Genomic DNA, 54876 nt, shown 5'->3' with positions numbered 1-54876 from the left:
TGTTTTATTTTAAGCACCTGCTCCTCGATCTGTGTCGGGAACACGTTCACCCCGCGAATGATCAGCATGTCGTCACTGCGCCCGGTGATCTTGCCAATGCGCCGCATCGGCCGCGCCGTGCCCGGCAGCAGGCGGGTCAGGTCGCGGGTGCGGTAGCGCACCATCGGCAGCGCTTCCTTGCTCAGCGAGGTGAACACCAGCTCGCCCAGCTGCCCGTCCGGCAGCACCGCGCCGGTCACCGGGTCGATGATCTCGGGGTAGAAGTGGTCCTCCCAGATGGTCGGGCCATCCTTGGTCTCGATGCATTCCATGGCCACACCCGGGCCCATGATCTCCGACAGGCCATAGATATCCAGGGCATCGATGCCCAGGCGCTGCTCGATGGAGCGGCGCAGCTCGTCGGTCCACGGCTCGGCGCCAAAGATGCCCAGGCGCAGCTTCAGGTCATTGGGGTCGATGCCCTGGCGCTCGATCTCGTCGGCGAGGTTGAGCATGTAGGACGGCGTGACCATGATGATGTCGGGCTGGAAGTCGCGGATCAGCTGCACCTGCTTCTCGGTCTGGCCGCCAGACATCGGGATCACCGTGCAGCCCAGGCGTTCGGCACCGTAATGAGCACCCAGGCCGCCGGTGAACAGGCCATAGCCGTAGGACACATGCACCTTGTCGCCCTTGCGCCCGCCGGCGGCACGGATCGAGCGGGCGACCACGTTGGCCCAGGTGTCGATGTCGTTCTGCGTGTAACCGACCACGGTCGGCTTGCCGGTGGTGCCGCTGGAGGCGTGCAGGCGCACCACCTCTTCCTGGGGCACCGCGAACATGCCATAGGGGTAGTTGTCGCGCAGGTCGTTCTTGCCGGTGAAGGGGAACTTCGCCAGGTCGTCGAGGGAATTCAGGTCATCAGGGTGGGCGCCGCATTCGTCGAAACGCTTGCGGTACAGCGGCACCTTGTCGTAGGCGTGTTTCAGGCTCCAGCGCAGCCGCTCCAGCTGGTGCTGGCGCAGGGCGTCGATACTGGCGGTTTCCATCGGGTCCAGCAGGGCACGATCGGCATCATGGTACATGTTCATGGCTTCACTCGAATTGTTCTTGTACGTCGGCCGCTGGCACTGGCCAGGCAGCTTATCGTGAGTGTCATGGACGCAGCATAACGGGCGGCGTCGCGTTCGGTAACAAGCCGATGGTCTGAACCGCTCAGAGGCGCTCGATGACCATGGCAATGCCTTGGCCAACGCCAATGCACATGGTGCACAATGCGTAGCGGCCGGCGGTTTGTTCCAGCTGGTGCAGGGCGGTGGTGACCAGCCGCGCACCGCTCATGCCCAGCGGGTGGCCCAGGGCGATGGCGCCACCATTGGGGTTGACCCGTGGATCATCGTCGGCCAGGCCCAGCTCGCGCAGTACCGCAAGGCCCTGGGCGGCGAAGGCTTCGTTGAGTTCGATGACATCCATGTCGGCCAGCGACAGGCCGGTCAGTTGCAGCACCTTGCGGGTTGCCGGCACCGGGCCGATGCCCATGATGCGTGGCTCGACCCCGGCGACCGCCATGCCGACGATACGGCCGCGGGCCTTGAGGCCATGGCGGCGAGCGGCCTCGCTGCTGGCCAGCAGCAGGGCGCAGGCGCCGTCATTGACGCCCGAGGCATTGCCAGCGGTGACGCTGCCTCCTTGGCGGAACGGTGTGCCGAGTTTGGCCAGCTGTTCCAGGGTGGTTTCGGCACGCGGATGCTCGTCCTGCTCGACACGCAGGGCCGGGCCTTTGCGCTGGGCGATTTCCACCGGCACGATTTCCCGTGCCAGGCGGCCATTGGCCTGGGCCGCTGCGGCCTTGTGCTGGCTGCGCAAGGCAAAGGCGTCCTGGTCGGCACGGGAAATACCGAACTGCTCGGCGACGTTTTCTGCCGTTTCCGGCATCGAGTCGATACCGTAGGCGTCTTTCATCCGTTGGTTGACGAAGCGCCAGCCAATGGTGGTATCGAACAGCTCGGCGCTGCGGCCGAACGCCTGCTCCGACTTGCCCATGACGAACGGCGCCCGTGACATCGACTCGACGCCACCGGCCAGCATCAGCTCGGCTTCGCCACAATGCAGGGCGCGGGCGGCACTGCCGATGGCGTCCAGGCCCGAGCCACACAGGCGGTTGAGGGTGGTGCCCGGCACACTGATCGGCAACCCGGCCAGCAGGCCAGCCATGCGGGCGACGTTGCGGTTGTCTTCACCGGCCTGGTTGGCGCAGCCGAGGATCACGTCGTCGATGGCCTGCCAGTCCAGTTCCGGGTGGCGGGCCATCAGGGCCTTGATCGGCACGGCGGCCAGGTCGTCGGCACGCACGCTGCTCAACGCACCGCCGTAACGGCCGATGGGGGTGCGCACGGCATCGATGATCAGGGCATCGAGGGGCTTGGCTTCAGTCATCTTGGGTCTCCTGCGCGAGCACGGTGCCGCGCACTTGGTAGGATTTGCCGCGGAACAGGGCGATCAGCTCGCCGCGCTGGTTGTGGATGCGCACGTCGTACAGGCCGGTGCGGCCTTTACGGCTGAGTTCGATCGCTGCAGCGCTGAGCACGTCGCCTGCCAGCGCTGGGGCGACATAGTCGATGCTGCAGCCCTGGGCCACCGTGGCCTTGTCGTGGCTGTTGCAGGCAAAGGCAAACGCCGAGTCGGCCAGGGCGAACAGGAAGCCGCCATGGCAGGTGCCGTGGCCTTGCAGCATGTCGGCGCGCACCGGCATGCTCAGGCGTGCCCGGCCGGGGCCGATGTCGAGCAGGGTGATGCCCAGGCCCTGGGTGGCCGGGTCGCGGGCATACATTGCCGCGGCACAGGCCTGGGCCAGCTCATCAGGATGACGCTGCAGGTCAGTCATGCAGGTTTGCTCCTTGTTCGCGGCTGCGCCGTAGCAGCAGGGAAGGCCGGTAGCGGCTTTCGCCGTAACTGGCTTGCAGGTGTTCCAGCACGCGCAGGGTGTAATCGACGCCAAGCTGCTCGGCCCAGGCCAGCGGGCCACGCGGGTAATTGACCCCGGCGCACATGGCCAGGTCGATGTCGGCGGCGCTGCCAACACCCTGCAGCACCGCGTCGGCCGCTTCGTTGGCGAGCATGGCCACGGTACGCAGCACCACCAGGCCGGGCAGGTCGGCAATGCCGGTCACCTTCAAGCCGGCGCGCTGCAGCAGCGCCACCGCCTGGTCACGCGCCGCGGCAGTGGTGTCGGCTGACCAGCTGATGGCGATGCGTGTGGCGGCCTGGTAGTCCTGTGCGAGGTCGACCAGCACCAGGTTGCGCAGGCCATCTTCACGGGCCCGATGGCTGGCCAGGCGGCCGTCGGACAGGGCCAGGGTGGCGTCACCGGTGCGCAGCAGGCCGTTGCCTGCCCGCTCGGTAATGACCAGGCCGTTGTCACGCAAGCGCGCCAGCAGCGGCTGCATGGCCCCCAGGTTGCCTTCGACCACGCAGCATTCGGCGTTTGCCGAACTGTGCAGTTCGGCCACCGCTGGGCGTTCGGCGCCATCGGCGTAGCTGTAGAAGCCTTGGCCGCTCTTGCGCCCCAGGCGCCCGGCATCCACCAGCTCCTTCTGCACCAGCGAGGGCTGGAAGCGGAAGTCACCATAGAACGCGTCGAAGACCGAGCAGGTAACGGCGTAGTTGACGTCATGGCCGATCAGGTCGGTCAGTTCGAATGCGCCCATGCGAAAGCCGCCGGCGTCGCGCAGCAGGGCATCGAGCGTTGCGCAATCGGCGGCACCTTCCTGCAGCAGGCGCAGGCTTTCGGCATAGAACGGCCGGGCCACGCGGTTGACGATGAAGCCAGGGGTAGAGCGCGTGTGCACAGGCTTTTTGCCCCAGGCTTTGGCGGTGTCATACAGCGTGCTGGCGATAGCAGGCTCGGTTGCCAGGCCAGAAACGATCTCCACCAGCGCCATCAGTGGTGCCGGGTTGAAGAAGTGCATGCCGACCACCTGCTGTGGCCGTTGCAGGCCTGCCGCAAGGCTGGTGATCGATAGCGACGAGGTATTGCTGGCGAGGATGCAGTCCTGCCCGCACAGGCCCTCCAGTTGCCGCAGCAGTTGCTGCTTGACCTGCAGGTTCTCGACGATGGCCTCGATCACCAGCTTGGCGTCGGCCAGGGCTTCGATAGCGACTATAGGCTGCAGCCGTGCGCTGATCGCTTCACGTGCGGCTGGCTGCAGTTTGCCTTTTTCCACCAGGCGCCCGAGTTGGCGATCGATGCCGGCTACCGCCTCGGCGGCGGCGCCAGGGCGGTTGTCATAGAGTTTCACCGGGTGACCGGCCTGGGCCGCGACCTGGGCAATACCGGCCCCCATGGCACCGGCACCGATCACCGCCACCAGGGCGTTGCTGTCGAGTGGCTTCATGTTCAACGGCCTTTGAATGCAGGGGTGCGCTTGTTCATGAAGGCGCTGACGCCTTCGCGGTAGTCCTCGCTGCGCCCGGCCAGCCGTTGCAGGTCACGTTCAAGCTCGAGCTGCTGGTCAAAGCCGTTGTCGAAGCTGGCGTTGAGGCTGCGCTTGATCAGGGCCAGGCCGTAGGTTGGCTGACTGGCCAGGTGGCGGGCGAGGGCAAGGGCCTCGTCACGCAGCTCGGCATCGTCGACCACACGGTGGATCAGGCCCCAGCGCTCGGCCTGCTCCGCGCTCAGGCGCTCGCCGAGCATGGCCAATGCCTTGGCCCGGGCCATGCCGACCAGCCGTGGCAGCAGCCAGGTACCGCCGGAATCGGGCACCAGGCCGATCTTGCAGAACGCCTGGATGAAGCTTGCCGAGCGGGCGGCCAGCACCAGGTCGCAGGCCAGCGGAATGTTGGCGCCGGCACCGGCGGCCACGCCATTGACGGCGCAGATCACCGGCAGTGGCAGGTCGCGCAGGGTGCGCACCAGCGGGTTGTAGAACCGCTCGATGGATTCGCCCAGGTCGGGCATGGCCGCACCGGGTGCGACGTTACGGTCGGACAGGTCCTGGCCGGCGCAGAAGCCGCGGCCTTCACCGGTCAGCAACAGGACCCGGACCTCGCTGCTCTGGCGTACCTGCTTGAGGGCTTCGCGCACTTCCAGGTGCATCTGCGTGTTGAAACTGTTCAGCTGCTCGGGGCGGTTCAGCGCGAGGAAGGCCACGCCGTCCTCGATGGAAAACACAATGTGCTCGAAAGTCATGACGGACTCGCTCGATCAGTCGATGGGAAGTAGGCGGCTCAGCAGCCTTTGAACCGGGCTGGGCGTTTTTCCTGGAAGGCGCGAATGCCTTCGTCACGGTCGGCGGTGCCGGCCAGCAAGGTGAAGGCATGGCGCTCGAAGCGCAGGCCACTGGCCAGGTCGGTGTCGCCGGCCTTGAGCAGGGCTTCCTTGGCCAGGCGCACCGCCAGCGGGGCCTTGGCAGCGATGCTGCGGGCGACCTGCAGCGCACGTTCGACGGCCAGTTCAGGTTGGCTGATTTCGCTGATCAGACCGGCCTGCAGGGCGTGGCGGGCAGTGATGGGCTCACCGGTCAGGACCATCTGCATGGCCAGCGGCTTGCCCACGGCACGCAACAACCGCTGGGTGCCACCGGCGCCGGGGATGATCCCGAGGTTGATTTCTGGCTGGCCGAAGCGGGCGTCGTCAGCGGCGATCACGATGTCGGCGCACATCACCAGCTCGCAGCCGCCACCCAGGGCGTAGCCGTTGACGGCAGCGATCAGGGGCTTGGTAAAGGCGGCGATACGTTGCCAGTGGGCGACGCGCGGGTCATTGAGGATGCCGACCAGATCCCGCTCGGCCATCTCGCGGATGTCGGCGCCGGCGGCAAAGGCTTTGCGGCTGCCGGTAATGACCACCGCGCAGGTCAGTGGGTCGGCATCTGCATCGGCCAGGGCTGCGGCAAGCTCTGCCAGTAATTCGGTGCACAGGGCGTTGAGCGCTTCCGGGCGTTGCAGGGTGAGCAGGCGAACGCCGTGTTCAGGGGCCTGCACATCGATGAAACGAGGCATGTCGGGGTCCTCAGGCTGCTCGCACGGCACTTCAGGGTGGCCGGCATTTATTGGAATTGTCTGCAGGGGCGGCGCGGGCGCCTGCCAAGGTGCAATCAGTATAAGCACCATGTGATACACCAATGCAATATCAATTGTGTTTTTACGTATCTCGTTTTATGTTGAGGGTTACCAGGATATGGCTGAAAAGCAGAACAAGAGCGGCTTTGGCTCGGTTCGGCAGTTCATCTGATTGCGATACACAAAAATGTATCAATATAGAAATTAGTGGAGTAAAGACATGCCTTGCTATCGACTCGACGGCCTGACCCCGGTGGTCGACCCCACTGCATATGTGCACCCCAGTGCCGTGCTGATCGGTGATGTCATCGTCGGCCCGCGCTGCTACGTTGGCCCGCTGGCGTCCCTGCGCGGCGATTTCGGGCGCATCGTGCTGGAAGAAGGGGCGAACCTGCAGGACACCTGCGTCATGCATGGCTTCCCGGGTGGTGACACGGTGATCGAGCGCAATGGCCATGTCGGCCACGGCGCGGTGCTGCATGGTTGCCGCGTGGGCGAAGACGCGCTGATCGGCATGAATGCCGTGGTCATGGACGCCGCGTACATCGCGCCACGCTGCATCGTCGGCGCCACGGCCTTCGTCAAAGCAGGCTTCGAGTGCCCCGAGCAGAGCCTGGTGATGGGTGCGCCAGCCCAGGTCAAGCGCCCGCTGACCGAGCAGGAAGTGAGCTGGAAGCAGCGCGGCACCGCCGAGTACCAGCGCCTGAGCCAGCGCTGCATGGCGACGATGGTAGAATGCCCACCGCTGAGCGCAGCCGAAGCGCAGCGCCCGCGCATGGGTGACGGTGGCTTCAGGCCCAAAGGCGAGGCGGGCGCATGAACCTGCCGGCGTCGCGCCATGGTCAGGCGACCCGTCGCACAGGTATAGTCGGTGCTTTCAATGCGCGCAGTTCGTCCATGAGCAACCTCGTTCCGCTGAACAACCTGATCACCCGCTTCCAGGAGCAGACCCCGATCCGCGCCAGTTCGCTGATCATCACCCTCTACGGTGATGCCATCGAACCCCATGGCGGCACGGTCTGGCTGGGCAGCCTGATCAACCTGCTGGAGCCGATCGGGATCAACGAACGGTTGATCCGCACCTCGATCTTCCGCCTGACCAAGGAAGGCTGGCTGACCGCCGAAAAGGTAGGGCGGCGCAGTTACTACAGCCTGACCGGCACCGGGCGGCGGCGTTTTGAAAAGGCCTTCAAGCGCGTCTACAGCCCGAGCCAGCCGGCTTGGGACGGCGCCTGGACACTGGTGTTGCTGTCCCAGCTGGATGCCGGCAAGCGCAAGACCGTGCGCGAAGAGCTGGAATGGCAGGGCTTCGGGGCCATGGCGCCGAACCTGCTGGGCTGCCCCAGGGCCGATCGCGCTGACCTGGCCGCCACCTTGCGGGAGCTGGAAGCCAGCGACGACAGCATCGTCTTCGAAACCCACACCCAGGAAGTGCTGGCCTCCAAGGCCATGCGCGCGCAGGTACGGGAAAGCTGGCGCATCGACGAACTCGGCCAGCAGTACAGCGACTTCATCCAGCTGTTCCGGCCGCTGTGGCAGAGCCTGAAAGAGCAGGACGAGCTGGAGGCCCAGGATTGCTTCCTGGCGCGCACCTTGCTGATCCACGAGTACCGCCGCTTGCTGCTGCGCGACCCGCAACTGCCGGACGAACTGCTGCCCGGTGACTGGGAAGGCCGCGCAGCCCGCCAGCTGTGTCGCAACCTGTATCGGCTGGTATGTGCCAAGGCGGAAACCTGGCTCGCCAGCGCCCTGGAAACCGCCGACGGGCCATTGCCCGACGTCAACGAAAGTTTCTACCGGCGCTTTGGCGGCCTGGCCTGACGTTGGCCGCTCAACGGCGCGTGGCCAGCTTGTGGGCCATGAACTGGTGAGCGGGTGAAAACAGCCGGTTGAACGTCAGCAGCACGGCGCACACCGTGCCCAGCGCCGACGCTGCGGCTATCAGGAACATGATCACGATCTGGTAGCGCACGGCGTCCCCCGGTGCCTGCCCAGCCAGTATCTGCCCGGTCATCATGCCTGGCAGGCTGACGATGCCTACCACCGACATCTGGTTCAGCGTCGGCATCATGCCGGCCTTCAGCGCCTGGCTCGCCGCCGCGCGGGCCGCCTCCCAGCGCGTGCCGCCGAGCGACAGGATCATGTCCACGACCGGGCGCTGGGCGCTCAGTTCACGGGTCATGCGGTCGATGCCCAAGGCAACGGCGGTCAAGGTATTGCCGAGGATCATGCCCAGAATGGGAATGGCGTATTGCGGCTCGTACCAGGGGCGCACCCGCAGCACCACGAACAGGCCGATGGCCGTGACCAGCCAGGCACTCAGCCCCACCGACAGCACGCTGTCGGCCAGCAGGCCCCGATGGCGATGCTGGCCCCTGCCTGCCGCTGAATAGCCGGCGATCAGGGTCATGCTGAGCATCAGCGGTAGCACGATGTACCACTGGGCATGCTGGAACACCCAGCCGAGGATATAGCCGATGGCCAGCAGTTGGGTGATGGTGCGCAGCGACGCCCACAGCAACTGGCGCTCCAGTTGCAGTTTCAGCAACAGCGAAAGCAGGCCGTTGACCAGGATCAGCGCAGCGGCAATTGCCACGTCGGTGTAGGCAAGGTTGTGATAGTTCATGTCGACAGGGCGCCTTGGTGCATGGTCAATGTACGCGTGCTGATGCGCCGGGCTTGTTCAGGGTCGTGGGTAATCCACAGGAACGCGCGAGCGTTGGGCGATTCGCCCAGCCAGTTCATGACCAGCGCTTCAACGGCGGCCACCGATTGCGGGTCGAGGGCCGAGGTCGGCTCATCGAGCAACAGTACCTGGGGTGCCAGCAGCAGCGCCCGCACCAGGGCGACCAGCTGCGCCTCGCCACCGGACAAGTCGATACCGGCCTTGTCGAGAAAACCGCGTGGTTTGCCGGCCAGGTCCAGGCAGCGCGCCGCCGTGGCTGCATCGAAGCGGTACTGGCGGTTGTGCTTGAGCGTGAAGGGCAGGCGCAGGTTATCCAGGACACTACCCTCCACCAGCGCGGCACGTTGGGTCAGGTAGCAGGCGCGGGAGCGAAAGTGCGGTATTCGGGGTGGGGTTACCGGTTCGCCGAGCCACAGCACTTCACCAGAGCTGGGCGCATCCAGCAGGGTAAGGGCGCGCAGCAAGACACTCTTGCCCGAACCTGACGCGCCGATGAGTGCAATACGTTCGCCTGCGTGCAGGGACAAGTCGGTTGGCTTCAGCAGCGTGGCCTGGCGCCGCAGATCGACCCGGCCCAATTGCCTGGCTTCGAGCAAGACAGCTTCGGCGCGAGCGTTCTGCGGGCCTTTCACTAGAAGGGTTCCTTGGCATCGAATGGGAAAAATGACATTTTAAGCGGCGCAGGCTTCAGGTCAGGTTTTTTTGACAGAACTTTCATGTTGGATGGCTTAAATCCACGGTAACGCAAGGCGTTTACTTGAACAGGGTTTCCGAGCATGCACACTTCGATGTTTGGCCATCATTTGTTGTTCTTGGCGTTGTTCATTGCATCCGTGGTCAGCTGGCTTTACCTATGGCTGGTGGGGTTCCTGCACCCCTCAGTGGCGAGCAGCGACTGCCCGGTGCTAAAGCCGGATGCGTTGATCATCCTGGGGCTACTGGCGACCCTGGGTTGCGCCGTGCTGGAGTTCTTCAGCCCGTTCGAAGGGGTCACGCTGTTGCTCGTGCTGCTGGTGATCGGCCTGATCATGCCTTGGGGAGGCGCATTGGGCGGCCGTTATCACGAGCGCTTGCGCACGCGCAAGTCATGGCCAGACCCCCACTGATCGTCACTGCCCAAGGTACATCAGCACATAGTCGTTGTTATCGAAGCGCCCGCGCAGGCGTGGCTGTAGCGCTTGCAGCGGTGTCCCTTGCAAGGCCTGGAAGTCGCGCTGATCCATCATCAGCCAGGCAGGCCGCTGCAAGGCCTGGAGTTGCGCGGGTGTTTCGGTGAACAGTGGTTGCATGTCCTGGTCGAGGTTGACCATGAACTTGATGGCCTTGGCATCCTGGCCCAACCGGTGCAGTACCAGTGGAGCCGGTTGCTGCGAAACCTGTTCGAGCACTGCCTGGGTGAAGCTGCGGGTGTCGTACAGGCGACGCTCCACAGGTTCGAATACCGCGACATACACCAGCCACAACGCCATGACCGCGCAGCCAGCCATGACCTCGGCACGCCAGCGTGGCTGCACCAGGCGCGACAACGCCCACAGCTGCAAGGCCGCCAGCACTACCATCAGCACCGTGATGCCGCCAATGTCCCCGGGGAAGCGGCGCTGAGCCACCAGCAAGACGACCATCATCAACCCCGGTGTCAGCAACCAGAGGCCCTGGATTGCCCCCCGCAACCCGGCAAACAGCCGCCCCTGGGCCACCTGGAACGGGTACGCGGCGATGATCGCCACCATCGGCAGCATCGGCAGCAGGTAGCGGGCCTTCTTGGCCAAAGGGATCGACAGCCCGAGCATGACCAGCAGTGCGCCAGCCGCACAGTAACCGACCAGGCGCAGCGCCGGCCCCTGCAGACGCGCACGGCCCAGCCAGGTGGCCAGCAATGCCAGGATTGCCAGTGGGTAGGTCGGCGCATAGTTGCCCAGCGAGCTGGTGAAGTAGTACAGCGCGCTGCTGGCGCCCTCGCTGCCGTCCATGCGCCCCATGAACTGCATGCGAATCACGTCATCGAGAAACGCCTGGCCACCGCTGACCTTCGCCATCCACAGCAACAGGCCGACACTGGCAACTAGCAGCAGGCTGGCCAGCGCCCCAAACAGCAGCAAGCGTCGCCATTGGCCGGTGAGCAGGTAGTAGCTGCACAGGATGCCGGTCGGCACCACCAGGCCAATCGGCCCACGAATGCCGAAACCCAGCAGCAACAGGCCGAACACCAGCGGCCAGCGGGGCCTGGCGCCCCGCTGGTCGTGGGCATAACCCAGATAGAACACGCTGAAGGCGACGGCCGCCAGCATCAGGTCCTGCGACACCGCGCGGACTTCGCTGACGAAGGTGACGGTCAGCAGCAGCAAGGCAATGCTGCTCCACGCCCAACGCAGCGAGAATGGCGCCAGCAGCCGGTACATCAGGGTGACGATCAGCGCGCCGGCGATGGCGCTGGGCAGCCATGCCGTCAGGCCGTTGACCGCGCCGAACGGCAGTGACAACAGCCAGATGAACAGCGTCGAGAGCGAGGTGTAGTCGGCGTAGGGTTGCCCATAGGTGGTGGGGAACACGGTTGGCCCATGGCGCAGCATCTCCTGGGCGAACAGCACAAAGCGCGAGTCGAAGCCGATCGGCGCTTGCCCATACACCCCGGCGCAGAACAGCAGCAGCGCCAGCAGCCCTGCAAGCAGTGACTGCCGGCGAACGGTCAGGGACAGTGCCATCACGCCGCTTTTGAACCCTGACGAGGCAGTTGCGGGGCGATCGGCAACTGGCAGGAATCGCCGCGGCCGATCGGGAAGTACTTGAACCCTTTGCGCGACAGGCGCTCGGCGTCGTACAGGTTGCGCCCGTCGAAGATCACCGGTGCCTTCAGGCGTTGCTGAATCAGGTCGAAATCCGGCGCCTTGAACTGCTGCCATTCGGTGCAGATGATCAGCGCATCGGCGCCGGACAATACCGATTCCGGCGTGCCCATCAGCATCAGCTTCTCTTCATCCGGGTACAGGTGCTGGGTTTCCTGCATGGCTTCAGGGTCGAAGGCGCGCACGTTGGCGCCGGCAGCAAACAACGACTCGAGCAGCACGCGGCTGGGGGCGTCGCGCATGTCGTCGGTGTTGGGCTTGAACGCCAGGCCCCACACAGCAAAGGTCTTGCCGGCCAGGTCGCCGTTGTAGAACGCATCGATACGGTCGAACAGCTTGTGCTTCTGGCGCTCGTTGATCGCCTCGACCGCCTGCAACAGATCGCTGGAGCAATGCACCTGCTCGGCACTGTGGATCAGTGCGCGCATGTCCTTGGGGAAGCACGAGCCGCCATAGCCGCAGCCTGGGTAGATGAAGTGGTAACCAATGCGGGTGTCGGCACCGATGCCTTGGCGCACCGACTCGATATCGGCCCCCAGGTGTTCGGCCAGCTCGGCGATCTGGTTGATGAAGCTGATCTTGGTGGCGAGCATGCAGTTGGCGGCGTACTTGGTCAGCTCGGCGCTGCGCAGGTCCATGAACATGATGCGGTCGTGGTTGCGGTTGAATGGAGCGTAAAGGTCGCGCATGACGTCACGCACGTCTTCACCTTCACAACCGATGACGATGCGGTCCGGCCGGCGGCAATCGGCCACGGCCGAGCCTTCCTTGAGGAACTCCGGGTTGGAGACGATATCGACTCGCAGCTCGCGGCCACCGAGCGCGGTATTGATGTGGGCGCGCAGGGTGTCACCGGTGCCGACCGGGACGGTCGACTTTTCCACCAGGATCAGCGGTTCGTGGCGGTGGCGGGCGACCGCGTCGCCGACCGACAGCACATACTTGAGGTCAGCCGAGCCATCTGCGCAGGAGGGCGTGCCGACGGCAATGAAGGCGACGCGACCGTGTTCGACGGCAACCTTTTCATCCGTGGTGAATTGCAGCCGACCACCGTCCAGGCCTTCGCGCACCAGGCTCGAAAGGCCTGGCTCGAAGATGCTGACATGGCCTTGGCGCAACAACTCGACCTTCTTCTCATCGATATCCATGCACACCACATCATGGCCGACCTCGGCCAACACTGCGGCTTGCACCAGGCCGACGTACCCGCTACCAAACACTGTAATTTTCATGGAGCACTCCTTAATGCGGGCGAACGGGCCGGACGCGTATTGATAGTAATGACCCCGAGCATGACCAGTGCCACGCCCAGTGTTTTGCTCAAGCTGAAGGATTCATCGAACAGCGGCAGGCTGGCTGCCAGCAGGTAGACCAGGGCGTAGCTCAGGCTCAGCAGCGAGTAGGCCCGGCCCAACGGCAGGTCACGCAGGGCCAGCAACCAGCAGAGCATCGACAGGCCATATGCGGCGATCGCCGCCAGCACCACGGCCACGGCGAGAGTATCGACGCCCTGGCTGGTCAATGCAGACAACCACTGGCCGGGTTGCGGCAGGCGGGTCATGCTCCAGCGCATGGCCAGTTGGGCGGTGCTGACCAGCAGCACGCTGCCCAGGGCGAAGGCGATGCCAAGGCGCTGGTTCATGATTGCTGCCCCAGCAGGGCCACGCCGGCGATGACCAGGGCTACGCCCAGCCAGTGGCGGCGATCGACCGGTTCATGGAAGCCGAAGCGGGCGATCAGGGTGATCACCACGAAGTTCAGGCTGAGCATCGGATAGGCGATACCCACTTCCATGCGCTGCAGGACCAGTAGCCAGACCAACAAACCGCTGCCGAGGGCAAGCAGGGCCAGCCACAGCCAGGGCGAGCGCAATTTGTCCGTCCACGGCCCCGTTTGCCCACGCCAGCTTTCCACGGCGAACTTCTGCGCCACCTGGCCCAGGCAGGTCAGCAGGCAAGCCGTCAACAGCAGCAGCCAGCTCATGGTGCGACTCTGGGCAGAATCAGGATCACCATCTTGCCCTGTTCGTAGCGGGTGCCATCGTCGGGCAGCAGGCCGAGTTCACGCTGCTCATCTGCACCCTTGACCCGCATCACCACGGCAACCGTGCCGCTGCGGCGGGCGTCGTCGACCCATTGGCGCACATGCTTGTCGTTCAACCGGCGCCCATGGCCTTCTGGGGTAGCCAGGCCGTACTTCAGCTCACCGACTGTGTTGTAGAACGCCACGTTCGGTTGTTGCAGGCGCCAGGCCAGCGCCGACGCTGCGCCGAGGTCGTTGCTCAGCAGGTGGGAGGCGCCGGACAGCTCGTCAAGGTGTTGCAGGATGAACTGGTCGGGCATCTTGTTGCCCTCCACTGACTTGGGCAGGGCCGCCGGCAGCAGGGCCATCAACAACAGGCTACCCAGCACCGGAGCCGCCCAGCAGCGCAGCGGCGACAGGGCCTGGGCCAGGCTGGCGACGGTCCAGCCTGCCAACGCCACGCACATCAGCAGTAGGCTGCTCAGTTCGTGTTCGTACACGGGCTTTTTCAGTTGCAGCCAGGCCAGGGCGATCAAGGCGACCACGCCCAGCGCCACGTTGATCCAGCCGTTGATGCCCAGTGCACGGCCTTGCTGCAGGCGCAGCCGGTCCTCCAGGGCATGGCCTATCAGCAGGGCCAATGGCAGCAGGCAGGGGAAAATGTAGGTCGGCAGCTTGCCCTTGCTCAGGCTGAAGAACAGCAGCGGCATCAGCAGCCACAGCAGCAGAAACACGATCCTGGGCTGGGTACGGCTCTGCCAGGCCTGTTTCAGGGACGTCGGCAGCATGCCGATCCAAGGCAGGCTGTAGGCCACCAGCAGCGGCAGGTAGTACCACCAGGGGGCGCTGTGCTGGGCATCGTCACCGGCAAACCGGCGGATGTGCTCATGCCAGAAGAAGAACCGCCAGTAGTCCGGCTCCTGGGCATGCACGGCCAGCACCCAGGGCAGGCTGACAAGGATCGCCACCACGACGGCAACCGGCCCGTACACCAGCAGTTCACGCCAGCGCTTCTGCCAGAGCATCCACGGCAACGCGATCAGCACCGGCAGCAGCCAGGCGAGAAAGCCCTTGGTCATGAAACCCATGGCACAGGCCAGCCCCAGCACCGCCCAGGCGGCAAGGCGCTGGCCATTGCTGCGGCTGTCCAGGGCGAACCACAGGGCTACCAGGCTGAGGTTGACCCACAGGGTGAACTGCGGATCGAGGTTGGCATAGCCCGCCTGGCCCACCACCACGCACAAGCTCATGTAGAGCAGGGTGCACACCAGGCTCTTGCGCGGGTCGTTCCACAGGCGGCGTGCCACCAGGTAGCACAGGATCAGGCTCAGGCCGACGCTCAGCGCCGAGGCAAAACGCACGCCGAACAGGTTCTGGCCGAACAGCCCCTGGCTGAGGGCGATCATCCAGTAGCCGGCGGCGGGTTTTTCGAAGTAGCGCAGCCCCATGAAATGGGGCGAGATCCAGTTGCCGGTCAGCAGCATCTCCTGGCTGACCTGGGCATAGCGGGTTTCGTCGGGGATCCACAAGCCATGGCCGCCCAGAGGCAGCAGGTAGGCGAGCAGGAACAGCCCCAACAGCAGCGGTAGCGTCCAGCGTCTGCTCATGAGCCTTGCACTCCCAGCCAGCCCTCACGGCCTTGCAGGGTGCCGCGCTGCACACTGGCAACGGGCAAGGTGTCGAGCGAGGCGGGGAGCAACTCGCCCAATGGTTTGAACGCAATTTCGCGCTGGCGTGCATCGGCCAGCAAGTGGCGAAAATCCTGGGCCATCAGAATCCCTTCTACCTCTGCATGGATGGTGTAGACGTTGAGTGCCTGCGGGCGAAAGCGCCCCAGGATGAAGTCGTTGAAGTGCGCGGCAGCCACCTGCGGGCCGACGACCTCGTCGAAGGTCGGCAGGTCCACCGGAATCTGCGGCGCCCCTGGCGAGCCGTCGGCCAGGCGAGGGCGAAACAGGCCGGTACCTCGGCAATCGCTGTTGTAGCGAAAACCAAACGCCTGCTTGGCCTCGATCACCCGCTCGTCCGCGCGCCAACCGGCGACGGCTGAACACTCGACCGGTGCACCGAGGATGTCACTGAGGGTGTCGACGCCCTGACGGATCTGCTCGGTCAGTTGCGCCATGCTCCAGCGCCCGGCATTGGCCTGCCAGCCGTGGTGGTCCCAGGCGTGCAGGCCGACCTCGTGGCCGGCGGCACGGGCCTGACGCATCAGGTGCCCGAGGTCGCGGCCAATCGGCTTGCCGGGCCAGGCGGTGCCAGCCAGAAGAATGTCCCAGCCGTACAGCCCGGCGGCATTGGAGCGCAGCATCTTCCACAGGAACTGCGGGCGGATCAGGCGCCACAGGTGGCGCCCCATGTTGTCCGGCCCGACACTGAAGAAGAACGTCGCCTTGACCTGCGCCTCGTCGAGCAGCTCCAACAGGCGCGGCACACCTTCACGGGTGCCGCGGTAGGTATCGACATCGATGCGCAACCCTGCCTGCATCAGCGTGCTTCTTCTGCCGGACGGGCCTCGATTTCACGCATCGCTTCACGCAGGAAGAAGTCCAGCGTGTTGCCGATGGTCTCGCGCATCTCCACGGTCGGCTCCCAGTTCAGCAGGCGCTTGGCGTTGGCGATGCTCGGCTTGCGGTGGGACACGTCCTGGTAGCCGCCGCCGTAGAACGCCTTGCTCTCGACGTCGCGGAAACCGGCGAACGGCGGGAAGTGGCTGCGCAGCGGGTGGGCTTCGAACTGGCGTAGCAGCTCTTCGCCCAACTGGCGGATGCTGGCTTCGTTGTCCGGGTTGCCGATGTTGATGATCTGGCCGTTGCAGGCATCGTTGTCGTTGTCGATGATCCGCGCCAAGGCCTCGACGCCGTCGGCGATGTCGGTGAAGCAGCGCTTCTGCGCGCCACCGTCGAACAGGCGGATCGGCGTGCCTTCCACCAGGTTGAGGATCAGCTGGGTAATGGCCCGCGAACTGCCGATGCGCGCGGAATCCAGGCGGTCCAGGCGTGGGCCCATCCAGTTGAACGGGCGGAACAGGGTGAAGTTCAGGCCTTTCTGGCCATAGGCCCAGATGACCCGGTCGAGCAACTGCTTGGACACCGAGTAGATCCAGCGCTGCTTGTTGATCGGGCCGACCACCAGGTTGGAGGTGTCTTCATCGAAGTTCGGGTCCTGGCACATGCCGTAGACTTCCGAGGTCGACGGGAAGATCACGCGTTTGTTGTATTTGACGCAGTAGCGCACCAGGCGCAGGTTTTCTTCGAAGTCCAGCTCGAACACGCGCAGCGGGTTGCGGGTGTATTCGATCGGCGTGGCGATGGCCACCAGGGGCAGCACCACGTCGCACTTCTTGATGTGGTACTCGATCCACTCGGAGTGGATGCTGATATCGCCTTCGACGAAGTGGAAGCGTGGGTGGCTGCGCAGGCGCTCGATGGCATCGGAGCCGATGTCCAGGCCGTAAACCTCGTAGCGCTCGTCGCTGAGCAGGCGCTCGGACAGGTGGTTGCCGATGAAGCCGTTGACACCGAGGATCAATACCCGGGTGCGGCGGGTGCTGCGCCGGGCATCGGCGCCGCGCAGCAGCGAGCCTTCGACCAGGCCCAGCTCGTTGGCCAGTTGTGGGCCGCTCAGGTACAAGCCGTTATCGTTGCGCTGGCCGGCGCTGATCACCAGCGAGTCCTGGCCACAGGCGATGCGCAGCGGGTCGGTGCTGATCACCCGGCCCGGGGCCAGGCCATCGTTGCCCTTGACCACGTCGGCGCTCCAGACGATCAGCTTGTGCTCACCGACCTGGCAGAAGGCGCCAGGGTAGGGCTGGGTTACCGCTCGTACCAGGTTGAACAGGGTTTCAGCCGGCTGCTGCCAGTCCAGGCGGCCATCGGCCGCGGTGCGACGGCCGAATACCGTGGCCTTGGCCTCATCCTGTGGTGTTTCGCTGAACTTGCCCTGGCGCAGGTTGGGCAAGGTGTCGCGCAGCAGGTCGGCGGCGGCAGCGCGCAGCTTGCCATGCAGGCTCAGCGCGGTGTCGCTGCGTTCGATGGCCACCCGCAGCTGGGCGACAATGGCACCGGCATCGGCGCGCTTGACCATGCGGTGCAGGGTAACGCCGGTTTCGGTCTCGCCGTTGACCAGCACCCAGTTCGCTGGCGCGCGGCCACGGTAGCGCGGCAGCAGCGAGCCATGCAGGTTGAAGGCGCCTTTGCGGCCGGTGGCCAGCAGCGGTTCGCTCAGCAGGTTGCGGTAGTAGAACGAGAACAGGAAGTCGGGGTCCAGCTGGCTGATGCGCTCGACCCACAGCGGGTGGTTGACGTCCTCCGGCGCATGCACCGGGATGCCTTTGCGCGCACACAGCTGTGCGACCGAGGCGTAGAAGGTGTTTTCCTTGGGATCGTCGGCATGAGTGAACACCGCTGCGATGTCATAGCCGCTGTCGAGCAGGGCTTCAATGCCGGCGCAGCCGATGTCGTGGTAAGCGAAGACAACTGTTTTTGCACTCATGAGTGAACCTGACCAGAAGTAGAGGAATTGAAACCATCAACGGTGACGTTCTGTGCCGGCACAGGCGGCGGGCCGCTGCGCAGCACTTTTTCGATGAAGAATCGCGGGCGGGCGCGCACGTCGCTGTACATGCGCCCCAGGTACTCGCCAAGCAGGCCCATGCCGATGAACTGGCCACCGGTGAACACGAACAGCACGGCGAACAGCACGAACAGGCCGTTACCGGCCCAGCCTGGGCCGAACGCCAGGCGCAGCACGATCAGCGCCAAGGCCAACAGCACGCCGAGCGCGGCCATGCTGAACCCGACAATGCTCAGCAGGCGCAATGGCGTGGTGGTCATGCAGGTGATCAGGTCGAACATCAGGCTGATCAGGCGCATCGGGCTGTATTTCGAATCGCCGTGTTCACGTTCGGCGTGGGTCACCAGGATTTCGGTGGTGTGGCGCGCGAAGCTGTTGGCCAGGATCGGGATGAAGGTGCTGCGCTCGCGGCAGGCGAGCATGGCGTCGATCACCGTGCGCCGGTAGGCGCGCAGCATGCAGCCATAGTCGCTCATGGCCACGCCGGTGGAGCGCTTGACGGCGTAGTTGATCACCTTCGACGGCCAGCGGCGCAGGGCCGAATCCTGGCGGTTGCTGCGTACCGTGCCGACCACGTCGAAGCCACGTTCGGCTTCGGCGACCAGGCGCGGGATTTCTTCCGGTGGGTTTTGCAGGTCGGCGTCGAGGGTGATCACCACATCGCCCTTGCACTGCTCGAAACCGGCCATGATCGCCGCGTGCTGGCCGTAGTTGCGGTTGAGGATGACTGCCACGAAGGGGCTGTTCTCAGCCTGCGCGGCCTCTTCGAGGATATGCGCCGAGTTGTCGCGGCTGCCGTCGTCGACCAGCACGATTTCATAAGGATGACGCAGTTGCTGGCAGGCAGCGCCCGTACGGCGCAGCAGTTCGGGTAGGCTTTCCTGCTCGTTGTAGACCGGGATGACGATGGATACGCAATGGATCGGGTAAGGTCTCACGAGCGATTTCCCACAAGCTGTTCAATGGCGTTGACGACCCGGTCGAGGTCCTGGTCGGTCATGTCGGGGAACAACGGAATGGAGCACAGCCGTGCCGAGTTCCATTCGGTATTTGGCAGCGAGAGCTGCGGATCACGCTGGCGGTACCAGGTGTGCAGGTGGGTGGCGATGAAGTGGATACCGGTGCCGATGCCTTGCTCTTGCAGGCCTTTCATGAAGGCTTCGCGGTCCAGGCCACACCGTTCGCTGTCGATGCGCAGGATGTACAGGTGCCAGGCGTGCTGCTGCGGGTAGTCCGGCACGGCCAGAGGCTGCACCGGCAGGCCTGCCAGGCGTTGCTGGTAGTGGCCGGCCAGCTCGGTGCGGCGGGCGTTGATGGCGTCCAGGCGCTTGAGTTGCACCAGGGCAATGGCAGCATTGATGTCGGCGAGGTTGTACTTGAAACCGGGCTCGATGACCTGGGCCTGGGGTTTGCGGCCGTGGGTCATGCGGTCGTAGGCGTCGACACCCAGGCCGTGGAACTTGAGCATGCGCACGCGGCTGGCCAGGGCATCGTCGTCGCTGACGAACATCGCGCCTTCGGCGCAGGTCATGTTCTTGATCGCATGGAACGAGAAGATCGCCGTGCCACGGGCACCGACCTGGCGGCCCTTGTAACGGGTACCGGCGGCATGGGCGGCGTCTTCGATGACGGCGATGCCATGCTTGTCGGCGAGTGCGTACAGTGGGTCGAGGTCGAAGGCCGCGCCGGCGTAGTGCACCGGGATGATGGCCTTGGTCCGTGGGGTGATGGCCGCCTCGATGCGCGACGCGTCGGTCATCAGGGTGTCGCGGTCGACATCGACGAACACCGGTGTGGCGCCGAGCAGGGAAATCATGTTGGCCGTGGACACCCAGGTCTGCGACGGGGTGATGACTTCGTCCCCAGGGCCTATGCCCAGTGCCAGCAAGGCGATATGCATCCCGCCAGTGGCCGATGACAGGGCGACCGCATGGCGGCAACCGACGTACTGCGCGAACTGCTCTTCAAGTGCCTGGTTCTGGGGCCCGGTAGTGATCCAGCCCGAACGCAGGACCTTTTCGACAGCCGCAATTTCCTCGTCGCCCATACTAGGACGAGAGAAAGGGAGAAACGCCTCACTCATGAGCACCTCGGTAATACAGGAAAGTGACAGAACCCATTGATTTTATTGGTTCAATTGCCAGCGTAGACGCAAAGTGGATTTTTGCATCAAGTGCACGGGCTAAAAGCGGGTGTGTTGCGTCAAGTCAGGTTTTTCTGAGGGGTTCAGTCATCCATGCCGTAGTGATTGTCAGTGACTTATCCTGTTAAGGGTATGCCCGTTTTTGTGAAAGAAGTATAAAAAATAAGTCGCCTGCGCATGAGATTGCAAGCACAGACAGCTGAGGTTCAGGTTTCTATCTAAGTGTATGCCTGAACATTAATTTAATATTCACAAAACACCCATTTGGGTGGGTTTAAACGGTGTGTTTAGTTGACCTGAAAGTCGACGTTACTTACAGGTTTACCGGCGAGCCGGGAGACTGACCTAGGCGTTGGGAATATAGGCCACGCTTTGCTCGTCGCGGGCGTGCAGCCACTGCTCGCCACGGCTGGGGTGGGTGGTGACGACCTGGTGATCGCTTTCCAGGTAGCCAAAGGGTGGTGCCTCGCCGTGGCGGTAATGCGCGACGATGATCGTGCGCTGTGGGTCCCAGTGCCTGCCACTGGTGCGCTCCAGCCAGGCCATCAGGCTGGCGGTGTCGCCACTGCGTGGGTAATCCTCGGTCTGCGCCACATAATGGAAGGGGGCGCCGCCTGTCTGCAGGTACAGGGGCACCTTGTTGTCCACCTCGACCATGACCAGTTGCCACTGCGCCAGCGGCGCCCGGCGGCTCGCCTGTTCACGTACAGCCTCACCGAAGCGGATCACGCCACCGCCACCATTGCTCCAGGGAACCAGAATGCCCAGCACCGCCAGCAGCAACAGCGCAGTCACCGCGAAACCGGCGCGAAGGTTGCGCGCAGAGGCTTTGCCCACGGCCATTCGCTGGGTGATCCACCAGGCACCCAATAGCTGCGCGAACGGTACCAGCGGCAGCACATAGTAGCTGCGCCGGCTACCGCTGGCAGTGAAGAACAGCATGAGCAGGCCAAGCCCCTGGACCAGCCAGCGGGTATCCGGCTCGATGTGCCGCCAATGGCGCAGGGCGACCCACAAGGCCATGATCCAGCAAGGCGCCCAGGGCAGGGTGTAGACCGGTAGGTACACGAGGTAGGTGTAGATCGGCCCGAGGTTGTCGAAAGGCTGGAAAAACCGCACCACGTTCTCCCGCAGCACCAGCCCGAGGCCGCTCTCGCCGTAGTTTGGCGCGCCGTACAGGTGCGAAAGCAGAAACGGCAGCATATAAAGTGCTCCGGCCAGCAGCAGCGCCGCCAACAGGCGCAGGTTCAGATGGCGACGCCAGCGGCCTTGACCCAGCAGATGCGGCAGCAACACCAGGCCGGGCAGGATGAAGCCGATCAGGCCCTTGAACAGCGACGTCAGCGCCAGCAGCCCGAAGAACCCGACGTAGCGCCAGAAGCGGGTGTCGTCCGGCCCCCGGCAATACCACCAGACCGCCGCCAGCACACCACACACCGTCAGGATGTCGGCGGTGGCGACCCGTGCCCAGAACACGAAATAGAAGGTTGTGGCCAGCATCCAGCCGGCGACCAGGCCGGTACCTTTGCGAAACAGGCGCTCGCCGAGCAGGTAGGTCAACCACACGCTCAACCACGCCGCGACGACCGAGGACAGGCGCAGCGACCAAGGCCCCAGGCCGCCGGTCAGCCAGGCGCTGGCAGTGATCAGCCAGTAGGACAGCAGTGGCTTGTCGTAATAGGCGCCGCCCTTGAGGTAGGGGTCGAAGTAGTCTCCGCTTTGCAGCATCTGCAGGGAGATGTTGGCCCAACGGGTTTCCGCCCCCCACAATTCGCGGCTGCCCAGGCCGAGCATCAATAGCAGGGCGGTGACGGCCAGCAACAGCAGCAAGGCGCGTTGATCGGTACGCTTCAGATTCATGGTTGACTCTGCGGGCAGGCAAATTGTCGGCGAATCCTAGGCAGGGAAAAGTACGGGGACAGTGAAGAATTGGTGAAAAAGTTGCGGGGCAGTGAGCTGGGAGATGCTTATATGTATTTACGTCAAAGCCGCCCGGCGTGGGCGCGGGTGATGCAGGCGGACGGCCCGACCCCGTTCTTTCGTTGGTTCTTCGCGGGCGGGCAGTGATTTATTCCAGAGGAGTCGATCGCATCATGGCATCCCGACGTGCAGCTGCTCGCAAGCACAAAGACGACAGTGTACCGAACCAGGTTTTCCGCGCCCGCGAGGAGCGTGTCGCCGACGGCAAGCGCTTGCGCGCCGCGGTGCCGCGAGAGAGCCATGGCAAATGGAAGCCTGCCCGCCAGCGCAACGTCATTGCCCTGCTCTGGGGCGAAAAGCGCAGCCGCGAACTTCCGCAATGAGCAGAGTGGCCGCCAATATCGCCCGCTCGACGATAACCGGATTGTCTTGTTCAGGGTGTATCAGGCCATAGAGCATCAGTACTGACTGACCCGGCCTGTTTTCCAGGCGGTAGTGAACAGTTGGCGAGCAACTGTAGATATAACGCATGATCGCAACGAGCGCCTGCCCGACAGTTGGTGCGGATGTTGCGAGGCGGCGCAGCGCGCCCTTGAACAAAGCGTCCGGGTGGCGGCTCTGCTCCAGGCCATAACCGGGTAGTACCCATTTTTGCGACTGCAGCGCCAAGGCGTTCACTAACTCTTTATAGGAATAGCCTTCGCCAGGTTCGTGCCCGCCAAGTGAGTGAACAAGATGATCAAACAGCCCACCTGCCGTGGTTTGCGTCATGCCGCGGATACCTTCCATAGAATCCAGAGCCTCCTTGTTGCCGCCATGAGTGGGTGAGGGGATCACTTAGTCAATATTCAGAACCGCCAGGTCGCGCCACCACCGAGGATATGCAAGGCGCTGTTCTTGTAAGTGCCGGATAATGTATTGCCCGAACGGGACTTGGTCTGATCGACGTCCATGTTACCCAGCCACACCAAGGTGTAGGCCAGATGGAGGTCCAGACCTTCCTCTACCTGGTAGTTCACGCCGGTGGCCAGGCGCCAGGTTTCGCCCATGGGGTTGTCGACAGTCCGGTCCTTGTCGTCGACGGCAGAGCTGTCATAACCCAACCCGACATTCCAGCGAACTTGCCGCGTGGCTTGATACATCGCACCCACCGATGCGTGCCAGGTGTCCTTGTACTTGCGGTCCACCGTGCGGCTGACACCCCCACCATTGGCATCGACGTCAACCCCGACATCGCCGAAGTCACTCCAGTCCTGCCAGCCCAGGCTGCCGAGCAGCTTCCACTGTTCGTCCAGGTCGTGGGCAATGCTTGCAGTGACGGTTTGCGGCACATTCAGGTCCAGTTCAAGCGAATCGACATCGAGGCGATTGAGCCCTGCATTGATGAGGGGGTTGGTGATATTGCGAAGGTGCGGGCTGTCTTCGAACTGCAGTTTGACCTTGCTGGTGTAGGCAAGGCCGACCGCAGTGCGCGGCGACAGCTGGTAGAGGAGGCCGAGATTGACGCCGGTGCCTACGTCCGTGTCCTTGTATTCCAGTTGCCCGTCCGGCCGATCGAGCACGCCGAGCAGGTTGTTGTTGACCGCCATCTCGGTGCGGTAATAGCCCAGCATGATGCGCGGGCCAATACCGATCGACAGGTCATCGGTGAACTTGTAAGCCAGCGTTGGCTGGAAGGACACCCCGATGATCGCGGCCTCTTGCGTGAAGTAGCGGCCGGCCCAGTCATCGTCATAATCCAGGGCCAGCCCGAAGTTGCCATACATGCCAAAGCCGATGGCCGAGCGGTCGTCTATCTGATGACTGATGAACAAACTGGCACCGGGCAGGTACTGCAGCGCGTTACCGCCTTCATTGCCGTCAAACTGGTTGTTGGCATCCCGTGAGAATTTGATATCACCGAGAATGACCTGGGCGTTGGCGCTGATCTGAGTGCCTTGCAACTGGGTAAGGCCCGCGGGATTGCTCATCAGTACGCTGGGGTCTTTGGCCAATGCAGCAGAACCTGCGTTGGCCAGGCCATTGCCTTCCTGTCCGGCTTCGTAGATGAAAATGCCGCCGGCAACAGCCTGGGAACTGGCCAGCAGTAGCGAGCAAGCCGTTGCCGGGAGTGACCAGCGAGGGGCACAGCGCGGGTAGGCATTCATATCGCTACTCTCCATTGATTGACGAGGTAACTTGCCTGCGAGAAAAAGGAGGCAGGGCACCAGCAAATTCATTTTGTGCTCACACCGGAATGCTTATGAACTTTAGGCGACATTGCATCTTCGGCAACCGGAGAATGGCAAGGACGGGGGAGATAGCGCGCTGCTTACATATAACTACACTAAATGGTTATTTAGTGTAGTTATAAAATCAGAGCATATAAATCAGCGATGGCGGCGGGCTACCCAGATTGTCTGGCCACCGCACTCTGGGTCTTCGACAATGTGGTCCAAGACCTCAAAGCCGTGGTCATGCAGTTGCGCAGCATATTCCTGTGCATCCAGGCTGGCGTGATACAAGGTTTCGCCCTGAAACTCACCCAAAGCTTCACCGAGCGACGGGCCACTGGTGAACATCAACAGCGCAGCGGGCGCTGCATGCCGCTGGAAAACGGCGAACATCCTGCGCTGATCATCCGGCTTGAGATGAAAGTAGCTGTTCCAGGCCAGGATGCCGGCGTACTGACGATCAAGCGACAGCGTACGCATGTCTGCGTGAACCCAGGTTTGCTCTGGGAAACGGCTGCGGCACAAAGCAAGCATCTGTGCAGAGGAATCCACGCCGGTAACGGCCAAGCCGGCCTCGATCAGATAGCGTGCCACGGGCTGGCCGGAACCACAGCCCAGATCAAGAACCGTCGCAGTTGGCGACAGCAAGGCATGAAAGCGTTCGATCCATTTACGTTCGGTTAATCGATTGCCACGCAATTCATTCCAGGTGCGAGCGTGTCGGTCATAGAGATCGATGATCTGGTCGGCAGAGGGATGGTGCGGCATGGCACGTCCTTGAATCGGGAGATGGATCGTCGTGGAAGGTGCCGCTTGGATATCGGCCTGAAGATAGCGTGTGAAACCAGGAATGAACAAGGATTGAGGCAATGGGGGCTTGGGCTGATTTGAAATCTGCCCAACCCACGTCACGGTGGCTATGTGTGGATGTGCGCATAATGCATATTATGTTAAATAGTGTATTACAGTAGCGTCACCCCATCCGCTACATCTGTCCCCAACAGAGACTGCCGCCAACTCGCTGGCATCATCTCAAGCATCAACGACACAACATCGATGCGAATAACCATCAGGACACCCGCAGTCGGTAACGTCACGTGATTGGTAGCGACAACGTAGCAGCCAGCCCACCGGTTGCTCGATTCTCCAGACGAACCTGCCCGCCCAAGCGGTTGATGATGGTCGCGACGATGGAAAGCCCAAGCCCGGCGCCATTCGGGCTATTACGGCTATAAAAGCGTTCGAACACACGTGAAAGACTCGCTTCATCAATACCCGATCCATCATCCTCGACCACCAGCTCGAAGACGTTCTCCAGGCGCCTGAGTGATACCCTTATACGGCCCTCAGGCAGTGAATGTTCTACCGCGTTGGTCACCAGGTTCTGCAACGCAATGCCCAAGGCGCCGGCGTCGATGGTCAGAGAATGATCCGCCTCGTCGATATCCAGCGAAGGCTCCAGGCCGCGGTCCAGTATCCACGGTGTAAGGTCAGCCATGGTCTCAGTGACCACTTCGGCCAGATCGACCCGGGTACCGGCGCGTTGCCCTGGTCGAGGTTCGACACGGGCCAGTGTCAGCAGCTGATTGACCACTCGACTCAACCGGTCGACGCCGCCCATCAAATAGCCCAGCGCCTTTTGCCGCTCTGTATCGCTGCTGGCAGACAATGCGTTCTGCGCATGCAAGCGTAAAATGGCCAAGGGCGTACGCATTTCGTGGGCAGCGTCGGCGATGAAGCGATGCTCACGACGCAGCAGATCTTCTATCTGTGCCAGCAAGCGGTTGATGGCGGCCTGCATGGGCTCCAGCTCCGTAGGGAGCGGCACCAGTTGCAGTGGCTCCAGCGAGTTGGCGTGACGCCCACGGATCACATTGGCCATGTTCTGCAATGGCCGCAGCCCCCAGCCGATTGCGGCCCAGACCAGCAATGCCAACACCAGGCTGCCGAGCAGGAATGGGAACAGTGTGTGGCGAACAATGCGGTCAATCAGGTCGTAGCGCACATCGTCGCGTTCGCCCACCCAAATGACCCAGTGCTTTTCCGGCACGGGCAGCACAAAAGCGCGCCATTGCTGGCCTTCGCTAGTGAAGTTGTAGAAACCTGGAGTTGTTGGCTGAGCGTCCAATTTCGGCGCACTGGGCGTGTGCACCAGTAGCCCACCACCCTCCTCCCACACTTGAAACGCCAATTTGCTCTCGTAGGGGTGGCCTACCCGATGACGCCCGGCCTGGCCCAGGGCTTCATTGAATGCGCGATACATCGCGTCACGGGCATCATCCTGCACAGGCAAGCTCATGACACCTTGGAGCAAACGCGCATTCTGGGCGAGGTGTGCGTCATACACCTCGTTGATTTCATGGCGACTATCGTGGAAGTTATAGAACGCCAACAGGCCGGTACCTAGCAACAGTAACAACATGACCCGCCAAAGTGTGCGTTGACGCAGCGAACTCATGCCTTGACCTCGACCAAGTAACCGATTCCCCGTACCGTGCGAATCAGGCCGTTGAACAGTTTTTTGCGCAGGTGATAGATGTTCACCTCCAACGTATTGCTTTCGGGCTCTTCATCCCAGCCGTACAGCAACTGGGTCAGGCGTTCACGGGTGAATACCTTGCCAGGTTGCGCCAACAATTCATGCAAAAGCCGGTATTCTTTCGGTGTCAGAACGACTTCGACGCCCTTGTAGTGCACCTGCTGGGTGGCGGGATCAAGCGTGACGCCAGCATGTTCGATCAGCACCTTCGCCCGCCCGGCGCTGCGCCGTAGCAAGGCACGCAAACGGGCCTTCAGCTCGTTGAGGTCGAACGGCTTCATCAGGTAATCATCAGCGCCGGCATCCAGGCCGGTGATGCGGTCATCGAGGGCATCGCGCGCAGTGAGGATCAGTACAGGCAAACTGTCGCCACCTGCCCTCACCCGCCGCAGCAGTTCGATGCCGTCCATGCGTGGCAGGCCAAGATCCAGTATCGCCAGGTCGAACGTTTCATGCTGCAACGCATGCAAGCCACTGACACCGTCACGCAACCAGTCGAGCGTGTAGCCCTCCTGGCGCAAGCCGTCGCAGATGCCTTCACCCAGCGCGGTATCGTCCTCAAGCAGCAGCAGCCGCATACTCAATCCTGTTTGCTCTTTATAGCCTTGAGTAAAGCATCGATATCCGCGCGTCGGCCCTGGTCAGCCAGTTCACGCCCTGGCCGGGGCGGTGCCTGCAAGGCTTTTTGTAACGCAGCGGTGGCTTCAGGGTAGCGTTTTTGCCGGTACAGATGATCGGCCCAGAAATAATTGCTGTCGATCCCGTTGGGGTTGATCTGCAGCGCTTTACGCAGCATCGCATCGGCCTTGTCAGCGTCACCGAAGCCGATTGGCCAGCCCGGCACCTGGTCGTAGAGAGTGCCCAGGCTGGTGTACGCCGAACCCTGCAAGGCGTTGGGGTCCAGTGAAATGGCCTGTTCCAGGCTGGCTTTCGCTGCCTTGACCTTGCCCAGAGCGCCCAAGCCTCCAATGGCGCCCGCCCAGCTGCTGTTGATGATGCCCTCCCAGATCAAGGGCTCGGGTGTGCCGGGGTATCGGTGAACGAATGCCGTGGCGTCGACGGCCAGTTTTTCGAAGGCGGCGGCACGTTTTTCTTTCGGCAACTGGTACTGGATCTGCGCCCAGCGCTGCTGCAGATCGCTCAGCTGTTGTGTGCCCGCTTGGTCCAGCGCCCAGGTAAAGGGGGCGAATGCCAGTAGGCTGGCAATGAACAGGCGCTTCATTTGCTCGACTCCCTGGAATGACTACCGATGTATCGCCGGATCACCGGCAGCTGCTTGCGCAGCGCACGGTCGACTACCCCTGGCAACATGCCGTTGATGCGTACGAACAGCTTTTCCGGCCACCCCAGATAGAGTTCGCTGCGCTCGGACTGCATCGCCTCGAGCACGGCGCGGGCGACATCGGCGGGGTCGTCCATGCCAACCTTCAGCGCCTGATTGAGCGCTGTCGCGGCGCTGCTGTTCATCGCCGTGCGGGTGGCTCGGGGCGCGGCATACAGCACATTCACCGTGGTGTCAGCCAACTCGCGCCGGAGGGCCTCGGAGAACCCCCGCAGTGCGAACTTGCTCGCGCAGTAGGTGGCGTAGCCGGGGTAGCCGATCGAGCCATAGGTGGACCCGACATTGACCACCAGCGCACTGGGTTGCTCGCGCAGCAGCGCCAGGCAGGCCCGGGTCAGCTGCACGGGCGCCTTGAGGTTGATGTCCAGCAGCTCATCGAGCGCGTGCTCATCCAGCTGGTCGAGCAAGGCAAAGCGGTTCACCCCGGCAGCGTTGATCAGCACGTTGACCCCGCCCATTTCACGGGCGCGGCTGACAACCTGTTCACGACCTTGTTGAGTACGCAGGTCGGCGGTCTGCCAGCGCAAGCGATCCGGGTACCGGTTCATCAGCCCTGCCAGCTTGCCCAGATGCCGGCTCACCGCCAGTACCCGCGCCCCGGCCGAACACAGCTGTTCGGCCAGTTCCAGGCCGATGCCACCACTGGCCCCGGTCAGCACCACCACCGATTCAGACAAGCGCATGCTGCACCTCTGCCTGGCCCGCACGCGGCAAGCCTTCGAACATCTCGGTGTACAGCCGGTAAACCACCTTGGCGGCGTGGATCACTGCCTGGTGATCATCGACATCCTCCAGCCGGTCCATCAGCCGCTTGTAGGTCACCATATGGTCCTGGTCCAGCGCACCATGGGAGCTGAGGTAGCTGAACGCACTGTCCGGCAACCCCAGGCTGCTCTGGATCGAACCGGCGGCATGGGTGGCCAGGGCGATGCTGGTGCCTTCCAGAACATTGACCATGCCGAACAGCCCGACCGGATTGCCGCGGGCAATGAGGTCGTACAGGTAGGCGACCATCAACTCGATCGGCAAGGCCGGCCGACTGTCACGCACCGCTTCCCAGTCACCGCCACAGGCCTTGATGTCATTGAGAATCCACTGTTCGTGGCCATATTCCTCCTCGATGTACTCGCACACGGCGCCGCGCAACCATTCCAGGCGCAGGGGCAAACGCGCACCACAGGCCATCATCAGCGGTACGGTGTGGCGCACATGGTGGTAGGCCTGGGTCAGGAAGGCGATATAGCTATCGCGGCTGACTTGGCCGGCCAAGGCTTCACGGATCACCGGCACCGCGAACAGGGCCTGGCGTTCGTGGAGGGTTTGCAACTGCAGGGTGTCGAAAAATGACATGACGCACCTCATAACAGGATTTCGGACAACAGGGTGTGATAACGCTGCAGGATCGCCTCACGTCGAGGGCGGCCATTGGCGGTCAAGGTGCCTTCGCTGGGCGTCAGCGGGCCTGGCAGGCGCCGCCAGACATGCACCCTTGCATAGTCGGGAAGACCGGCATTGCTGCGCTGCACGGCCAGTTCGATGGCCTCGTCCGAGGCGCCCGGGTCGAGCGGCCAGAGCAACGCCAGATTGCGCGGCTGCCCTTCGCCATGCACGAATGCCTGGGCGATCACGCCGCTCTGGGTCAGCTCGGCTTCCACCCATTCAGGGTTGACGTTGCGGCCGAAGCTGGTGATGAACTGGTGCTTCTTGCGCCCGTTCAGGTACAGATAGCCTTCGTTATCCAAGTAACCCAGGTCGCCCGTGGCCCACCAGCTCGAGGTCACCGCTGGCTCCCCCAGGTAACCCAGCAACACGGAGCCAGCGACCCATACCTCGCCATCCTCGGCAATGCGCACCTGCACATGGGGCAATGGCCGGCCGACGCTGCCTGGGCGCAACGCCCCCGGGCGGTTCAGCGCCACCACCGACGCGCATTCCGACAACCCATAGCCTTCGAACACCGGCAGCCCGATGGCCTCGGCCCGCGCCAGCAGGCTAGGCGATACCCGCGCCCCGCCGACTGCGACGAAGCGTAACGGGCCGACACGCGTCAGTCCGCGTTCAATGGCCGTTACCAGGCCCATCAACAGCTGTGGAACCAGGATCAGGCTCTGTGCGCCACTCAAGGCGATTGCCCCCAGCAAGCGCTTGAAGTCAACCTGGCTGGCACCGCCCATGCCCAATTGCGCTTGTGGGTAGAGCAGCACACTGGCCCCCGCCACCAGGGCGGCATACACGCCAAGGTTCTCCAGCAGCACCCCCAGTGGCAATACCGCCAGGTAGCGCCGGGGCTCACTGGGCCGGCTGGCGACCTCCAGCTCCCGGGCGACCCGCAGCATGGCACCCGCGCTCAGGCACACGCCTTTGGGCGTGCCCGTGCTGCCGGAGGTGTAGGTGACCTTGGCGGTGCCTTCAGGCAGCGCCACAGTTGCTGCGGGCTCACGTACCCAGAACGCATTCTGTTTGACGAAGCTCAGCTGGCTGGCCAGGCCCTCCCACTCGGGCTGGCACAGCATCAGGTTCGCGCCACACTGCTCGACACAATGGCGCACCTGGGCCGGGCTGAAGAACGTTGGCACGATCACGCAGGCTCGCTCCGAGACCAGTGCCGCCAAATCCCAGAACAGAAGCTCAGGGCCATTGTCCAACGCCAACACCAGCACGCCTCGCGGTCGCTCGCTCAGGGCCTTGGCACGTAGCCAGACCTCCGCCAGCAGTTGCTTGTAGGTGAACCGCTCATTGGCACCCTCTATGGCCAGGGCACCGCCGCGCTCACGGCCATGCGCGAGCAACAGGTCCTTGAACTGCTGAAGTTCATGCTGCATTGCCGGTCTCCTGGTTCAGCGAGGGTAGCCCCAGGCGGCGGAATACCCCTGCCGACTCCAGGCGCTCGAAACCATGGCGGATATCGCCGACGAACACTTGCGGATGCTGGGCGTAATAGCGCCCCCAATGCTCCGCTGGTTCCGTCAGCCGCGCAGGATCGGCCTGCGCCACCACGGTTGGCACCAGGCCCAGGCGCTGGAAACTGTTGATCAAGGTCGACGCCCCGGTAAATGCCACCCAGCGCAGCCGACGTGTGGCGAGCAGCCAGGTGACGGCGATGATCATGATTCGGGCGCTACCGGCACTGAGCGAGGCCAGGTTGCCGACCTCGACCATGCATTCACGTCCCAGTGCTGCGCCCGCCACCCGTGAAACCGCGCTTTCCAGCGGCTCGTCCAGGTAATTTTCCAGAAACAACGGGCCGCTGCTGGCCGGGCGCATCCCCGCCGCAGCGATCAGCCGCCCATGGCTGTCTCGCAGGGCCAGCAACTCCGGCAGGTAGTGGTGGACATCGGCATGGTGGACATCGGCAAAACACTGGTGGATGAAGTGTTCCAGCCCGTCACGACCAGGTTCGTCGTGCAGGTGCAGGGACAAGTGAGCGTGATGGTCAGCGTGGGTGCCGATGGACAATGGCAGCAGGCTGCTCCACAGGATTTGGTTCATGAAGCTCCCCCCGACTGGGTTGGTCAGGGGGAGTATCCATGGCGAATCTGAAGGTAATCTGAAGTGCCCTGAAGTTGAACCGCATCTAACGGCCTGTCGTCAAACCCTGCCCTGACGGCTGCTGCGAATCACTTCCACGGCATTGAACACCCCCATGCCGGCGAGCATCGCGGCCACGAACAGCCAGGCTTGCCAATACCCGTCGGCGAGCAACACCAGTGATGGGCCCGGGCACACGCCGGCAAGCCCCCAGCCAATGCCGAAGACCAGGCTCCCGCCGACCAGTCGAGCGTCGATGTCACGCCTGGCAGGCAGCTGCATCTTGCCCCCCAGCAAGGCCGTGGGGCGTCGCCGGGCCCAGGTCATTGGCAACAGTGCGGCCCCTATGGCGCCCACCATGACCAGTGCCAGCGACGGGTCCCACTGCCCGGCAACGTCGAGAAACCCCAGCACCTTGGCGGGGTCTGCCATGCCCGACAGCAATAGCCCCGTGCCGAACAGCACCCCTGCGATGAAGCTACTGAGCCGTTTCACTTCAGGCGCCTGACAGCAAGTGCCGAACCACGAAGACCGTGGCAAAACCGGCCGCCATGAAACACAGCGTCGCCACTGCCGAACGGGGCGACAGGCGTGACAGGCCACACACGCCATGGCCACTGGTGCAGCCACCGCCATAGCGGGTACCCAGGCCTACCAGTAGCCCCGCGACCATCAGCAACCAGGGTGCGGTACTGAACTGAACCGTGGGCATTGTCCAGAACACTTGCCATGAAAGCGGCGCGGCAATGAGCCCCAGCAGAAAGCACACTTTCTCGCCGCGCCCTTCTGCGCCGCGTTGCAGCAGCGAACCGAGCAAACCGCTGATGCCCGCGATTCGCCCGTTCGCCACGACGAACAGCCCAGCAGCCAAACCGATCAGTGCCCCGCCAGCCAACGACGACCACGGCGTGAAGGCAGCCATATCAACAAGCATCTCAGCGCTCCATTGTTGGGCTACAGAAAAGGCCCGCGCCCATTTTAACGCTGGAGGCCAACTTCATGGCACTCCCCGGCGCGGCTGTTGAGCTGCGTGCGCATGTGATTATCGAAGCAGGTGCGTTGACGTTCTTGATAAAGATCAAGGCCCCCAGGCGCGACGGCGTCACCCTATGCCTGAACCGTTTGCAGGACTTCAGCGCAGCGTTCGAGCGCCAGGTGGTGGCGTACCACGAGATCAACCACCCATCATGGCAGGGGTAGCAGCGATGCTCATGGTCACGCTGATCAACATGCTGGTGGTGATCCTGGTGGTGATCATCCACTACGAGTGCCTGCTGCGCCTGAATGACTGGCTACCCCGCCTCAAACTCTGGAGCCGGTTTCGCATCGTGGCGGGCGTTTTCGGTGCACTGTTGGCCCATGCCCTGGAGGTCTGGTGCTTCGCCCTGGCGTATTACCTGATGGCCCATGCCAAAGGATGGGGCACACTCAGCGGCAATTTCGACGGCAGTTTCCTGGACTGCGTGTATTTTTCCTTCACCACCTACACCACCATCGGCTTCGGCGACATCGCCCCTGCCGGGCACCTCAAGTACCTCACTGGCCTGCAGGCATTGACCGGTTTGGTGCTGATCACCTGGACGGCTTCATTCCTGTTCCTGGAAATGCAGAAGTACTGGAAAGCCAAATAGCGCTGGTTCATTCATGCCCCCGTGGGGGACGCCTTGGACTTGAGCCCGCAGGCAACCCAGCCTTGACCTTTCTCAGCCGGTGTAAAGCAACCACCGCCCGCCTCTTTGATTCTGATCAACATCCATGCGACCCGTATCACCCGCCTTGCAATTGACAACTATCAAGTCGACGCAAGGCCCAGCTACGAAACTGTATGTCCACTGTTCATTCCAGACGCATGAGGGTACTGCCATGACTCCTGTCAAACCGCCCCGCCAATCAGCCGTCACGTCCTTTGCTGCGCCCGCTGGCGAGCATTGGATCGAAGCCCTGGACAATGGCACCCATGTGCTGATCAGGCCATTGCAAGCCAAGGACCGGCAGCGTGAAAGGGCCTTCATCGAACGGTTGTCACCTCAATCACGGCACTTTCGCTTCCTGTGCCAGATCAAGGAGCCCGGTGAGGCCATGCTCGACCAGCTGATGGCGGTCGATCAGGACCGCCAAACCGCCTTCGTCGCCCTCGCGCATGTGGACGGCGAACTGCAGGAAGTGGGTATTTCCCGGTACGCCGCCTGCGCCAGCAGGGATGAATGCGAATGCGCAGTCACGGTGCTCGACCGCTGGCAACACCACGGCCTCGGCCGTTTACTGCTCAAGCACCTGATCGAGCATGCACGGGCCAAAGGTTTTCGGCAGATGTATTCGATCGATTCAGCCGCCAACCAGGCAATGCGTGACATGGCAAAGGCCGCAGGGTTCTCCACCACCATCGACCCCGACGATCCGAGCCAGGTCATCCACCGCCTGGCACTGAGCTGAGCAAAACCTGCGTGGTTCAAGGCGTGATGACCTGAGGCGCCTCCGGCAGCAGGTCGAACCGCTCGAGGCAGCGCTGCTCGTCATCACGCGTGAGCGCCTTCAAGCCGCTCATGTCATGCATGGGCGTGTCGAACAAGGCCATGCGCATTACCCCGTTGCGCGCCACGAAGGTTTGCGCAAGGCACGTGCACACGGGCCTGCCGACCAATGCGGTAAGTTTTTCATCTTCGGGCACATTCACTTGCGCCTGCAAGTTGGCCTCGCAGGTCGCCACGATCTGCGCCACCGAGTGCCCCGCCATCCACAAAATGCCTGTGCCCAGCAGGGCCAGGCTCAACAGCGTCACCAGCAGGATGTTCGACTCCCGCGCCACTGAGCGAAGAAACGCCAGCCTGGCCTGCCAGCCGGTCTCCTGGCCGTTGAAAATGGCCTTGCCGACGGTGCGTTTCACGCCCCGCTGCACCACCCATCCGAGCGCCACGGCCAAGGCCAGCAGGGCCAGCAGTACGACCGGATCGTGCTTCGGCATGCGCCAGCTCGGGCTCAGCCCGTGGTAGGCCGAGGCGGCGAGGAGCAAGGCAACGATCGCCACGATCCCCCCCAGGCTGCCCTTGGGGCGATGCATCCACGCCCTGAGTTTTGCCCTTGCTTGCGTGTTCATGAGTACCTCCCGCGCCAGGTTAGCGCACAGGGTCGATTGCAACGGTTTCCTGATAGTCAGGCACGCACACCTGCCAGCCGAGTTCCAGGCTGATCCGCCGGCGCAACGTGTCGGCAGCGTGTGGCTCGCCATGAATCACGTAGGTCTGCCGTGGCGGCCGGGTGAAGCCGCGCAACCATTCCATGATTTCATCGGCATCGGCGTGTGCGGAAAGGTTCTCCATCACATGCACCTGTGCACGGATGGGCACATCCTCGCCGTGAAGGCGCACGCTGTGGGCACCGGCAACGATATCGGCGCCCCGTGTCCCCCCGGCCTGAAAGCCCGAGAACAGGATGCTGTTGCGTGGATTGGGGGCCAGCGCCTTGAGATGGTGCAGCACCCGCCCTCCGGTCGCCATGCCACTGGCGGCGATGATCACCGCAGGCTCGCGCAGCTGGTCGAGGTACCTGGACTCATCGACCGTCCGGACGATGTGCGTGCCCTTGCACATGGCGGCGCACTCGGCCGCTGTCAGCCGATGCTCGCTGCGGTATTGCTGGTACAGCTCGGTGGCATCGGTGGCCATCGGGCTGTTCAGGTAGACCGGGATATCAGGGATCAATCGATCGCGCTTGAGCGTATACAGGTAATACATGAGCAGTTGGGCACGCCCGACGGCGAACGATGGCACGAGGGTGATGCCATGGCGCAGGAGCGTTTCATTGATGACCTTGGCCAGGTATTGCTCGGTCGATTCAGCCGGGTGCTGGCGATCCCCATAGGTTGATTCGATCAACAGCACGTCTGCCGTCCTGACCAGCTCAGGCGCACGCATGATCGGGTCCTGAGGGCGCCCCAGGTCACCGGAAAACAGCACGGTCTGCCCTTCGGCGCTGATTTGCACCGTGGCCGCCCCCAGGATATGCCCGGCGGTACGCAGCAGCAGCTCCATGCCCTCGGCGATCGGCGTCGCCTGGTGCAGCGCCACGGGGCGAAACAGTGCCAATGCCCGTTTGGCATCCTCCTCGGTATACAGCGGTCGCGCCGGCGTATGCTTTGAGTAGCCGTGGCGATTGGCATGTTCGGCCTGCTCTTCTTGCAGGCGGGCACTGTCGAGCAAGAGGATTTGCGCAAGGGCGCAGGTCGCGGGCGTGGCATAGATCGGCCCGCTGTAGCCCTCCCGAGCCAGCACCGGCAGATAACCACTGTGGTCCAGGTGGGCGTGGGTCAGCACCAGCGCATCGAGCGCCCGCAACGCCGGGGGCAGTGGCTCCCAGTTTCGCAGGCGCAGTTGCTTGAAACCCTGGTAAAGCCCGCAGTCGACCAGTATCCGCGTGCGGTCACGGGTCAAGAGGAACTTGCTGCCGGTCACCGTCCCGGTGCCGCCAAGAAAGGTCAGTTGCATGGCCAAGGCTCCCAGGTTTCTGCGATTCGGGGATGAACCGCGATCACGCTGCACGGTGGGCGGCCGACGATACGTTCGGTGGTGTCGCCCAACAGTTTGTCCAGCCCTTTGGGCTGGACCACACCCATCACCACCGCGTCGATGTCCAGAGCCGCGACCTGTTCCCGGATCACCTGTACCGGACCGCCTTCAATGAAATGCCGGCGCTCCGGCGCGACACCTTCGCCATCGGCCAGCGCTTCGAACGGCGCCTGCAGTGCCTCGCGCATCTCGTCGAGCCATGCCTGGGTGACATTCATGTCAGCGGTGAAGACCCCGGCGAGGGTGTAGGCCGACAGCAAATGCAATTGCGCGTCACACTGCAGTGCCAGCGCCCGGGCGGCGCGGATCAGTCCGCGGTTGAAGCACTCCTGAACGGCAGGCGTCTCGCTGAACGCCGTATCCACGGCGACCAGGATACGCCGTGGCAATGAGAGGACCGCCGCCGGCACGAACTGGCTAACGCCTTGGAAACCCCGCATCAACGCACAATCCAGTGGGGTGCCGAACATCCGCACCAGGCTCGACGCGACTTCGCTGTCCTTGATGACCATGTCGGGCTGCAGTTCGCTGATGTAGTCGATCGCCTGGCTGCGGATATCGTCAGCATTGAGGCTGTCGACCGTGAGTACCATGCCGCTGGCACGATGGCGCTCGACCAGCCCCGTCAACTGCACACGATAGTGCTCGTACTGGCGCTCGATATCGGCCTCGTTCAGCCGCTCTTCGCGCAACAGGTGCTCTTCGCTCGGCTCGAACAGGCCCAGCACATGCACGCTGGCGCCGCTGACATGCGCCAGGGCAAGGGCTCTGCGCAAAGCGGCGGAATGCGGATCGACCTCGGTAAGCAGCACCAGCAGTTGTCGATATTGACCCATGGGAACCTCCGCGCTTGCGCGAATGGGGTGTGATGCTGACGATGTTCCGCGCCCAGGGTCGATGCTGTTTGATGAAAATCAGAAAACCGCTACCCGGCCTGAACTTGATGATTGTCAGAACCGAACCGGCCCGCCACGTTGAAACTGCGGCACCAGGCATTGATCAGTTAACCAGGAGGCGTCATGAACGGGCAGCAGACAGCACAGCCGCCGGCAGGTGAGCACTGGGTCGAAAACCTTGAGAACGGCTCGGCGGTGCTTATCCGCCCGCTGCGCGAAGAGGACCGCGAGAGGGACAAACGCTTTTTGAGCACAATCGCTTATGAGTCCCGGCGTTTTCGGTTCATCGCCGCACTCAGTGGTGGCTTGCCTGGCTTGGACACTCAATGCATGCCCGTTGATTATCAGCGGTGCATGGCTTATGTCGCCTTGGTGCATGCAGACGGTAAATTGCAACAGATCGGCGTCAGCCGTTATGCCGGCATAGCCGGCAGTGAACGTTGCGAATGTGCGGTGGCGGTCAGCGAAGACTGGCAGCGCAAGGGGCTGGGCAGGCGCTTGATGCAACACCTGATTGCAGCAGCACGACGCAATGGCTTTCAGTGCATGGTCTCCAGGGATCTGGCAAGCAACTATGCCATGCACCGGCTGGTCAAGACGCTGGGCTTCACCTCACGCTACCTGGGCGGGGATGTGAGCGAGATCCTCCACGAACTTGAGCTGCAGCCCTGAAAACACAAGGCCCTTGCGGGCCTTGTGTTTCAGCCTTGGGAATGCTCCGGCGAAATCACCAGCACGCTGCTGGACAACCGATGCAAAACCCGCTCGGCAGTACTGCCGATGAACCAGCCGATGCCGTGGTGGTGATAGCTGCCCATGACCAGCACGTCGATATCATTGTTATCCATGAACATCGCCAGGGCCTTCGCCGGGTCGCCTATGCGCATGTGGCGGTGTTCGACGGCGATCCCGTTGCGCTCGGCAAGCGCCTGGAAGGCAACGCTCTGTGCTTCGTGAAGGGTCTGGGCGAGGTTCGAATCGAACAGGAACGAATGTTCCCGGCTGCCGCCAGCGTCCAGGTACAGCGAGCCCAGGTCGTAGGCGTACAGCAGTTCGATCTGGGCATTGCACTGCAATGTCAGCTTCAGCGCCTCGCTGATGATCTGGTCGTTGAAGCCTTCATATTGATCCTCGGGCCTGGACAGGTCGACCGCCGCAAGAATCCTGCGGGGCAATGCATGGCTCGCCTTGTTGACCAGGTGCAAGGGGATGCGCGTTTCGCGCAGCAACTGGATATCCAGCGAGGTGAACATGGCACGTATCCACCAGGGTTCATGCTCGAGCGCCTTGATCAGCATGGCGAACGGCTGCTCACGCAAATGCACCAGAATCTCGTTCAAGGGTTGTTGCACCCACACCACTTCGGTCGTGACGGTGACACCATTGCGCCGCATCGGCAGTGCCTGGCTCTCCAGCCATTCACGGTGCTGTTGCACATAGCCCTCGCGCATGACTGCCAGCGCCTGCTCATTCACCAGGCCCGCCGTGGCAAGCCCTTCCACATAGTCGAAAGCCATGATGTGCAGCGCCATCCCCTTGGCCTTGGCCAACGCCGCAGCCCGGTCATAGACCGGGGTTCGGCGCATCAGGGGGGATGCGAGCAGCAGCAGTCTTTGCGGCGTTTCCATGGCACACCTCTGGGGTTGTGATATGTGGCTAAAGCATCTGCCAGCTGCGCCTTGCTAACTTGATGTTTATCAACTGAGGCCCCAGCAGACAGATGGCATTGCCAATCACGCGGGAAGTTGACGCCGATCAATGCATCAAGCCATCGCTGGCGCACGCTAACCCCAGATCAACAACCATTTCACACGCCGTGATGAAAGTGACCATCACGCCCTGAGCTTCACCTGCGTTGCCGGCAGGGACGCCTTCATTGAGCATTGTTTATCCATAGATGCGTTGGAGGCCGTGATGAATGTCTACATAGAGCAGACCACCGAACAGCAACGCTGGTGGGTGCGCATGGATCACTGGCGGGTAAGTTTCAGTACGGCGGCCGACGCGGAGCAGTTCGTCGAGCGGCTTACCAGCCGCCTTGATGCCCCCCACTCATTTGACCTGCTGGCGGGCGGAGCGTCCAATGCCCGCATTGACGCAAGGGCCCAGAGCGATCGTCGACGCGCGAAGGAGGCGTGAAGATGTCCGGCCAGCTGAAGGTCACGCTGCTTGACCCGCCCAACTCGTCATGCACGGCCAGCCCTATTCACCTGAAACCGTTGACCTCCCTGTGCAGGGATTGCCGGGTCAGCGGCCTGTGCCTGCCCACCGGCCTGCCCGTTCACGACAACAGCTGCCTGGGCGCGTTGATAGGGCCACGCATGCGTATCCGCAAGGGCGCCGCACTGTTCAATGCCAACGATCCGCTGACCACGCTCTATGCCGTGCGCTGCGGTAGCTTCAAGACCAGCCTGACCACCGCCGAGGGCCAAGGCGTGGTTATCAACTTCTGGATGCCGGGTGACGTGCTCGGCCTCGATGCCATTGCAACCGAGCACCATGTCTGCGACGCCGTTGCCCTGGAAGACAGCGAAGTCTGCCCCGTCCCCTACCGCCGCTTGCAAACCCTGGCGCGCGACTTTCCTGTCCTTCAGCAAAGCCTGAATCGCTTGATGAGCCGGGAGATCGTGCGTGAACACGAGCGCGTGCTGATGCTGTGCAATCTCACGGCGGAGCAGCGGCTGGCCAGCTTCCTGGTGGGGCTCTCGCGGCGCTTTGTCAGCCGCGGTTACTCTGCCCATGGCTTCATGTTGCGCATGTCCCGAGAAGACATGGCCTCGTACCTGGGTTTACGCCTGGAAACCGTGTGCCGATCCGTCGCCCGCCTGCGCGCCCTGGGTATCGTCGAGCTGCATGGCAGGCTGGTGGGGATTCTCGACATGCCCGCGTTGATGGCGCTGGAACAGGGCGGCGCTGAATGTGAGGTCAAGCCACCCCTGAAGGCACCCTGCTCGACGCCGTGAATGTTGGCCGCGGCGCCGCGGCGCTGGTCATCCTCGGGGCACTGTGGCTGGGGTTGCTCATGTAAAACTCAGCAGCTACCTGCTGGTTAACGGGCAGCGGATTGACGGCCTGCTCCCAGCGTTAACCCCGTTGCAGCCAAGAGCATCACTGCGCTGGCAGTGAATGTCGCCTGGTATCCAGCGTTGTCAAACAGTAATCCGCCCACCGTTGCCCCAGCGGTGATGGCCAATTGGATTACCGCGACCATCAACCCGCCGCCGGCCTCTGCATTGTGCGGCAGAGCCTTGGCCAACCAGGTGAACCACCCCACGGGCGCACACGTGGCGACCAGTCCCCAGAGGCCGAGCATCACGGCGACTGGAACGATCCAGCCTCCCACCGCGATAACGGCGAATGCGATGGCACTCATGACCAACGGTATTGCCACCAACACCCTGTTCAAATGTCGGCTGACAAGAGAGCCGACCAACATCGTGCCGAGCAATCCTGCGGCACCGATGATCAACAACAGGAGCGAGAGCGTGGGCACATCGACATGGGTGACCGTTTCCAGGAACGGCCGCAGATAGGTGAACAGCGTGAACTGCCCCATGAACAGCAACGCTACAGCGGCCATGCCCAAGGCTACCTGGCTGTCTCCCAGCAAACGCAGCGAACCGGTGGCCGAAAAGTCAGTCCGCTCACTCGGCATGGCCGGCAGCGTGAAGGTTTGCCAGATCAACGCCAGTCCAGCCAAAGGCACCACGCAAAAGAATGCCCCTCTCCAGCCAATGATGCCGCCCAGGTAGCTCCCGACCGGCGCTGCGATTGCCGTAGCTAACGCGGTACCGCCCTGCATCACGGCAATAGCCTTCGGAACGAGCGCCTCTGGCGCAATGCGCATCATCACTGCGGTGGACATCGACCAGTATCCGCCAATGGCAATTCCAAGTACGGCGCGCCCTACCATCAACGTCAGGTAATTCGGAGCAAACGCCACCATCCCACCGGATACCAGCATGAGCGCCGTTGTGGCCAGCAGCACAGGCTTGCGGTCGATCCCCTGGGTCACGCTGGCCAGCCACAGGCTGGTGATGACAGCAAAGAAACCCGAGATGGAAATGGCCTGCCCGGCTTGGCCTTCAGTCAATGACAACTCCGATGCAATCGGCGTGAGCAAACTCACCGGCAAAAACTCTGAGGCCACCAAAGCGAAGGCGCACAGCGACATCGCCAAGACAGCGCCCCAGACCTGACGGCTAGCGTGTTGAAGGGGTATTGCTGGAGTGCTCATTACGGTTCTCGTTGTACCCATAGAAAAAGACACGGGTATACCGCCCCAACGTGCAGGTGCTGGGGCTGTACACAGCAGGTGTTACTTGAGGTTTTCGCGGAAGAACGTCGTCAGCGTGCTGAACGGGATCAATTCAACTCGGTCGTAGAGATCCACATGGCCAGCACCGGGCACGATCGCCAATGCCTTGGGCTCACCGGCCAGGCGATAGGCCTCTTCGCTGAACTCACGGGAGTGAGCGTTCTCCCCCGCAATGAACAGCATCGGGCGTGGCGAGATCGTCTCGATGTCATTGAACGGATAGAAGTTCATGAACCTGACGTTGCTGGTCAGCGTGGGATGCGTCGTCAGTAGCGGCGACAGCCCTTTGGGAGTGAACTCACCCCGTGGTGTGCGGTAGAAGTCGTAGAATTCCCGCTCGATCGCGTTGGAGTGCTCAGTCAGCTGGTCCACCGTGCCGCTGGTGTATTGGGTGTCCCCACCGGCAAACTCGACATCACGCTGTGCAGCCGCCTCGGCTATGGCCTGCTTGCGTTGCTCGACCGTGACACCCTGCTTGAGCCCATTGCGATTGGCCGCGCCCATGTCGTACATGCTGACCGTGGCAATGGCTTTCATGCGTGGGTCGATCTTCGCTGCACTGATGGCAAAGCTGCCGCTGCCGCAGATGCCCAGCACGCCAATACGGTCACGGTCCACGAAGCCCTGGGCGCCAAGATAGTCGACCGCCGCACTGAAGTCTTCGGCATAGATGTCCGGCGATACCAGGTTCCGCGGACGCCCCTCGCTTTCGCCCCAGAACGATAGGTCAATGGCGAGGGTGACGAAGCCCTGCTCTGCCAGTTTCTGGGCGTAAAGGTTCGAGCTCTGCTCCTTCACTGCCCCCATCGGGTGACCGATGATGATGGCGGGATATCGGGTATTGCGGCTCAGGTTTTGGGGAATAAACAGGTTACCAACCGTGTTCATCTGAAACTGGTTTTTGAAGGAAACCCGTTCGAGTGAAACCTGCTCACTCTTGTAGAAATTGTTGGCCCCATGGGACATGTCGGCGGCTCCTGCAGTGAGTGAACTGGCCATCAAGGCAAACGCAACGAACAAAGACTTCATGCATATCTACCTGTCTGCTCGAAATGGAAGTGGCACGAGGAGCCATCGCTGCTAAACAGTCTGGCCCCTCGCCTGCCGCCCATCTTCCTCGCGTAAACTGGTCAATCAGTAGAGCAAACGGGTAGTTTTCTTGCCTGAATGTCCAGCCCCTGCTCACCGGGCATGGACAGCTGAAGTGACCTGGAAGTAGTGTTTCGCCATACGATGATCGGAACCCTCGCCATGGCCATTAGCGCACCACTGCCTGCAAGCACGAACCCACTGGCCACCCTGTGCCGGGTCATCGGCGCCCTCGCGCCCACTGCTGGCGATTTCGCGACGAGCATTGCAGACCTGAGCGTCTACCGGCGTAACGCCCCCGCCCCACCCATCACCTGCATCATCGAGCCGAGCATCGTGCTGGTCGTGCAGGGCGCCAAGGAAATGGTCATCGGCGGCGACGTTTTCCCCTACGATACGACTCGCTTCCTGGTCACTTCGCTGAACATCCCTGCCCACTCAGCGGTGACCATGGCCAGCGATGCAGCGCCCTGTCTCGGCTTGGTGTTCAAGCTCGACCTGCGCACACTGGCGGAGCTGATCGCCCAGGATGGCCGCCTTCCTGTGGCTGGCCAGTCCTTCCACGGCAGCGCTGGCGTGGGCACACTGAGCCCGAAATTGCTTGAGAGCTTCGCCCGTCTCGCTCAGCTGCTTGAGGAGCCGAATGCGATACCCGTGCTCTGGCCCCTGATTCAACGAGAGATCCACTATCGGTTGCTGTCGAGCGACCAGGCCCCCCTGCTGCGCCATATCGCCTCTGTGGGTAGCAAAGGTCATCGAATTGCCAAGGCCATCGACTGGATGAAGCTGAACTATGCCGCGCCTCTGCGAGTGGACGAACTGGCCTCCCAGGTACAGATGGGGCTCTCGACCTTCCATCAGCATTTTCGTCAGCTCACCGCCATGAGCCCGCTGCAGTACCAGAAATGGCTGAGGTTGAACGAGGCGAAACGGTTGATGCTCAACGAGCATCTGGATGCTGCCACCGCTGCATTCAAGGTCGGTTATGAAAGCCCCTCGCAGTTCAGCCGCGAATATGGGCGCCAGTTCGGTACGCCGCCAAAACGCGACATTGCGGAACTACGCCAGGGCGCGCAAAGATCAGGCACGTCAACGCCGAGCGTGCGCTGAGCGCCGAGCGACCGGGAAACCGCCCGCTCGCCTCCTGCTGGCCGGTGATAACCAGGGGCGACTCCAACCGGTAGCTCCAAGTTTGCACACAAACGTATTCAGGCCAGTTGGATGTACACCGAGTAGCTACCCAGAAGCCCCCAGAACACCAGAAAGATCCACGGCGTCCGTAGCGAGAACAGCAGTGACTTCCGATGCCCTGTACGCGAGGTTTCAGCCTCACAGAACAGCGGCGACTCGTCGTAAGCCAGTCCCATCAACGGCTCGCTACGCAGCAGGTGGCTCTGCTTGAGCTGCCAGTGGTCGATGATGTTGTACGCCGCTCGGATGCCAGGCCAGGCATTGAGTGAGCTCAATACCCCAAGTAAGGCGAGGAACGCTGGCACCATCAATGTGAACATCTCTCCCCACCCTGGGTTGAGGTTGCCCATCGAAGAGACGAATGCAATGACCAGGAACGATTGGGCCGCCAGGTAGGCATCCGTGCGATTGGCAAGGATGCTGGTTTCGTACTGGATCTCACGCCGGTAGAAATCAAGACGCTCCTTGGGCGAGCCGAACATCCTGGCATTGTGCTCGCTGATCTCGTGCTCAGGGGTCGTTGGGGTAATGATTCGAGGCACTCGCCGCTCCGGATTTCGGGCTCCGCCACAAGAAGCGTGGGGAGCTGAGTTCGGTAGAACAGGTGAGGAGCCTGGAATTCAATTGAATTGATATCTCGCACTTCTCGTCGTGGCAAAAACAGCTGCCTGGCAGTTTGAACGCTTGTACTGAGCGTGATCACAGGTTCACGCCCTTCGATCGCCAGTCGACAGGTTCGATGAACCAAACACGTCAGGATCGCGTCCACCGCAAAACAAGCGAGTGAGCTCCGAATGGCAACCGACCCTGTACTGGCCGCCCTTGGCTATCTCAAAGACAACCAGTTGATTCTAACCACAGCGGAATCGTGCACGGCGGGGTCCATGGTGGCCTTGTTGGCGGCGATACCCGGTACCGGGGAAGTGCTGGAAAGCGGTTATGTCGTCTACTCGCCCAGCGCCAAGAAACGCTTGCTGGGGGTCAGCGCCGAAACCATCGAACGATACGGCCTGACCAGCGAGGCAGTTGCTTGGGAAATGGCATTGGGCGCCTTGAGAGACAGCGATGCCAATGTGGTGATAGCCACCACCGGGGTGGCTGGGCCGGGGCCCGAATCAGGCATACCACCGGGCACAATGTGCTTTGCGTGGGCTTTTGCCGGCGAGCCACCTGCCGTTTTCACGCGCACGCAACGTTTCTTCGGTGAACGGTCTGAAGTCATGCGCCAAGGGGCCCTGTTCGGCTTGACCCGGCTTTCCCACTATCACCAGCGCTGGCTGCGCGGCGAACACGCCTGAAGCCACGCCCTAGGGTGCCAATATCGCCTGGCTAGCGTCGATGGTGGGAATGGGCATCAGTTGGCGCCTGGACACCAACCAAGCCCGCATCCGCTCGGTATCAAAAATCTGACCTTCCTCCATCATCTCCAGGATGAGCGACTGTGACATTCGGTACCAGCCGCATACAGAGCAGCGTCGTTCTTCCCAGCCGCTGGCGCACTCGACAGACTCAGCGTGTCCGGCGCAAATCAGACAACTCATGTAAGCCCCCTTTTGTTCTTGTTCCGTACAGGGTTGATGCGAAGGCACGAAGCGCCCTTGTCTCTCGCTTTATATGAGATTTCCATGCCAATGCTAAATTCCTTCCAGGTGGAGATCAGCAGCATTTCCACCACGCAGCCCTCAATGTAGCGGTGGCCATCGGTGGCTGGCATGGCGAACGGTGACGCCAGACATCGCTTGCATTGAACCGTGCCACTTGCCAAGCACTCAACTACCGGCAAGTTCATCAATCTTATCCGTGATGAGGTAACGCCATGAACGCTATCGACTTACTGATTCAAGACCACAAGCGGGTGAAGAAGCTGCTCGAAGAATTGTCGACCACCACCGAGCGAGCGGTGAAGAAACGGGCCGAGTTACTCCACAGGATCGAGCAGGAGCTGCAAATTCACACTGCGCTCGAAGAAGAAATTCTGTACCCGGCCATCAAGGAAGCGGGTGGCAAGGAAGAAGCGAAGATGTATTACGAGGCCAAGGAAGAACACCGCACGGTCGACTCCCTCGTGCTCCCCGACCTGCTGCATACCGAAACCGACACCATCGAGTTCGCCGGGCGAGTCAAAGTCATGAAAGAGCTGCTGGAGCATCACATCGAAGAGGAAGAAAGCGAGCTCTTCCCCACGGCGAAGAAGTTGCTCGGCAAGGACACCCTCGAGGAACTTGGGCAAACCATGGAAATGCAGAAGAAGATGCTCAAGGGCGAGCAGCGAGCCGCCTGATGAGGCGATACCCTGCCGGTGCCCAGGACGCTGGCAGGGTTCCACCTTCCATCGAACAAAAGACTGGGAACGATTTCATGGAGCATTGGATTGGGTTTCTTGAATGGCCAGCCATGGTAATGACCGTGCTGGCCGCGTGGTGCATCGGCTCCCGACGCCCAGGCAGAAGAAAAGCAGGGTTCTGCTGTTTCATCGCAAGCAACATGCTCTGGGCTGTATGGGGCTGGCAAGCAGAAGCCTGGGCCTTGATCATCCTGCAGGTGTGCCTCTGCGTCATGAACCTGCGAGGCTGGCGAAAGAACACGCAATTGCAAATGAGCAGTTGAGCCAGCTGACCGTCTCGCCAGGCTTCCGTCCCTGGAAGCCGCGAGCGTGGATCAGGCTGCAGGCTTGAGCACCACTTTGGTCCAGCCATCATCCCGCGCGTCGAAGTGCTTGTAGGCATCGGGGCCGTCAGCCAGTTTCAAGCGATGCGAAATGATCTGCGAGGGCTTGGCGCGCCCATGATGGATAAGCGCCGCGAGGCGTCGATTATACGCCTTCACGTTCGCCTGGCCGGTGCGGATCTGCTGGCCTTTGAACCAGAACGTGCCAAAATCAAAGGCCATCTTGCCCTGTTTCGCCAGATCGTTCCTGGCCCCCGGATCTTCTGGCACGAACACCCCCACCACGCCTATGCCACCGGTAGCCTTGGTAGAAGCGACCAGGTTGTTCATGGTGAGGTGATTGGCTTCATGGCCATGTTTGTCACAGCACTGGTAACCCACGCACTCGCACCCCCGATCGGTGCCTTTGCCATGGGTCAGGTTCATGATCTGTTCCACGGCTTTCTGCTCAACCACATTGATGGGGGTTGCCCCAAGCTGCGCTGCCAGATGCAGCCGATCCGGCTGGTTGTCGATCACGAACACCTCAGAGGCACCTTTGATGATTGCCGCATGGGCCGCCATGAGCCCCACAGGCCCGGCACCGTGCAGGATCGGTACGTTCAGCGTGTGACGACAGGGTCAGACCGGCGGCGCTAAATGCTGTCGCTCCCTTGCTGCGGGCGTTACCACCCAGGGCTTTGTCCACCACGTTGGCCTGCTGGCACAAGCCGGTTCTTCGAAGGAGCAATTGCTGCATACCACGATCTGGCTTGCCGATATGGCAGATTTCGAGGCGATGAATGCGTGGGCTGACAAGTGATAGCAAGACAGCCCAGCCGGTATCATCAGGTGGGCACGGCGCCTCGTATCCACGTTCAGTGCCCAACGAACTATCGCGCGCTGCCCGGCTGCTTCATCACAACGCTCAGGCCGGAGCGCCCTGGTTGGCTTGCCTAGCCGGGTAACTTGGCCGCAAGGACGTCAACCTTCTCGATTGACGGCGGTTTGGCGAACAGCTCGGCAGCCTTTGCCATAAGCGCTGCTGCCACCTTGCCCGACAGATGCGCCTGCCGGCCTGCTTCGTCGGGGAAGGCGTCGAAGATGCCGAAGGTGGACGGCCCCAAGCGGATTGCGAACCAGGCCGTAGTGGCTGGCTCTTCTTCCACTATTGAAAGGCCACCCAGGAGAAAGTGCTCTACCTCTGTCTCTTTCCCGGGTTTTGCTTCCAGACGAACGAACAACGCTACTGTGACCATGACGTGCCTCCTGTTGTTACGACTTCATCATCAAGCGCCGCGCTTTCCAGTGGGCAATAGCGAACCGGTGGCAAGCGCATCGTGCTTCTTACGGTGTTCACTGAGGGTCCAGCGTTTCATGGTTCGGCGGATCGATATGCTCGATGTTCCCCAGTACCAACGCGCGCCCGGCAAACAGGCCGCCCGATGTCTCCAGGGCAAAACGTTCGGCATCGCGTTTGCGTACCTCTTCGGTCAGCGCCTCGGCTTCAAGCGCCGAGGCACCTAACGTCAGCACGGCCTGACGGCCCAGCAGCAAGGCTGATTCAAAGGTTTCCCGGACTATGTAGTCGGCATCATGCTCGACCAGCTCCAGCGCATGTTCGCGGTCAAAAGCGCGCACCAGCAACTTCACCTGGGGGCAGTAGTGCCGCGTACTTTCAACGATGCGTGTCGCGGCTTTCCTGTCATTCACGCACACGACGATGCTACGAGCCTGATGGGCCCCGGCAGCATGCAATATTTCAGAACGGGCCCCGTCGCCGTAATAGACCTTGAAACCATAGGGCTCTACAGCGTGGATCACTTCCGGGCTGATATCGATAATTGAAATTTTGGCGCCCTGAGCGAGCGGTGCCTGACAGGCAATCTGACCTACCCGGCCAAAACCTATGATGAGCACGTGAGATTGGAGATTCTGTGCGGTCTCCACACCGTCCATCGAAACGGCCGGCGCTCGCGCGAACCGCTTGTACAACCATAAGGTTACCGGCGTGAGCGCCATGGAGAGCACCACGATAGCCGTCATGTTGGCGGCGATTTCGGCACTGACCACTCTGAGTTTCAGCGCTTCGGCGAACAGCACAAAAGCAAATTCACCGCCTTGCGCCATCAGCATTGCACGATCCAGCGCGTCGCCATGGGGGCTTTTCGCGAGGCGTGCGACGCCATAGATACACAGCGCCTTGGCCGCCATCAATGCCAACACCCCAGAGCTGATGAGCATCCAGTTCGCAGCCACCACGTGCAGATCCAGGGCCATGCCGACGCCGAGGAAGAACAGCCCCAGCAGCAGGCCGCGAAAAGGCTCTATGTCAGCCTCCAACTGGTGGCGGAATGTGGATTCCGACAGCAGCACACCGGCAACGAACGCCCCCATCGCCATCGAGAGGCCGCCGATTTCCATCAGTAGCGCAGCGCCCAATACCACCAGCAGCGCCGCAGCGGTCATCACCTCGCGCGCCTTGGCTTGAGCCAGCACACGAAACATGGGGTTGAGCAGCCACAACCCGATGACCACCAATGCGCCCAGGGACAGGGCCGCGGTACCGATACGCAGCCAAAGGGGCGACGTGGGCTCATGGATCGAACCCGTAGGTGCCAGAAAGGCCACCACCGCCAGCAAAGGCACAATCAACAGGTCTTCGAACAGCAGAATGGAGACTATGCGCTGCCCTCTCGGTTCGGTTGTGTCACCGCGCTCGGCAAGGACTTGCATGACGATGGCCGTGGATGTGAGCACGAAACCTGCCGCGCATACGAACGAGACCTGCCAAGGGAAGCCGAAGGCCATGCCGACAAACGTGAGCAAAAATGCACAGATCACCACCTGCAGGCTGCCAAGGCCAAAGATCTGCCCACGCAGCGCCCATAGGTGCGAAGGTTTAAGTTCCAGCCCGATCACGAAAAGAAACATCACCACACCCAACTCACCCACATCGATGATGGTGCCGGGGTCATTGATCAGTTGCAGTCCGAACGGGCCAATGATCATCCCTGCCACCAGGTAACCCAGCACAGAGCCGAACCCGATGCTTCTGAGCAGGGGCACTGCGACCACCGCGGCGCCAAGCAGCGTAATGACCCCCAACAAAAGCCCTGCGTTGCCTTCTGTGGTCATAGCCTTGTTCCTCATCCCATGACAGGACCGGTTCCTGCTAAACATCCCGAGCGCATTTTTACGCTCGCAACGTCACTGCCGGGGGTGCTGACCTAAACCACGCGGTCATCACGTTCACGCATGAGCCAATAGGTCAGCCCCAGGGCCAGGGTGGCGCCGGCCAGCGCAGCGACTTTTGCCGGGCTCACATCGGGATCGAGGATCACGAGCTTGCGGGACAATGCGATCAACCCGATAAGAAGCACCGTCTTGACCTGAATGATGCTGTCGCGGCGCAACACCACGCGCACGATCGAATGCTTGAACTCCATCGCGATCAGCAGCGTCATGATCATGCCGAACACATTCTGGAAGATCGCATGGTCGAGCGGATTGAATGCATCGATGATCATCAGGCTGAAGACGATCTGGATCAGCTGTACCAACGACACCACGATAATCACCGCGATCACGACTGAAAGGATATGGGCGATGGCCTGCTCGAAACGTTCGTAAAACGTCATCACCGCCCACTCGCGACGGAGCCGTTCGAGAGGCTTCCCGGCCTGATTGCTGTTCTTCATGCACCACTCCTTCTGAGCAGGTCGTTGCAGGTCTTCCCGTCGCGGATGTTCACGAGCAGGTCAGCGCAGGCTTCATCCAGGTCAGCTGTGGACGTCTGCTTGCGCGCCCTCCTTGTTCGACGCCTTGGTCGCATCCGGCAGTTGCAGTGTTTCGATGGGTACCGTGTCAGCCCGCGTGGATTGCTGGTGGTTGAACTCGACCCGCTCAGCGTCGTCATTCCAACGTGCACAGGCGTGGTCGCCCTTGCCGATGCCGCCGCCAAGCATCTCGCGCGCCAGTGCCGTTTCAAGCTCGCTGCGGATCAGTCGCTTGAGCTCGCGGGCACCGAATTCAGGCTTGTACCCAACTTCCGCGAAGTGGTCGACAAGCGTCTCATCGAAGGTCAGCGTCACACCCTGGCTCGCGGCACTGCGGGCCAGGCGATCGAACTGCAGGCCTACAATGTGGCGGATCTCTTTCTTGCCCAGCGCATGGAAGACGATGATCTCGTCGATGCGGTTGAGGAACTCAGGGCGGAAGTGCCCGCGCAGCACGTCCATCACCTCTGCCTTGGTTTTGTCGTATTCCTCGTCGGTTGCTCCGCGTGCCTTGAGCTGGCGCTGAATGATGTCCGACCCCAGGTTGGACGTGGCAATGATGATGGTATTGGTGAAGTCCACCACCCGCCCCTTGCCGTCGGTGAGCCGCCCGTCGTCGAAGACCTGCAGCAGGATGTTGTAGACATCGGGGTGGGCCTTCTCGATCTCGTCGAGCAACAGCACGCTGTAAGGCTTGCGACGAACCTTTTCCGTCAGCTGGCCACCTTCGTCATAGCCGACGTAGCCCGGGGGAGCGCCCACCAGCCGTGCCACGGTATGGCGCTCGCCGTACTCCGACATGTCGATACGCAACAGGGCGCCCTCGTCGCCATAGATGGTCTCGGCCAAAGCCTTGGCGAGCTCTGTCTTGCCGACCCCGGTAGACCCCAGGAACAGGAACGTAGCCACCGGTTTGTTACCGTCCCGCAGACCTGCTCGCGAAAGTCGCACCGCATCGGCCACGGCCCGCACCGCCTCATCCTGGCCAACCAGGCGCTCTTGCAGCCGCTGCTCCAGGTGCAGCAGCTTCTCGCGCTCCTCCACCGTCAGCTCACTGACAGGAATGCCGGTCAGCCGCGAGACGATCTGCGCCACGTGCTCCGCCTTGACTTCGGCGCTGCCTGAACCGCGCTCACGCTCCCAATCCTCGGTCAGATGCTTGAGTTCGGCCGCCTTGGTTTCAATGCGCTTGCTGATCTGCGCGGCATTGTCATATTGCTTGCGCGAAGCCGCATAGTCCTGTTCGCGGCGCAACTGGTGCAGTTCGGCCTCCAGCTCCTGCACCGCCACAGGCCGGGCCGTCGCCGATAGTTTGACGCGCGCGGCAGCCTGGTCAAGCAGATCAATAGCCTTGTCCGGCAGAAAGCGAGCGGTCACGTAGCGGTCGGCCAGTTCGGCGGCCGCAATGATCGCGTCCTCGGTGATGCTGACCTTGTGGTGCGCTTCGAAGGTGTCGCGCAGGCCGCGCAGGATCATCATGGTCTGCGCCACCGTTGGCTCGGGCACCATGACCGGCTGGAAACGCCGCTCCAGCGCTGCATCCTTCTCGATGTACTTCTGGTACTCATTGAGCGTGGTCGCGCCGATCAAGTTCAACTCACCGCGTGCCATCATCGGCTTGAACACGTTGGCCACGTCCAGGCCGCCTTCCCCACCGCCCTGGCCGGCACCCACAATGGTGTGCACCTCGTCGATGAAGAGAATCAGCTCGCCTTGATGCTCGGCGATCTCCTTGAGCACCTTTTGCACGCGTTCCTCGAATTCGCCACGGTATTTCGCGCCGGCCACCATGGCACTGATGTTCAGCTCCACCAGGCGCTTGTCACGCAGCGTCTCGGGCACCTCGCCGGCCACCATGCGCTGGGCCAACCCCTCGACGATGGCGGTCTTGCCCACACCAGGCTCGCCGATCAATACCGGGTTGTTCTTCTTGCGCCGCGCCAGTACCTCAATGGTTGTTTCGATTTCCTGAGCGCGCCCGATGACCGGGTCGAGCTTGCCATCTCGGGCCATTTTGGTCAGATCACGCGAATATTTGTCGAGCTCCGGCGTATGGGTTGGTGTCTCGGCGTGGCCGTCTTGCGCACCTTTGCCGACCACCTTGTTCACGCGCTGGCGCAGGGCCTGCGGCGTGAGGCCATAGCGGCGCAGCAAGTTGGCGGCCAGCCCTTCTCCCTCTTCCGCCAGACCGATCAGCAAGTGCTCGGGCCCGACGTAAGCGTGTCCCAGCTCATTCGAGGCGACGAAGGCGCGACTAAGCGCATCCTTAACGCGTGGCGAAACGCCGATCTCGCCGTCAAACGGCTGCTCGCCGCGCTTGGCATCGGCTTCGATCTGCCGTTTCAGGTCATCGACCTTGATCTTGAACTGGCTCAGGATGGTCTTGACCACATCGCTGTCGGCCAGCGCCAGTAGCAGGTGTTCCGTGTCGACTTCCGAGCGCCCGAATTGCGCGGCGCACCTTGCAGCTTCCTGCAACAGTGCTTCGGAGTGTTCACTGATTCGGCTGGCGAGCCCACTGCCACGACGGCGCGGCGAACCGCCCGCTGCCGAGGCCGGTTCGCCGATCGACGCATCGACCGCTTCATCGACATCAGTTGCAATGGGCGCGGAGTCTTCTACGCTGCGCAGGAAATCGCTGCCCAGAAAGTCCTCGAACAACCCGCTACGCGAGCCGAACAGAGCCTCCAGGGGAGAAACGCTGCGTTTTTGCTGACGCGCCAATTGGCGATAGTGATCGTCACACAGCAGCATGATGCTATGGCGACCATTCAGATTGGCTTCCACCCGTGTCGTGGCGGGTTGGCCGCATACCTGGCACTGTTTTCTGGCCATGGGGGCGCTCCTTGAGTCATTGAGATGACAAGGCGCGGCATGCTGTTGCACCGCGTCTGCTGATGGGTCTTCGTGGCGACCGCAACGGGTATTCAGCGTTTCAGACAGGATCGATGGAAGCTGTAAACAGCTGCAGGAGCGTTCGACACGATGAAAGCCGCCGTTCTGCTGAGGGCGCTTTTAACCTCGCACCATCGGCACATCGTAGTCGGGCGTAATGTAGGTGTTCTTTTCCTCGAAACCAGGCACTTCGAAGAAAAACGGGTACTGCTTGGCGGTGTCCCTGGAACTCAGCGCCAGCTCAAGCATGCCTGGTCGTTCGAATGGCAAGCGCGAGGTCAATAGCACCGGAAAACCAGATCCGGCGCGGACCAGCGTTTGTTGCGACACTGGATGAAGTCTGCGCCCGGTACCCCAGAAGTCAAGACATATCGCGGCCTTGCAAGAAAAGGCGCCGAACGGTGTTAAAGCCGTCATGCCCCGTGCTAATGCCCTCCTAGAGCTTGAAGCGCACGTGGATACAACTCTTACTGTCCTGGCGATCAACCATGACTGCCGCGCTGCCGTAGCCGGAATAGCTTTTGACCAATCGCATGCCAAGCCCCGTACCTGTCGGCTTAGGGTAGTTATCAGGAAAGCCATCGCCCTCATCCCGCACGGTAAGTTGGGCATGGTCGCCGGCATGCTTGACGATCACATCAATGCAACCCTTGCCATACTTGAGGGCGTTGGTGATCAACTCGGAGATTACCAACCCCAAAGGTGCCATTCTTTCTGGTGGCAAGACGAAGTCATCAGCCTCCAACAGAATTTTCCGGTCGGCCAATGCCTTGCCCAGATCGCCCAACAGCGCTTTCAGGTAATCGCGAGCGTGAACCTCCTGGTCTTCTGCAGCCTGGTACAGCCGCTCGTGAACCGTGGCGATGGTCACCACACGGCCTGCGGCCGTTTCAAGCTGCAACTTCACCGCTGCATCAGGGGTGAGATTGGCCTGCAGCAACAGCAGCGTGTTTACCAGGTGGAGGCTGTTCTTGACACGATGATGGATCTCTTCGAGATAGAGGTCGCTTCGGTTCTGCCTGGAATTCTGGGCCTCGATCAGTGACAGCAACTGAGCTTCATACTGATGACGCTCCGTGATATCGCGCGATACCGCAATGATCCGCTCGACCTCGCCGCCTGCACCGAGGATCGGCGCCACCGTCACGTCCCACCATTTCGGGTCATCCGCAGAGATGGGGCAATAGGCCTCGAATCGAGTGCTTTCGCCGGCGCTCACTTTCCCGACTGCCTCCCGAACCAGTGAACGAGACTCCTCGGGCCACAAGTCATGCCACCGCTGACCTCTCACGTCCGCCAACTGGGTAGCCAGGAAGCTGAGCCCGGCTTCGTTCATGAATTCGATCTCGCCACTTGGCGTCAGGATCTCTACCCAATCAGGGCTCGCGTTCAGAAGGGTCTCCGAATACGGATCAGCAAGCGGTACATCCGCCCCTGCGGATATGCGCTCAAGGGCCATGGAAATGACGTTGGAGATACCTTCCAAAAACACCAGATCGCTCTCGACGAAATCGTCTCCGTCAGTGCTATCGGCTTCCAGGACACCAAACGGGGTAAGCACGCCCCGGATCGGGACATTGATTGCACGCTCGATTCCATATTTTTTCAGCAACGCCGGTGTCCGGAAACGGCTCTCCCTGCTCAGGTGAT

Annotated in this window: 58 protein-coding genes and 1 pseudogene (2 of these 59 running past the window's edge); 14 read left to right on the top strand and 45 right to left on the bottom strand. The window is 62.2% G+C overall.

The window, feature by feature from the left end; translation table 11 throughout:
* The 6 genes from paaK to paaF all read right to left on the bottom strand — a co-directional run.
* On the bottom strand, window positions 1–1070 hold the 5' portion of the coding sequence (paaK, locus tag OCX61_RS13525; RefSeq protein WP_261939936.1) for a phenylacetate--CoA ligase PaaK. The gene continues 250 nt to the left of window position 1, outside the view; the window shows 1070 of its 1320 coding nt (coding positions 1–1070); the start codon lies at window positions 1068–1070; its stop codon lies beyond the left edge, outside the window.
* A gap of 124 nt (window positions 1071–1194) precedes the next feature.
* Window positions 1195–2415 (bottom strand): 3-oxoadipyl-CoA thiolase, encoded by a 1221-nt coding sequence (gene pcaF / locus OCX61_RS13520; RefSeq protein WP_261939935.1) that lies wholly within the window; start codon window positions 2413–2415, stop codon window positions 1195–1197.
* Entirely contained in the window at window positions 2408–2863 is a 456-nt protein-coding gene (gene paaI / locus OCX61_RS13515; protein WP_261939934.1) for a hydroxyphenylacetyl-CoA thioesterase PaaI, read from the bottom strand. The genes pcaF and paaI overlap by 8 nt, the downstream gene beginning before the upstream one ends.
* Entirely contained in the window at window positions 2856–4373 is a 1518-nt protein-coding gene (paaH, locus tag OCX61_RS13510) for a 3-hydroxyacyl-CoA dehydrogenase PaaH (RefSeq protein ID WP_261939933.1), read from the bottom strand. The genes paaI and paaH overlap by 8 nt, the downstream gene beginning before the upstream one ends.
* A gap of 2 nt (window positions 4374–4375) precedes the next feature.
* A complete protein-coding gene (gene paaG / locus OCX61_RS13505; RefSeq protein WP_261939932.1) occupies window positions 4376–5167 on the bottom strand; it encodes a 2-(1,2-epoxy-1,2-dihydrophenyl)acetyl-CoA isomerase PaaG in 792 nt (263 codons plus the stop codon).
* 38 nt (window positions 5168–5205) lie between these two features.
* Window positions 5206–5979 (bottom strand): 2,3-dehydroadipyl-CoA hydratase PaaF, encoded by a 774-nt coding sequence (paaF, locus tag OCX61_RS13500; RefSeq protein WP_261939931.1) that lies wholly within the window; start codon window positions 5977–5979, stop codon window positions 5206–5208.
* A 280-nt stretch (window positions 5980–6259) separates the two neighbouring features.
* Here paaF and paaY point away from each other — a divergent pair, with 280 nt between their 5' ends.
* Window positions 6260–6859: a phenylacetic acid degradation protein PaaY gene (gene paaY, locus OCX61_RS13495; RefSeq protein WP_261939930.1), complete on the top strand. Its 600-nt coding sequence runs from the start codon at window positions 6260–6262 to the stop codon at window positions 6857–6859.
* 77 nt (window positions 6860–6936) lie between these two features.
* Window positions 6937–7860 carry a phenylacetic acid degradation operon negative regulatory protein PaaX gene (gene paaX / locus OCX61_RS13490; protein WP_261939929.1) on the top strand — a complete coding sequence of 308 codons (924 nt, stop codon included), beginning with the start codon at window positions 6937–6939 and terminating at the stop codon, window positions 7858–7860.
* 10 nt (window positions 7861–7870) lie between these two features.
* Here the strand turns inward: paaX and OCX61_RS13485 are convergent, their stop codons facing one another.
* Window positions 7871–8665 (bottom strand): ABC transporter permease, encoded by a 795-nt coding sequence (locus OCX61_RS13485; protein WP_261939928.1) that lies wholly within the window; start codon window positions 8663–8665, stop codon window positions 7871–7873.
* On the bottom strand, window positions 8662–9357 hold the full coding sequence (locus OCX61_RS13480; protein ID WP_261939927.1) for an ABC transporter ATP-binding protein: 696 nt from the start codon (window positions 9355–9357) through the stop codon (window positions 8662–8664). The genes OCX61_RS13485 and OCX61_RS13480 overlap by 4 nt, the downstream gene beginning before the upstream one ends.
* 144 nt (window positions 9358–9501) lie before the next feature.
* Here OCX61_RS13480 and OCX61_RS13475 point away from each other — a divergent pair, with 144 nt between their 5' ends.
* Window positions 9502–9831 carry a hypothetical protein gene (locus OCX61_RS13475; RefSeq protein WP_261939926.1) on the top strand — a complete coding sequence of 110 codons (330 nt, stop codon included), beginning with the start codon at window positions 9502–9504 and terminating at the stop codon, window positions 9829–9831.
* A 3-nt stretch (window positions 9832–9834) separates the two neighbouring features.
* Here the strand turns inward: OCX61_RS13475 and OCX61_RS13470 are convergent, their stop codons facing one another.
* The 10 genes from OCX61_RS13470 to OCX61_RS13425 all read right to left on the bottom strand — a co-directional run bounded on the left by OCX61_RS13470 (window position 9835) and on the right by OCX61_RS13425 (window position 22168).
* Window positions 9835–11427, bottom strand: a complete 1593-nt coding sequence (locus tag OCX61_RS13470) for an ArnT family glycosyltransferase (protein WP_261939925.1) — start codon at window positions 11425–11427, stop codon at window positions 9835–9837.
* Window positions 11427–12800 (bottom strand): UDP-glucose dehydrogenase family protein, encoded by a 1374-nt coding sequence (locus tag OCX61_RS13465; protein WP_261939924.1) that lies wholly within the window; start codon window positions 12798–12800, stop codon window positions 11427–11429. The genes OCX61_RS13470 and OCX61_RS13465 overlap by 1 nt, the downstream gene beginning before the upstream one ends.
* Window positions 12797–13210, bottom strand: coding sequence for a 4-amino-4-deoxy-L-arabinose-phosphoundecaprenol flippase subunit ArnF (arnF, locus tag OCX61_RS13460; protein ID WP_261939923.1), 414 nt, complete (start codon window positions 13208–13210; stop codon window positions 12797–12799). Before arnF ends, OCX61_RS13465 begins: the two co-directional genes overlap by 4 nt.
* Window positions 13207–13551: a 4-amino-4-deoxy-L-arabinose-phosphoundecaprenol flippase subunit ArnE gene (arnE, locus tag OCX61_RS13455; protein WP_261939922.1), complete on the bottom strand. Its 345-nt coding sequence runs from the start codon at window positions 13549–13551 to the stop codon at window positions 13207–13209. The genes arnF and arnE overlap by 4 nt, the downstream gene beginning before the upstream one ends.
* Window positions 13548–15197 (bottom strand): lipid IV(A) 4-amino-4-deoxy-L-arabinosyltransferase, encoded by a 1650-nt coding sequence (arnT, locus tag OCX61_RS13450; RefSeq protein ID WP_261939921.1) that lies wholly within the window; start codon window positions 15195–15197, stop codon window positions 13548–13550. The genes arnE and arnT overlap by 4 nt, the downstream gene beginning before the upstream one ends.
* Window positions 15194–16078, bottom strand: coding sequence for a 4-deoxy-4-formamido-L-arabinose-phosphoundecaprenol deformylase (gene arnD / locus OCX61_RS13445; protein ID WP_261939920.1), 885 nt, complete (start codon window positions 16076–16078; stop codon window positions 15194–15196). The genes arnT and arnD overlap by 4 nt, the downstream gene beginning before the upstream one ends.
* Window positions 16078–18084, bottom strand: a complete 2007-nt coding sequence (arnA, locus tag OCX61_RS13440) for a bifunctional UDP-4-amino-4-deoxy-L-arabinose formyltransferase/UDP-glucuronic acid oxidase ArnA (protein ID WP_261939919.1) — start codon at window positions 18082–18084, stop codon at window positions 16078–16080. The genes arnD and arnA overlap by 1 nt, the downstream gene beginning before the upstream one ends.
* On the bottom strand, window positions 18081–19103 hold the full coding sequence (gene arnC, locus OCX61_RS13435) for an undecaprenyl-phosphate 4-deoxy-4-formamido-L-arabinose transferase (protein ID WP_261939918.1): 1023 nt from the start codon (window positions 19101–19103) through the stop codon (window positions 18081–18083). The genes arnA and arnC overlap by 4 nt, the downstream gene beginning before the upstream one ends.
* A complete protein-coding gene (arnB, locus tag OCX61_RS13430; RefSeq protein ID WP_261939917.1) occupies window positions 19100–20248 on the bottom strand; it encodes a UDP-4-amino-4-deoxy-L-arabinose aminotransferase in 1149 nt (382 codons plus the stop codon). The genes arnC and arnB overlap by 4 nt, the downstream gene beginning before the upstream one ends.
* Window positions 20249–20653: 405 nt before the next feature.
* Window positions 20654–22168: an ArnT family glycosyltransferase gene (locus OCX61_RS13425; protein ID WP_261939916.1), complete on the bottom strand. Its 1515-nt coding sequence runs from the start codon at window positions 22166–22168 to the stop codon at window positions 20654–20656.
* 233 nt (window positions 22169–22401) lie between these two features.
* Between OCX61_RS13425 and OCX61_RS13420 the strand changes: the two genes are divergently transcribed.
* Entirely contained in the window at window positions 22402–22611 is a 210-nt protein-coding gene (locus OCX61_RS13420; RefSeq protein ID WP_261939915.1) for a hypothetical protein, read from the top strand.
* On the opposite strand, the gene OCX61_RS13415 is transcribed toward OCX61_RS13420, so the two are convergent.
* The 12 genes from OCX61_RS13415 to OCX61_RS13360 form a co-directional block, all read right to left on the bottom strand.
* Entirely contained in the window at window positions 22562–23017 is a 456-nt protein-coding gene (locus OCX61_RS13415) for an AraC family transcriptional regulator (protein WP_261939914.1), read from the bottom strand. The genes OCX61_RS13420 and OCX61_RS13415 overlap by 50 nt on opposite strands.
* Window positions 23018–23076: 59 nt before the next feature.
* Window positions 23077–24375 (bottom strand): OmpP1/FadL family transporter, encoded by a 1299-nt coding sequence (locus OCX61_RS13410; protein ID WP_261939913.1) that lies wholly within the window; start codon window positions 24373–24375, stop codon window positions 23077–23079.
* 222 nt (window positions 24376–24597) lie between these two features.
* Complete coding sequence (locus OCX61_RS13405; protein ID WP_261939912.1) at window positions 24598–25209, bottom strand: class I SAM-dependent DNA methyltransferase; 612 nt, start codon at window positions 25207–25209, stop codon at window positions 24598–24600.
* Window positions 25210–25534: 325 nt separating this feature from the next.
* Entirely contained in the window at window positions 25535–26899 is a 1365-nt protein-coding gene (locus OCX61_RS13400; protein WP_261939911.1) for a sensor histidine kinase, read from the bottom strand.
* Complete coding sequence (locus OCX61_RS13395; protein WP_261939910.1) at window positions 26896–27558, bottom strand: response regulator; 663 nt, start codon at window positions 27556–27558, stop codon at window positions 26896–26898. Before OCX61_RS13395 ends, OCX61_RS13400 begins: the two co-directional genes overlap by 4 nt.
* Before the next feature lie 2 nt (window positions 27559–27560).
* On the bottom strand, window positions 27561–28202 hold the full coding sequence (locus tag OCX61_RS13390; RefSeq protein WP_261944248.1) for a tetratricopeptide repeat protein: 642 nt from the start codon (window positions 28200–28202) through the stop codon (window positions 27561–27563).
* Window positions 28199–29005 (bottom strand): SDR family oxidoreductase, encoded by an 807-nt coding sequence (locus OCX61_RS13385; RefSeq protein ID WP_261944247.1) that lies wholly within the window; start codon window positions 29003–29005, stop codon window positions 28199–28201. The genes OCX61_RS13390 and OCX61_RS13385 overlap by 4 nt, the downstream gene beginning before the upstream one ends.
* On the bottom strand, window positions 28992–29672 hold the full coding sequence (locus OCX61_RS13380) for an iron-containing redox enzyme family protein (RefSeq protein ID WP_261944246.1): 681 nt from the start codon (window positions 29670–29672) through the stop codon (window positions 28992–28994). Before OCX61_RS13380 ends, OCX61_RS13385 begins: the two co-directional genes overlap by 14 nt.
* A gap of 8 nt (window positions 29673–29680) precedes the next feature.
* On the bottom strand, window positions 29681–31144 hold the full coding sequence (locus OCX61_RS13375) for an AMP-binding protein (RefSeq protein WP_261944245.1): 1464 nt from the start codon (window positions 31142–31144) through the stop codon (window positions 29681–29683).
* Window positions 31134–31811, bottom strand: coding sequence for a thermostable hemolysin (locus OCX61_RS13370; RefSeq protein ID WP_261944244.1), 678 nt, complete (start codon window positions 31809–31811; stop codon window positions 31134–31136). The genes OCX61_RS13375 and OCX61_RS13370 overlap by 11 nt, the downstream gene beginning before the upstream one ends.
* Before the next feature lie 99 nt (window positions 31812–31910).
* Entirely contained in the window at window positions 31911–32345 is a 435-nt protein-coding gene (locus OCX61_RS13365) for a YeeE/YedE family protein (protein ID WP_261944243.1), read from the bottom strand.
* 1 nt (window position 32346) lies between these two features.
* Window positions 32347–32784, bottom strand: coding sequence for a YeeE/YedE family protein (locus OCX61_RS13360; RefSeq protein WP_261944242.1), 438 nt, complete (start codon window positions 32782–32784; stop codon window positions 32347–32349).
* Window positions 32785–32849: 65 nt separating this feature from the next.
* On the opposite strand from OCX61_RS13360, the gene OCX61_RS13355 reads away from it, so the two are divergent.
* The 3 genes from OCX61_RS13355 to OCX61_RS13345 all read left to right on the top strand — a co-directional run bounded on the left by OCX61_RS13355 (window position 32850) and on the right by OCX61_RS13345 (window position 34283).
* Window positions 32850–33050: a hypothetical protein gene (locus OCX61_RS13355; protein WP_261944241.1), complete on the top strand. Its 201-nt coding sequence runs from the start codon at window positions 32850–32852 to the stop codon at window positions 33048–33050.
* A 5-nt stretch (window positions 33051–33055) separates the two neighbouring features.
* Complete coding sequence (locus OCX61_RS13350; protein ID WP_261944240.1) at window positions 33056–33481, top strand: potassium channel family protein; 426 nt, start codon at window positions 33056–33058, stop codon at window positions 33479–33481.
* A 232-nt stretch (window positions 33482–33713) separates the two neighbouring features.
* A complete protein-coding gene (locus tag OCX61_RS13345) occupies window positions 33714–34283 on the top strand; it encodes a GNAT family N-acetyltransferase (protein ID WP_261944239.1) in 570 nt (189 codons plus the stop codon).
* Between the two features lie 16 nt (window positions 34284–34299).
* Here OCX61_RS13345 and OCX61_RS13340 read toward each other — a convergent pair whose 3' ends face one another.
* The 3 genes from OCX61_RS13340 to OCX61_RS13330 are packed head-to-tail and all read right to left on the bottom strand — an operon-like array spanning window position 34300 to window position 37248.
* The gene (locus tag OCX61_RS13340) at window positions 34300–34908 is read right to left on the bottom strand and encodes a hypothetical protein (protein ID WP_261944312.1); all 609 of its coding nucleotides are present in this window, start codon (window positions 34906–34908) and stop codon (window positions 34300–34302) included.
* Between the two features lie 55 nt (window positions 34909–34963).
* Window positions 34964–36331 (bottom strand): MBL fold metallo-hydrolase RNA specificity domain-containing protein, encoded by a 1368-nt coding sequence (locus tag OCX61_RS13335; protein WP_261944238.1) that lies wholly within the window; start codon window positions 36329–36331, stop codon window positions 34964–34966.
* Complete coding sequence (locus OCX61_RS13330) at window positions 36322–37248, bottom strand: universal stress protein (protein WP_261944237.1); 927 nt, start codon at window positions 37246–37248, stop codon at window positions 36322–36324. Before OCX61_RS13330 ends, OCX61_RS13335 begins: the two co-directional genes overlap by 10 nt.
* A gap of 183 nt (window positions 37249–37431) precedes the next feature.
* On the opposite strand from OCX61_RS13330, the gene OCX61_RS13325 reads away from it, so the two are divergent.
* On the top strand, window positions 37432–37980 hold the full coding sequence (locus tag OCX61_RS13325; RefSeq protein WP_261944236.1) for a GNAT family N-acetyltransferase: 549 nt from the start codon (window positions 37432–37434) through the stop codon (window positions 37978–37980).
* 29 nt (window positions 37981–38009) lie between these two features.
* Here the strand turns inward: OCX61_RS13325 and OCX61_RS13320 are convergent, their stop codons facing one another.
* Both OCX61_RS13320 and OCX61_RS13315 read right to left on the bottom strand, forming a co-directional pair.
* Window positions 38010–38936, bottom strand: a complete 927-nt coding sequence (locus tag OCX61_RS13320) for a universal stress protein (protein WP_261944235.1) — start codon at window positions 38934–38936, stop codon at window positions 38010–38012.
* A 127-nt stretch (window positions 38937–39063) separates the two neighbouring features.
* Complete coding sequence (locus tag OCX61_RS13315; RefSeq protein WP_261944234.1) at window positions 39064–39192, bottom strand: hypothetical protein; 129 nt, start codon at window positions 39190–39192, stop codon at window positions 39064–39066.
* Between the two features lie 30 nt (window positions 39193–39222).
* Between OCX61_RS13315 and OCX61_RS13310 the strand changes: the two genes are divergently transcribed.
* Window positions 39223–39447 carry a hypothetical protein gene (locus OCX61_RS13310; protein WP_261944233.1) on the top strand — a complete coding sequence of 75 codons (225 nt, stop codon included), beginning with the start codon at window positions 39223–39225 and terminating at the stop codon, window positions 39445–39447.
* Window positions 39448–39449: 2 nt separating this feature from the next.
* On the top strand, window positions 39450–40271 hold the full coding sequence (locus OCX61_RS13305; protein ID WP_261944232.1) for a helix-turn-helix domain-containing protein: 822 nt from the start codon (window positions 39450–39452) through the stop codon (window positions 40269–40271).
* 86 nt (window positions 40272–40357) lie between these two features.
* Here the strand turns inward: OCX61_RS13305 and OCX61_RS13300 are convergent, their stop codons facing one another.
* On the bottom strand, window positions 40358–41545 hold the full coding sequence (locus tag OCX61_RS13300) for an MFS transporter (RefSeq protein ID WP_261944231.1): 1188 nt from the start codon (window positions 41543–41545) through the stop codon (window positions 40358–40360).
* 81 nt (window positions 41546–41626) lie between these two features.
* The gene (locus OCX61_RS13295; protein ID WP_261944230.1) at window positions 41627–42655 is read right to left on the bottom strand and encodes an alpha/beta hydrolase; all 1029 of its coding nucleotides are present in this window, start codon (window positions 42653–42655) and stop codon (window positions 41627–41629) included.
* Between the two features lie 222 nt (window positions 42656–42877).
* Here OCX61_RS13295 and OCX61_RS13290 point away from each other — a divergent pair, with 222 nt between their 5' ends.
* Window positions 42878–43825 carry an AraC family transcriptional regulator gene (locus tag OCX61_RS13290; protein WP_261944229.1) on the top strand — a complete coding sequence of 316 codons (948 nt, stop codon included), beginning with the start codon at window positions 42878–42880 and terminating at the stop codon, window positions 43823–43825.
* Between the two features lie 98 nt (window positions 43826–43923).
* On the opposite strand, the gene OCX61_RS13285 is transcribed toward OCX61_RS13290, so the two are convergent.
* Complete coding sequence (locus tag OCX61_RS13285; RefSeq protein ID WP_261944228.1) at window positions 43924–44448, bottom strand: hypothetical protein; 525 nt, start codon at window positions 44446–44448, stop codon at window positions 43924–43926.
* Between the two features lie 252 nt (window positions 44449–44700).
* Here OCX61_RS13285 and OCX61_RS13280 point away from each other — a divergent pair, with 252 nt between their 5' ends.
* The 3 genes from OCX61_RS13280 (at window position 44701) to OCX61_RS13270 (ending at window position 46513) form a co-directional block, all read left to right on the top strand.
* Window positions 44701–45204, top strand: a complete 504-nt coding sequence (locus OCX61_RS13280) for a CinA family protein (RefSeq protein WP_261944227.1) — start codon at window positions 44701–44703, stop codon at window positions 45202–45204.
* A 518-nt stretch (window positions 45205–45722) separates the two neighbouring features.
* Window positions 45723–46187, top strand: a complete 465-nt coding sequence (locus OCX61_RS13275; protein ID WP_261944226.1) for a PA2171 family ribosome-binding persister protein — start codon at window positions 45723–45725, stop codon at window positions 46185–46187.
* Window positions 46188–46264: 77 nt separating this feature from the next.
* On the top strand, window positions 46265–46513 hold the full coding sequence (locus OCX61_RS13270) for a hypothetical protein (RefSeq protein ID WP_261944225.1): 249 nt from the start codon (window positions 46265–46267) through the stop codon (window positions 46511–46513).
* Window positions 46514–46564: 51 nt separating this feature from the next.
* Here OCX61_RS13270 and OCX61_RS13265 read toward each other — a convergent pair.
* The 7 genes and pseudogenes from OCX61_RS13265 to OCX61_RS13235 all read right to left on the bottom strand — a co-directional run.
* Window positions 46565–47164: pseudogene (locus OCX61_RS13265) on the bottom strand (zinc-binding dehydrogenase); the annotation flags it as partial.
* A gap of 344 nt (window positions 47165–47508) precedes the next feature.
* A complete protein-coding gene (locus OCX61_RS13260) occupies window positions 47509–47811 on the bottom strand; it encodes a putative quinol monooxygenase (RefSeq protein WP_261944224.1) in 303 nt (100 codons plus the stop codon).
* A gap of 97 nt (window positions 47812–47908) precedes the next feature.
* Window positions 47909–49690, bottom strand: a complete 1782-nt coding sequence (locus tag OCX61_RS13255; RefSeq protein WP_261944223.1) for a monovalent cation:proton antiporter-2 (CPA2) family protein — start codon at window positions 49688–49690, stop codon at window positions 47909–47911.
* A 92-nt stretch (window positions 49691–49782) separates the two neighbouring features.
* Window positions 49783–50253, bottom strand: coding sequence for a phosphate-starvation-inducible PsiE family protein (locus tag OCX61_RS13250; RefSeq protein ID WP_261944222.1), 471 nt, complete (start codon window positions 50251–50253; stop codon window positions 49783–49785).
* Between the two features lie 81 nt (window positions 50254–50334).
* Complete coding sequence (gene clpK, locus OCX61_RS13245) at window positions 50335–53166, bottom strand: heat shock survival AAA family ATPase ClpK (protein WP_261944221.1); 2832 nt, start codon at window positions 53164–53166, stop codon at window positions 50335–50337.
* Window positions 53167–53346: 180 nt separating this feature from the next.
* On the bottom strand, window positions 53347–53496 hold the full coding sequence (locus tag OCX61_RS13240) for a hypothetical protein (protein WP_261944378.1): 150 nt from the start codon (window positions 53494–53496) through the stop codon (window positions 53347–53349).
* A 166-nt stretch (window positions 53497–53662) separates the two neighbouring features.
* On the bottom strand, window positions 53663–54876 hold the 3' portion of the coding sequence (locus tag OCX61_RS13235; RefSeq protein ID WP_261944220.1) for a sensor histidine kinase. Its footprint extends 334 nt past the window's final position; 1214 of the gene's 1548 nt are visible here — the last part of the coding sequence; its start codon lies beyond the right edge, outside the window; the stop codon is at window positions 53663–53665.

It is taken from the genome of Pseudomonas sp. LRP2-20, from assembly GCF_024349685.1.
In the GTDB taxonomy this organism is placed as follows: domain Bacteria; phylum Pseudomonadota; class Gammaproteobacteria; order Pseudomonadales; family Pseudomonadaceae; genus Aquipseudomonas.
Note: the sequence above shows the minus strand (reverse complement) of the source record. Positions and strands in the feature narration are given on the sequence as shown.

Coding starts and splice junctions, on each gene's coding strand:
- pcaF (WP_261939935.1), bottom strand. CDS start 2,415: ATGACTGAAGCCAAGCCCCTCGATGCCCTGATCATCGATGCCGTGCGC.
- paaI (WP_261939934.1), bottom strand. CDS start 2,863: ATGACTGACCTGCAGCGTCATCCTGATGAGCTGGCCCAGGCCTGTGCC.
- paaH (WP_261939933.1), bottom strand. CDS start 4,373: ATGAAGCCACTCGACAGCAACGCCCTGGTGGCGGTGATCGGTGCCGGT.
- paaG (WP_261939932.1), bottom strand. CDS start 5,167: ATGACTTTCGAGCACATTGTGTTTTCCATCGAGGACGGCGTGGCCTTC.
- paaF (WP_261939931.1), bottom strand. CDS start 5,979: ATGCCTCGTTTCATCGATGTGCAGGCCCCTGAACACGGCGTTCGCCTG.
- paaY (WP_261939930.1), top strand. CDS start 6,260: ATGCCTTGCTATCGACTCGACGGCCTGACCCCGGTGGTCGACCCCACT.
- paaX (WP_261939929.1), top strand. CDS start 6,937: ATGAGCAACCTCGTTCCGCTGAACAACCTGATCACCCGCTTCCAGGAG.
- OCX61_RS13485 (WP_261939928.1), bottom strand. CDS start 8,665: ATGAACTATCACAACCTTGCCTACACCGACGTGGCAATTGCCGCTGCG.
- OCX61_RS13475 (WP_261939926.1), top strand. CDS start 9,502: ATGCACACTTCGATGTTTGGCCATCATTTGTTGTTCTTGGCGTTGTTC.
- OCX61_RS13470 (WP_261939925.1), bottom strand. CDS start 11,427: ATGGCACTGTCCCTGACCGTTCGCCGGCAGTCACTGCTTGCAGGGCTG.
- OCX61_RS13465 (WP_261939924.1), bottom strand. CDS start 12,800: ATGAAAATTACAGTGTTTGGTAGCGGGTACGTCGGCCTGGTGCAAGCC.
- arnF (WP_261939923.1), bottom strand. CDS start 13,210: ATGAACCAGCGCCTTGGCATCGCCTTCGCCCTGGGCAGCGTGCTGCTG.
- arnE (WP_261939922.1), bottom strand. CDS start 13,551: ATGAGCTGGCTGCTGCTGTTGACGGCTTGCCTGCTGACCTGCCTGGGC.
- arnT (WP_261939921.1), bottom strand. CDS start 15,197: ATGAGCAGACGCTGGACGCTACCGCTGCTGTTGGGGCTGTTCCTGCTC.
- arnD (WP_261939920.1), bottom strand. CDS start 16,078: ATGCAGGCAGGGTTGCGCATCGATGTCGATACCTACCGCGGCACCCGT.
- arnA (WP_261939919.1), bottom strand. CDS start 18,084: ATGAGTGCAAAAACAGTTGTCTTCGCTTACCACGACATCGGCTGCGCC.
- arnB (WP_261939917.1), bottom strand. CDS start 20,248: ATGAGTGAGGCGTTTCTCCCTTTCTCTCGTCCTAGTATGGGCGACGAG.
- OCX61_RS13425 (WP_261939916.1), bottom strand. CDS start 22,168: ATGAATCTGAAGCGTACCGATCAACGCGCCTTGCTGCTGTTGCTGGCC.
- OCX61_RS13420 (WP_261939915.1), top strand. CDS start 22,402: ATGGCATCCCGACGTGCAGCTGCTCGCAAGCACAAAGACGACAGTGTA.
- OCX61_RS13415 (WP_261939914.1), bottom strand. CDS start 23,017: ATGGAAGGTATCCGCGGCATGACGCAAACCACGGCAGGTGGGCTGTTT.
- OCX61_RS13410 (WP_261939913.1), bottom strand. CDS start 24,375: ATGAATGCCTACCCGCGCTGTGCCCCTCGCTGGTCACTCCCGGCAACG.
- OCX61_RS13405 (WP_261939912.1), bottom strand. CDS start 25,209: ATGCCGCACCATCCCTCTGCCGACCAGATCATCGATCTCTATGACCGA.
- OCX61_RS13400 (WP_261939911.1), bottom strand. CDS start 26,899: ATGAGTTCGCTGCGTCAACGCACACTTTGGCGGGTCATGTTGTTACTG.
- OCX61_RS13395 (WP_261939910.1), bottom strand. CDS start 27,558: ATGCGGCTGCTGCTGCTTGAGGACGATACCGCGCTGGGTGAAGGCATC.
- OCX61_RS13390 (WP_261944248.1), bottom strand. CDS start 28,202: ATGAAGCGCCTGTTCATTGCCAGCCTACTGGCATTCGCCCCCTTTACC.
- OCX61_RS13385 (WP_261944247.1), bottom strand. CDS start 29,005: ATGCGCTTGTCTGAATCGGTGGTGGTGCTGACCGGGGCCAGTGGTGGC.
- OCX61_RS13380 (WP_261944246.1), bottom strand. CDS start 29,672: ATGTCATTTTTCGACACCCTGCAGTTGCAAACCCTCCACGAACGCCAG.
- OCX61_RS13375 (WP_261944245.1), bottom strand. CDS start 31,144: ATGCAGCATGAACTTCAGCAGTTCAAGGACCTGTTGCTCGCGCATGGC.
- OCX61_RS13370 (WP_261944244.1), bottom strand. CDS start 31,811: ATGAACCAAATCCTGTGGAGCAGCCTGCTGCCATTGTCCATCGGCACC.
- OCX61_RS13360 (WP_261944242.1), bottom strand. CDS start 32,784: ATGCTTGTTGATATGGCTGCCTTCACGCCGTGGTCGTCGTTGGCTGGC.
- OCX61_RS13355 (WP_261944241.1), top strand. CDS start 32,850: ATGGCACTCCCCGGCGCGGCTGTTGAGCTGCGTGCGCATGTGATTATC.
- OCX61_RS13350 (WP_261944240.1), top strand. CDS start 33,056: ATGCTCATGGTCACGCTGATCAACATGCTGGTGGTGATCCTGGTGGTG.
- OCX61_RS13345 (WP_261944239.1), top strand. CDS start 33,714: ATGACTCCTGTCAAACCGCCCCGCCAATCAGCCGTCACGTCCTTTGCT.
- OCX61_RS13340 (WP_261944312.1), bottom strand. CDS start 34,908: ATGCATCGCCCCAAGGGCAGCCTGGGGGGGATCGTGGCGATCGTTGCC.
- OCX61_RS13335 (WP_261944238.1), bottom strand. CDS start 36,331: ATGCAACTGACCTTTCTTGGCGGCACCGGGACGGTGACCGGCAGCAAG.
- OCX61_RS13330 (WP_261944237.1), bottom strand. CDS start 37,248: ATGGGTCAATATCGACAACTGCTGGTGCTGCTTACCGAGGTCGATCCG.
- OCX61_RS13325 (WP_261944236.1), top strand. CDS start 37,432: ATGAACGGGCAGCAGACAGCACAGCCGCCGGCAGGTGAGCACTGGGTC.
- OCX61_RS13320 (WP_261944235.1), bottom strand. CDS start 38,936: ATGGAAACGCCGCAAAGACTGCTGCTGCTCGCATCCCCCCTGATGCGC.
- OCX61_RS13315 (WP_261944234.1), bottom strand. CDS start 39,192: ATGCTCAATGAAGGCGTCCCTGCCGGCAACGCAGGTGAAGCTCAGGGC.
- OCX61_RS13310 (WP_261944233.1), top strand. CDS start 39,223: ATGAATGTCTACATAGAGCAGACCACCGAACAGCAACGCTGGTGGGTG.
- OCX61_RS13305 (WP_261944232.1), top strand. CDS start 39,450: ATGTCCGGCCAGCTGAAGGTCACGCTGCTTGACCCGCCCAACTCGTCA.
- OCX61_RS13300 (WP_261944231.1), bottom strand. CDS start 41,545: ATGAGCACTCCAGCAATACCCCTTCAACACGCTAGCCGTCAGGTCTGG.
- OCX61_RS13295 (WP_261944230.1), bottom strand. CDS start 42,655: ATGAAGTCTTTGTTCGTTGCGTTTGCCTTGATGGCCAGTTCACTCACT.
- OCX61_RS13290 (WP_261944229.1), top strand. CDS start 42,878: ATGGCCATTAGCGCACCACTGCCTGCAAGCACGAACCCACTGGCCACC.
- OCX61_RS13280 (WP_261944227.1), top strand. CDS start 44,701: ATGGCAACCGACCCTGTACTGGCCGCCCTTGGCTATCTCAAAGACAAC.
- OCX61_RS13275 (WP_261944226.1), top strand. CDS start 45,723: ATGAACGCTATCGACTTACTGATTCAAGACCACAAGCGGGTGAAGAAG.
- OCX61_RS13270 (WP_261944225.1), top strand. CDS start 46,265: ATGGAGCATTGGATTGGGTTTCTTGAATGGCCAGCCATGGTAATGACC.
- OCX61_RS13260 (WP_261944224.1), bottom strand. CDS start 47,811: ATGGTCACAGTAGCGTTGTTCGTTCGTCTGGAAGCAAAACCCGGGAAA.
- OCX61_RS13255 (WP_261944223.1), bottom strand. CDS start 49,690: ATGACCACAGAAGGCAACGCAGGGCTTTTGTTGGGGGTCATTACGCTG.
- OCX61_RS13250 (WP_261944222.1), bottom strand. CDS start 50,253: ATGAAGAACAGCAATCAGGCCGGGAAGCCTCTCGAACGGCTCCGTCGC.
- clpK (WP_261944221.1), bottom strand. CDS start 53,166: ATGGCCAGAAAACAGTGCCAGGTATGCGGCCAACCCGCCACGACACGG.